Genomic DNA, 57,671 nt, shown 5'->3' with positions numbered 1-57,671 from the left:
AGTCGAGGACGGTGTTGATCTGCGAGCGCAGGTCGTTCGACAGCGGGGCGGAACCGGCCGATTCGGCAGCCGAGGCCTGTCCCTCTTCCGAGACGACGTACTTCTCCCAGGCCTTGACCATGTCGACGGTGTTCTGGTCGGCGTACGACGAGCACACGATGTGGTACGAGACGAGGACGATCGGGTAGGCGCCGGACTCGGTGGTGTCGCGGGCGAGGTCGAAGGCGAGGTCGCCTTCGCCGCGGCCTTCGACCTTCTGCGAAGCGTCGAGGACCTTGGTCGCAGCCTCGGGGGAGAGCTCGACGAACTCGTTGCCGACCTTGATCTTGGCGGACTTGAGCGAACCGACGGCCGAGGCGTCGGCGTAGCCGATCGCGCCGTTGGTGTCGGTGACGGTCTGGACGACGCCGTCGGTGCCCTGGGCGGCCTCGCCGCCGTAGCTCTTCGGGAAGTTGCCGTCCGGCTCCTGGTCCCAGACCTTGCCGGCAGTGGACTTGAGGTAATCGGTGAAGTTCTCCGTCGTGCCCGAGTCGTCGGCGCGGTGGACGGCGGTGATCTTGAGATCGGGAAGCGTGGCGTCGGGGTTGTCGGCCTTGATCGCCGCATCGTTCCAGTTGGTGATCTCGCCCTTGAAGATCTTCGCGATCGTGTCGGGGGAGAGGTTGAGCGAGTCGACGCCCTCGACGTTGAACGCCACGGCGATCGGGGAGATGTAGACCGGGAACTCGAAGGCTCCGTCGGGTCCGCAGACCTCCTTGGCCTTCTCGGCCTCGGAATCGTCGAGAGCGGCGTCCGAACCGGCGAACTGGGCGTTGCCGGCGAGGAACTGCTCGCGTCCGGCACCCGAACCGTCGGGCGAGTAGTTGACGGTCACGCCGGAGTTCGCCGAGGTGAAGTCAGCGGTCCACGCGTCCATGGCGGCCTTCTGCGAGGAGGCGCCGATGCCGGTGATGGTGCCCTGCAGGTTACTTTCGCCGCCGCTGGCGGACTCTCCGGTGGCGGAGGTTCCGCCGCAGGCCGACAGGGTGAGCGCGCCGACTGCGAGGAACGCGACGGTGGGGGCAAGATGCTTCAGCTTCACGAAGATGCCTTTCTGGATTGAGCACACGTTTTCGAGCGATCTCGATCGTTCGCCTTCAACGCTAAAGAGGGTGTGTAAAGGCTGGGGATTTGCTCAGTGAACGGAAGGTGAATGGACGCTGAAGGGTTGGGGGCGTGCTGAGTGCTCGATCACAGGGAACGGCCGAATCGTGAAAGACTCCCCGCCGAGGTGCGTGTGCCCACCGGCATGACTCCGACCGCTGCCGCCGTCCCCGGATCTCCCCGCCGAGGCGGTCGCCCCTAGGCGTCGATCGGCCGGAACCGCTCGATCTCGACGATGCGCGCGACCGTGCCCGGGCGGACGTAGGCGACGAGGATCTCCCCGGGTTTGAGGTAGGGGTCCTCGGTCGGCAGGACCTGGGCGACCCGCTTGGGCGCGTGCTCGGCGAAGACCCGCAGGATCGTCGGCAGCACCGGACGATGCGTGCAGAACGCGGTCGGCTTACCCTTCTCGAGCAGCTTCTCGATGTAGCGGGCGGTCTTGTCCGGGTTGGCCGCGGTGGCCTTCTCGCTCAGCGTCGAGACCTTCTTGATCGACTTGCCCGTGGCTGCGGAGAACGGCGCGAGCGTGGCCACGCAGCGCTTCCACGGACTCGAGACGAGCTTCCTCACCTCCCACGCCGAGAGCAGCCCGGTCAGGGCCATCGCCTGCCGGGTGCCGAGGGCGAGCAGAGGGCGCACGTGCTCCGTCTCGTACCACTTCGCGCGCGGGAACGCCTTGCCGTGGCGGACGAGGATGAGCGGCCACGCCCGCAGTGCATCCGTCTCGTCGAACTTCTCGAGCGCGTCGAGCTGCTCCCGGTCGGCGTACGCGGTGAGCTTCGTGCGCGCCTCGGCGATGGGCAGCCACACGGCCTCATCGACCTCGCGCGGATTGTGCGGGGCGAACGTCGCCTCCCCCTTGACCTCGGCGGACCAGTAGAAGACCTTCTTGAGATTCTTCCCCCCGACCATGTACTCCGCGGTGGGCAGGGGCACGCCGAGACGGACGTCGAAGCCCGTCTCCTCCCTGACCTCCCGGATCGCCGCCTCGGGCAGCGTCTCCCCGGGTTCGACCTTTCCCTTGGGCCACGACCAGTCGTTGTAGCGCGGGCGGTGGATGAGGGCGACTTCGATGCCCTCGGCGCCGTTGCGCCAGCACACGGCGCCGGCGGCGAGGATGTCGGCGGTGACCCGCGAGGACGCCTGCGCGGATGCGACCGTCGAGGGACTCACGCGTCCTCCCCGATCTGCCGTCGCTTCCGGTGCCTGCGGATGAGCTCGGACTGGTAGTCGGTGAGCTCCTCCCCGTCGGGTCCGTGCGTCATCCGCGTCCACGTCCCGTCCCCGGAGAGTTCGAACGCCGAGGTGGTGGGCGCGAACGCGAGATCGAAGAGTTCGATGATCTCCGCCCGATGGTTCGCGGCGACGAGTTCGACGAGCGTCTCCACCCGCCGGTCGAGGTTGCGGTGCATCATGTCCGCCGAGCCGATGTAGACGATCGGGTCGCCGCCGTTGCCGAAGACGAAGGCCCGGGAATGCTCGAGGAACCGGCCGAGCACGGAGCGGACGGTGATGTTCTCGCTCAGCCCGGGGATCCCCGGACGCAGGGCGCAGATGCCGCGGACGAAGACCTCGACGGAGACCCCTGCCCGGGAGGCCCGGTAGAGGGCGTCGATGATGCCCTCGTCGACGATCGAGTTGACCTTGATCCGCACGCAGCCCTCACCGCCCGCCTCGGCGATCGCGATCTCCGCATCGATGAGCTCGATGAGCCCGGCCCGCACCCGGGTGGGGGCGACGAGGAGGCGGGAGTACTCGGCGCGCGGGGCGTAGCCGGAGAGCTGGTTGAACAGCTTCGTCAGGTCGTCGGCGACGGCCTTGTCCTTCGTCAGCAGGCCGAAGTCCTCATAGAGGCGCGCGGTCTTCGGGTGGTAGTTGCCGGTGCCGACGTGGCAGTAGCGTGCGAGTCCCTCGGCCTCCTGCCGGACGACGAGGGAGAGCTTCGCATGGGTCTTGAGCCCGACGATGCCGTAGACGACGTGGACGCCGGCGCGTTCGAGCTTGCGGGCCCACGTGATGTTGGCCTCCTCGTCGAAGCGGGCCTTGATCTCGACGACCGCGAGAACCTGGATGCCCGACTGCGCGGCGTCGACGAGGGCATCGATGATCGGGGAGTCGCCGGAGGTGCGGTAGAGCGTCTGCTTGATCGCGAGCACGTTCTTGTCCGCCGCGGCCTGCTCGAGGAAGGCCTGGACGCTCGTGGAGAACGAATCGTAGGGGTGGTGGAGGAGGATGTCGCGGCTCGAGACCGCGGCGAACACGTCGACCTGGTCGCTCGACTCCCGCAGGGAGAGGTCCTTGTTCATCTGCGGGACCATCTTCGGGAAGTGGAGGTCGTCGCGGGGGACGTCGGCGATGTCGGACATGCCGGAGAGGTCGAGCGGGGTCGGCAGCTGGTAGATCTCGGATTCGTCGATGCCGAGTTCGTCCTTGAGCATCTCCCGGACCCGCGGATGGATGTCCTCGGTGATCTCGACGCGCACGGCCGGGCCGAAGCGCCGCCGCAGCAGCTCCTTCTCCAGGGCCTTGAGGAGGTTCTCCGCGTCGTCCTCCTCGACCTCGAGGTCCTCGTTGCGGGTGACCCGGAACGTCGAGTGGTGGATGACCTCCATGCCGTCGAAGAGGGCGTCGAGGTGGGCGGCGATGATGTCCTCGAGCGCCACGAAGCGGGCGGGGACGTCGCGTCCGGCGGGACGGTCAGTCGTCTCGGCGACATTGAAGAACCGGGGCAGGCGCGGGGGCACCTTGACCCGGGCGAAGAGCTCCTTGCCGGAGTCGGGATAGCGCAGGAGGACGCCGAGGTTGAGGGAGAGCCCGGAGATGTAGGGGAACGGGTGGGCCGGGTCGACGGCGAGCGGGGTGAGGACGGGGAAGACGTGACCGGCGAAGAACTCGTCGACGCGGGCCCGTTCGGTGTCGGTGAGCTCGTCCATCGAGACCTTCGAGATCGACTCGGCGTCGAGCTGGGGTCCGATGACGTTCTTGAGCAGCTCCGCGTGCCGGGTCATGAGCTCATGCGCTCGGATGCTGATCGCGTGCATGACCTGCAGCGGCATCCGCCCGGTCACGGTCGGCACGGCGAGGCCCGTGTTGATGCGGCGTTTGAGGCCGGCGACGCGGACCATGAAGAACTCGTCGAGGTTGGAGGCGAAGATCGAGAGGAAGCGCACCCGCTCGAGCAGCGGGACCTCCGGGTCGGAGGCGAGGGCGAGGACGCGTTCGTTGAAGGCGAGCCAGCTGAGTTCGCGGTCGAGGAATCGGTCGGCGGGATCGGGCAGGTCGAGCTCGCGCCCGGCTGCGATGACGTCGTACATCGATTACTCCTGAGTGCTCTGAGTCGAGGAAGCCGGCGCATAGGAGACATGCGCGACCGCGACGTGGAACCCCAGTCGCTCGTACAAGCCTAGCGCCGGTGCATTGTCGGACTCGACGTAGAGTTCGATCGCCTGCGCCCCGGCCGCGACCATCCGCCGCATCCCCTCGAGTGTGAGCGCCCGGCCCACCCCCTTCGCGTGGATCGCGGGGTCGACTCCGACGACGTAGACCTCGCCGAGGCGGCCGTCCGGACCGTCGGTGAGCTTCGTCTCGTGGAAGCCGATGATCTCGCCGTCGCGGACGGCGAGGATGACCGAGTCGGGATCGAAGTCCGCGGCGCCGACGATGGCCGCGATGTCGTCAAGCGTCTGCGCACCCTGTTCCGGGTGCCAGTCGAAGGCCGCGTTGTTCACCCGCAGCCAGCCGGCTTCGTCGCCGGGGGCGAACGAGCGCAGCCTCACGCCCTCGGGGACGCTGACCTCGGGGAGGTCGGCGATGGTGAGGCCGTCGTCGGTGCGCATCTGGAAGAGCACGCGGTCGCGGCTGAGCCCATGCTTGTCCGCGAGATGCCGAGCCGCGGGGGAGTCGCCGTGAGCCCAGCACCATGCCTCGGGCTGTTCGGTGAGGATCGTGCTCAGCAGTGTCTCGCCGAGACCCCGGCCGCGATGCTCGGGGGCGATGAGGAACTCGGCGGCGTGGCGCTCGCCCTGGCGCGCCCGGATCCCGAAGCCGATGAGCTCGGCGGCTGATGGGTCGTCGGCTGGGGTCGAGTCGCCGGCTGGTGCCGTGCCGTCGGCTGGGGTCGAGCCGCCGGGGGTCGGGTCGCCTCCGTAGACGCGCCACACGCTCGAGGCCGTCTGGGCGCCGTGGCTGCGATCCTCACCGCGGGCGATCGCGAGGAGCCCGCCCGAGATCTCCGGCGCCCCGTCGGATTCGGCCACGCGCTCGAGGAAGTGAAGCTCCGCCTCGGTGACGGTGTCGATCGGGGTGCCAGTGACGGCACCGGACGCGGCGATTCTCATGCACTCATCTCCTCATCGGCGGGGTGGCTGGTCGCGGCAGCGGCGGAAGTCCTGCCGGGGCCGGCGTCGCGTGGTTCGGCGGGTCCCGCGGTGTCGTCGGAAGTCCTGCCGGGGCCGGGGTCGCCCTCCTCGTCGTCGTCACCGGCCCCGGCGTCGGGGCTGAACCGGTAGCCGACGTTGCGGACGGTGTGGATCGCGTTCTCGAGGTCCTTGCCGAGCTTCGCCCGCAGCCGCCTGACGTGGACGTCGACGGTGCGGGTGCCGCCGTAGTAGTCGTCGCCCCATACGCCGAGGAGGATCTCATCGCGGGTGAAGACCCGCTCCGGATGCATCGCGAAGAACTTCAGCAGCGAGAACTCGCGGTAGGTGAGGTCGAGCGCCCGGCCACCGAGGTCGGCGGTGAATGAGGTCTCGTCGATGCGCAGGGCGCCGGTGACGACGACCATCGGCTCGCCGTTCTCGTTCCACCCGCCCACCGGTCCCGCGCTGCCGGCTCCGGCACGCTCGCCGAGGCGGGTGGGTCCCTGACCGGCGGCGGGAGAGCCCGCAGAGCGGAAACGGTCGCGGGCGAGGCGGAGCCGGGCCTCCACCTCGGCGGGGCCGGCCGTGGTGAGGATGATGTCGGTGACCTCCCACTTCGCCGAGGCGGTCGCCAGGCCGCCCTCGGTGAGGACGACAACGATGGGCAGGCTGAGGCCGGCGGAGTCAAGGACGGCGCCGATCCGCGGAGCCAGGGAGAGGTCGAGGCAGGCGTCGACGACGGCGACGTCAGCGGTGGTCGTGGAGCCGGGGACCTCCTCGGCGCTGATGCGTTCGACCTGGTGGCCGAGGTATTCCAGAGCCTGCGGGGCAAGTGGGGCCGCGAGCGCGGGGGAGGGGCAGACGTGCAGGATCCTCATGCTCTGCGTGCCCCCTCATCGACGTGTGTGCGGCCTGAGCCAAAGTATATCGAGGCCGCGGGTTGCGTCCCGGCGGCGTTTCACGAATCGTCGCCGGTGGGGGCGATAGGGCACGATAGATGAGTGATCAGATGGATTCGAGTAGCAGTCGCGCTTGCCCTCGCCGTCGCCCTGAGCGGGTCGGTGTACTGGGGCTACACGCTCTTCGTGATCGCGACCGGACTCATCGTCCTGGGCGTCTCCTACGGCTGGCCGCGCCTCACCGACTCCCCGCAGCCGCGGGCGACCTCGATCATGCTCGCCCTCTTCGGCCTCGCGGGACTCTTCGCCGCATGGCAGGACGACACCGCACCCTACCTCGACTGGCTTCCCGTCCTCGCGGGCCTCGGACTGCTGTGGACCTTCGTGCAGAACCTCACCCGCGGCATGGGCGCCTCGGATGCGGTCGCCAACGTCTCCGCGCAGGTCGCCGGCGTCGTCATCGTGCTCTCCGCGAGCACCTGGGTCGCGGCGGCCACCGTGCCCGGGGACAAGGAGGCGATCGTCGTCGGCCTCGTCGCGATCATCGCCGCCCAGTGCATGACGGCGCTGCCGTGGCCGGCGATCTACACCTCCCCGCTCGCGGTCGCGATGTCGACGGCGGTCGCCGGCATCATGTCCGTGATCATCCTCGACAGCAGCTTCACGTGGCCGATCGCGCTCATCCTCGGCGCGGTCATGGGCCTCCTCGTCGCCGGGGTCGACCGGATGCTCGGCCTCATCGCCTACGCCCAGTACCAGGCGGCGAACCTCGAGCTGTCGCAGAACATCGAACTCAAGCGCAACGTCGAGAAGGCCCGCAGCTTCGCGGTCCAGCTCGCCCTCGGCGCGGCCCCCATCGCCCTGGGCGGCGTCGTCGTCTACGCCCTCGAGCGCATCGCCCTCTGAGCCACCCTCCGTTCTCAGCAACCCTCCGGGCGCTCGGCAACCTGGCGCACGGTTGCCCAGCGCCCGGAAGGTTGCCGGCAAGCACGCCCTTCGCCGCAGGGTTGCTCAGCGTCCGGAGGGTTGCCGCCGGGCGGCGCGGCACGAACAAGTGCGAGGCCGCCGCTGAGCCGGCGCCCGGACGGTTGTCGCACGTCAGGGCTCGGACTGTAGACTGAGCGGCATGGAAGAAAACCTCGTTCTGCTCGAAATCGTCTTCTCCGGTCTCGTCGGCATCGCCGCGCTCGGCGCAGCGGGTGTCGCGTACAAGGTCGTCAAGTCCCTCATCGTGGTCAATCGCTGATACCCATGATCGAGATCGACGCCTCAGTCAACCCGGAACTCGTTCCCCTCTCGTGGCTCATCGGCTCGTGGGAAGGCGTCGGCGTCGTCGGATACGCCGACACCCCTGAGAAGCAGTTCGGCCAGCGCATCGAATTCGTCGCGCACCCGGGCACCCCGTACCTCCAGTACAACGCGCACGCGTGGCTGCTCACCGAGGACGGCGAACTCGACTCGACCCTGACCCTGGAGACCGGGATCTGGCAGCTCGTGCGCCCGCGCGATGCCGGGGACGTCGGACCCGGGATGCTCGTGCCCACCGAGGAGCCGAGCTTCACCTCGGCGGCGGCGGTCGAGACCCTGCGGACGAACGACGACGCCTTCGAGATCGAAGCCGAGATCGTCCACCCCCACGGTGTCATGGAGCTCTACGCCGGCTACGTCAAGGGCCCGCGCATCGACCTGAGCACCGACGTCGTGGCCAGGACGAAGACCGCGAAGGAGTACACGGCCTCGACCCGCATGTACGGTCTCGTCGGCGGCGAGCTGATGTGGGCATGGGACATGGCCGCCCTCGGCCACGAACTCGCCACCCACTCCTCGGCGAGGCTGAAGAAGCTCAGCTGAGATGATCGGGACACCGGACCCCGAGACCCGCCCCGTAGCGGACCCGACCGACACCCCTGCGGGTGCAGGTGACACCACCCCCGCCGAGGCGGCCCCGCCTCCGCGACCGTCGTCCCTGCCGCGCGGCCTGAGTTCGTCCGCGGTCCTCGGCGCCGGGGATCTCGCACAGACGCCGATGCACTACGGGGAGCCGTTGCGCGAACAGCGGGCGCTCGCCGAACGCGGCGCGATCGTCGACCTCCCGCACCTGCGCGTCCTCCGCCTCACCGGAGCCGACCGGCTCACCTGGCTCAACTCGATCACGACGCAGAAGCTCGACACCCTGGCCCCTGGGGTCTCCACCGAGACCCTCGTCCTCGACCCCAACGGCCGCATCGAAGGCTGGCTGCGGCTCATCGACGACGGTGAGGCGCTGTGGGCGCTGAGCGACCTGCGCACCGATGACACCCTCGACTTCCTCCGCCGCATGGTCTTCATGATGCGCGTGGAGATCGAGGACCTCAGCGACGACTTCCAGGCCATCGGCGCCGTGCGCGCCCTCCCCGAATCCCTGCCGGTCACCCGGGTCTGGGCCGATCCGTGGCCTCATATCGGCACGGGCTCGGCTTCGTACGCGCAGGTCGACCTCGGCGAGCACGTCGCCGGCACCGACCACCCCGGCCTCGAGACTCCGTTCGTCATCGGCATCGTCGCCCGCGCCGATCTCGCCGGCACCTCGGCCGGCGAATACCGCCTCGCCGGATTCGACGCGTGGGAGGCCCTGCGGGTCGCCGCCTGGCGGCCGGGCCGCAACGAGATCGACCACAAGTCCCTCGTCGGCGAACTCGACCTGCTCCGCACCTCCGTCCACCTCGCGAAGGGCTGCTACCGCGGTCAGGAGGCCGTCGCCCGGGTGCACAACCTCGGCCAGCCGCCCCGGCGCCTCGTCTTCGTCCACCTCGACGGGTCCGGGCACATCCACCCCGATCCCGGCGCCGAGGTGCTCGCCGCCGTCCGCGGCACGCAGCGTCCCGTGGGTGAGCTGACCTCGGTCGCCCAGCATTACGAGCTCGGGCCCATCGGGCTCGCGGTCGTCAAGCGCACCGTCGCCGCCGACGCCCCGCTCAGCGTCGACCTCGGCGAGGGCGGGATCGTCACCGGTGCCCAGGAGATCATCGTCGCCCCCGAGCGCGGACACGACCGGACCCTGCCCGGCCGCAACCGCGACGTCGACATGCGGAATCAGCACCGCTGAGACCTCCTCACCCGGCCCCGCGCCGAGGTGGGGGTGCCCCGGTGACGGTCGGTCGCCTCGGCAAGGGGATCGTCCGTGATGAGAGCCCCTGCCGTGACTCCGGAACGACCGCGACGGTGACGTCGAGGTGACGACGGATTCCGCACCTTTCGGCAGGCCTGAATACGGGTTCTGCCCACCTGACGGACTCGGTATGACAAGAACCGTCGCCACACTCTATTGTTCCCGTTATGACAGCTTTGGAGATTGGCGGCGAAGCGCTGCCGCAGGAACGCAAGATCGTCACCGAGATCCCGGGACCGAAGTCCCGTGAGATCGAGGCCAGGCGGTCGAGCGCCGTCGCGACCGGTGTCGGCTCGAGCCTGCCGGCCTACGTCGTGGCCGCCGGAGGAGGAATCCTCAAGGACGTCGATGGCAACCAGCTCATCGACCTGGGCTCGGGCATCGCCGTGACCACCGCAGGCAACTCGAACCCCCGCGTCGTCAAGGCCGCGACCGAGCAGCTCGAGGCCTTCACGCACACGTGCTTCATGGTCAACCCGTACGAGAGCTACGTCGAGGTCGCCGAGGCGCTCAACCGGCTCACCCCCGGTGACCACGAGAAGCGGACCGTGCTGCTCAACTCGGGCGCCGAGGCGGTCGAGAACGCCGTGAAGATCGCCCGTGCCCACACCGGCCGGGACGCCGTCGTCGTCTTCGACCACGCGTACCACGGTCGCACGAACCTGACGATGGCGATGACCGCGAAGGCCCACCCCTACAAGGCCGGCTTCGGTCCCTTCGCCGGTGAGGTCTACCGCGCGCCCATGTCCTACCCGTTCCGCGACAACGACGCGGCCGGCACGAAGGTCAGCGGTGAAGAGGCGGCCAAGCGCGTCATCACGATGATCGAGAAGCAGATCGGCGCCGAGCACGTCGCCGCGATCGTCATCGAGCCCATCCAGGGCGAGGGCGGCTTCATCGTTCCCGCCGAGGGCTTCCTGCCGACACTCGTCGAGTTCGCTGGTGAGAACGGCATCGTCTTCGTCGCCGACGAGGTCCAGGCCGGCTTCGCCCGCACGGGCAAGATGTTCGCCTCCGAATGGGAGGACATCGTCCCCGACCTCATCACCACCGCGAAGGGCATCGCCGGCGGTCTGCCGCTCTCGGCCGTGACCGGTCGCGCGGAGATCATGGACTCGGTCGGCCCGGGCCGCCTCGGCGGCACCTACGGCGGCAACCCCACCGCGTGTGCGGCCGCCCTCGGTGCGATCGAGGCGTATGAGAACGACGGCCTGCTCGAACGCGCGACCGAGATCGGCGAACTCATCACCGATCGTCTCGTCAAGCTCCAGGCGAAGTACCCGGAGATCGGCGACATCCGCGGCCGCGGCGCCATGATCGCCGCCGAGTTCGTCAAGCGAGACTCGATCGACCCGAACCCCGAACTCGTCAAGGAGCTCGCGGCCTACGCGGCGAAGAACGGCGTCCTCGTCCTCACGACGGGCACCTTCGGCAACGTGCTGCGCTTCCTCCCGCCGCTGACGATCTCCGACGAACTGCTGAACGACGGCTTCGACGTCATCGAAGCCGGTCTCGCCGAGATCCTCGGCTGAACAGCGATCGACGGCCGAGCCCGGTCGTCGGCGCTGAGCTGAACGACTGCGACCCTGCTCGCACCCGGTACCGGATTCCTTCCGGTCGGGGTGCGGGCAGGGTCGTTCGCGTTGGGGGAGTCAGCGGGTGTTGCCGCGACGCCGCTCGGCGATCTTCTCTCTGACGGTGTCGATCGCGAGCTCGCCGACGAGCATCGCCACCCCGAGGCCGAGGACGATGACGAACGAGAGGAGCCCCTCCTCGGGGGAGTCGAAAAGGAAGGACAGAGCACCGTTGAGGATCGCCGCGGGAACCGCGATGAGGACGAGACAGAGGATGACGACGACGATTCCCACGGTCCGCTTCGAAGTGTTCCGCAGCCAGCTTCTGATCATGAGGGGGTCCTTGGGGTGACGGTGACGAGGGTGAGCGGCCCAATCCAGGTCGGTTCGACGACGGGCGGCCGAGGTCATCGTAGTCGCCGTGCGGGCCCGATGGCCTCACACGAAAGGATGAGATCGGGTCCGCGATCTGCTCTTGCCGACGCCGGTGTGAGTCGCACGCGCGACCTGCAGCACTGATCTCCGTCTGCGGCGCTCGCAGGGCGACTCACACGATGGCGGGACGAACGAGGCGAAAACGGCGCAGATGTAGGACAATAGTAGTCATGCGTGCGTTGACAGAGGACGGATCCGGGGCTCGAGGAAGCACCTCGGTGTGGCGATTCCTGCGCGGACCGCGCTTCGTCGATCTGCCCATCCGGGCCTTCGCTCTTGTCATGGGACTGACCGCCCTCGTCCCGGGAGCCTTCGAACTCGACGAACCGCTCTACGTAGCCCTCACCGCACTCGCCTACGTCCTCATCGTCGTCGCACCGTTCCTGCCGTTCACCGCCGTCATCTCCTCGGCGGTCCTCAGCGGCGTGTTCCTCTGGCAGTACCCCGACTTCGAGAACATGTTCACGGAGTCGCTCATCCTCGCCACCGCCGTCCTGTTCAGCTATATGCGCTGGTGGGCGGCCGGACTCGGGACGCTGTGCCTGCTCGCCTATCAGCTGACCGCGACCGCGCAGGGTGGACTCGACGGCGGTCCCGAAGGCCTCATCGACCTCGGCTACGGCTGGCTGACGACGTGCCTCGTCGGTGCGGCCGCCGGTTTCGTCGAACTGCGGATCCGTCGCGAGATCACCCGCCGAGAACAGGCGGCCGCGGAGAACGCGAGAGCGCTCGAGACGATGCGGACGCGCTTCACGAGCGACACCCACGACACGATCTCGCACTCTCTGTCGACCGAGGCGGCGATCATCAAGACGCTCGGCCGGAACCCGCACGCGCTCGGTTCGGATCGGATGATCGCCGAACTCGCGATGGTCAACGCCGAGGCTGCGAAGCGACTGCGCCAGCTCGTCGGCCGCCTCCGCGAGGATGCCCCGACCAGCCCCCACATCGAGCTCCAGGCCGAAGCGCACCTGCTCACCTCAGCGATCGAGGACGGCAGTGCGGCCGGGGGAGTGCGCGTCTCGACGACCGTGGGCACCCTGCCCGAATTCGCCTCGCCGGCCGTGGGCGAGCACTTCACCGCGTTCATCCTCGAACTCGCGACGAACGTCATCCGCTATTCGACCCCCGGCACCGCGTCGACCCTCGAGATCGTCGCCCGCCGGACCGTTCCGCGGTCGGTCGAACTCAGCTACACGAGCATCAACGTCGCCGACGCGCCCCTGACCCAGGTGCCGCGGTCCCTGAACACCCGCGCCGAGGCGGTCGGCGGCCGGGTTCTCGTCAGCGCGGATCCGCAGGGCCGGGTCGTCGTCACCGTCACCCATCCGCTCGAACTCGTCGACTCCGAGGTGGGCGTCGAAGCCGTGCCCGTCAAGGACGACTTCCGCGATCAGAACGCGAGATCGGCTGCGCTGACCAGCGGTGCGGACAGTGCGGGCATCGGTCATTCGGGCGCGGTCGGCGCGACTTCCGGTCATGACCGCTCTCTGAGCATCGCCACGCGCAATGGGACCGGACGATCCGTCGGTTCCCCGGAGGATGAGGAGCTGACCCTCCACCGCGGACACTCCCATCGCCGCCTCGAGGACCGACGGGCGTGAGCGAACCGACAGCTGAACCGACGGCTGCGGTGCGGCCCGCCTCGGTGCTCATCGTCGACGACGACCGGTGGACGACGCGGGCCGTCGCCGCGGCGCTGCGGGAGTCAGGATCCTTCGACGTCCTCGACCCTCAGCATTCCGGTGAGGCCGGTGTCGAGGCCTTCGCCCGCATGCGACCGAGCCTCGTGCTCATGGACGTCAACATGCCGCCGGGGATGAGCGGGGTCGACGCGACGAAGGAGATCATCGCGCTCGAGCCGAAGGCCACGATCGTCCTGCTCACCACGGTGTCTCCCGGTCCCGGTCTCGCCCGCGCGCTCGAGGCCGGAGCGATGGCCGCCGTCAACAAGTCCGCCTCCGATGCCGAACTCCTCCGGGTCGCCGAGGCGGCCCTCGACGGGGACTCGCCCGTGCTGCTGCAATCCCTGGCCGAGGACATCCTCATCAGCGGGGACACCGTTCCCGACGTGCCCTCCCAGGCACCTGTCCTCACCGAGATGGAGCACACCGTGCTCATCGAAGTCTGCGAGGGCCGCGACTATTCGGAGATCGCCGAGAGGCACTTCATCACGATGCACACGGTGAAGAGCCACGCCCGGAATTTGCGGATCAAGCTCGGCGCGAAGAACCTCGCGCAGGTCGTCGTCCGAGCGATCCAGTACAAGTTCTACTCGCCCGAATAGGCTTCTGCTCGCCCGAATAGGCGGTGCGGGACGGTCGGGTCCTGAGAAAGTCGCGCAATCTCATCCTTTCGTGCGATGACACATGGCTGCGCGCCCGTCAGAGTGGATGGCTGGGACGTCGTCGACGTGCGGCGGCCCGAGCGCGGGATAGTGCCTGTGCTCGGCGGAACGGAGCGACGGGGAAGAGGCGATTCGAATGGACATGGACATGTCGATGGGGGCCGTGGGGTTCCTGATCACACTCGTCTACGTCGCGGTGACGGTGCTCGTCCTCGCAATCCTCATCGTCGGCTTGGCCGTGCTCATCAAGGTCAATCGGCTGCTCGGTGATCGGCTCAAGGCGCAGAAGGCAGCGGACCGCACCCGATCCTTCGCGCACCTCGTCCCCACCGATTCGGCGCATACGGGCACGTCTGCGCACCAGCCCGCGACACCGGCTGCATCACAGGCGACGGCGCACATTCCGTCCGCGCCGACGACGTCTCCTGCGCATCAGTCCACACCACAGGCCCCGGATGCCGCGGACGAGATCCGTGATTGAGTGGGCCTATGAGTGAACCGACGACTCTCACCCTCGCACGTCTCATCCGCGACTCGGCCGGCATCCTCCTGCCGCTCAACCGCACCGACGGCGACACCGCGGTCCGACGCATCGACTTCGACCTCGACCTCGACGTCGACCGCAGCGACCCTCGCGGACTGAACGGGACGGTCGTCCTCATCACCGAGGCAGCGGCGAACCTCGCCCGCCGCCTCGGTGAATTCCACGGCGCGGTAGCCCTCGTCGTCGCCCCGGGTTCGCACGCCCACCTCGGCGATGAGGCGATCAACCCGAGCACCTCAGCCCGCCCCGACGCCGCTTCCAACCCAGCGACAACCTCCGTGTCAGGCACCGCGTCGGACACCACGACTGCCCCGCCCCTCGTCCTCGAACGCACCGCGGGCGTCACCTGGGCGGAGACGCTCCTTCATCTGCGGCAGCTCGCCGAGGGTGCCTCCACGGCTCTCACCTGGCCGGATGTCGACGATCTCAGCTCGCTTGCCGCGGTCATCGCGGATTCGACTGGGGCATCGATCACGATCGAGGACCCGGCGTCGCGCGTGCTCGCCCACGCCAACCTCGGCGAGGACCTCGATGAGATCCGCAAGCAGACGATCCTCACCGGGGCGATCCCGGATTGGCGGATCGCCCAGCTCGAGGAGTCCGGATTCCTCCCGGCCGTCCGCGCGTCGACCGACGTCGTCGAGCGCGCGGCCACCGCGGACGATCCCGCGCGCTCGGTCATCGCCCTGCGCAGCGACGGGGAGATGCTCGGCACGATCTGGGCCGCCTACCCCGCCGAGGTGGACCCCGGAACCGTCCGCGACATCCTCCGGGAGGCCGCCCGGGCCGCGGTCCCCGTCATGCTGCGGACCCTGCGGCGCTCGCCGTTCGACGCACGCATCCGGGCCGAGGCGCTCGGGTCGATCCTCGCCGGCACCCACGATCTCGCCCCGGCCGCGACCCTGCTCTCCCTGCCGTTCGCCGGTCACTACACGGCTCTCGCCCTTGGTCCGCTGCCCGCCGATACCGAGGCGCTACTCCGCTTCCATCTGCGTGCCGCGTTCGCCGATGTCGTCCTCGCCCGCATCGCCGGTCGGGTCGCCGTCCTCCTCCAATCCGCCGAGGCGACCGACGAAGAGGACGTGCGCGAACGCATCGTCGACACCCTCGAGAGGACGATGCCCACCGGCGCGAGGCTCACCATCGGAGTGGGGGCGAGTGTGCACCGCCTCGATCACGTCCCTGCGTCGTGGACGGAAGCGGTCTACGTGTTCGACGCCCTCGCGGCGCTCGCCGACCCCGACTCCGCCTCCTTTGAGGAAGGCGGCCCCGAGGACCTGCCGGGGTGGTCGTCGACCTCGGTCCATGCCGCGATCGCCGCGGACCTCCCGGCCGAACTCGTCGGCCTCGAGATCGCCGATGCCCTGACGGAGGCGGACCCGCGGATCGCCGCGCCCGCGAAGATCCTCGCCGTCCACGATGCCGCCCATCAGGGACAGCTCGTGCGCACCCTCGAGGTGTACTTCGAGACGGTGGGCAACTCCGCCGAGGCGTCCCGGCGTCTCCATGTCCACGCGAACTCCCTGCGCCACCGCCTCTTCCGCATCGAGGAGCTCACCGGACTCTCACCGATGCGCCGAGCGGACCGGCTCTGGCTCGAGGTCTCCCTCCTCGTCCTCGACCGGCAGCGTCGACGTCCGACAGGATCCGAGTCGTGAGGCGCCGTCGTGCCCTCATGTGGACGGGAGGAATCCTCGGCACCCTCGTCGTCGCGTTCCTCGCCGGCTGCTTCGCGTACCGCACGGTGATGTCGTCGGTCATCGTCCAGAGTGCCCTCTACGACAGCGTGCCCTCGTTCGTCGACTGTTCGCGGGTCCCCGACAGCGGCATCGTCGAATCCGCCGTGATCGACTTCCCGACCTTCGACGACTCCGAGGCGATCGCCGTGCCCCGGTGCCAGGGCGCGATCATCGAAGTCCAGTACGGTTCCCACACGACCCGCGAGAAGATCGAATCCTTCCTGCGCTCCAACGGCACCTGGGATCGGTCGGCCGGCTGGTGGTGGAAGTCGATCCCCGTCCAGCTGCGCAACGTGTGACGACGACGGGTGAGGCTCCCATTGTGAGAATCCCACAATCGGCTGGCGTCGACGTTGGAGGATCGTCGCCGCATCGGCCCAGGTGAGGGCGTCTACAGTGGCGGTATGCCGTCTCGCACAGTCGATCAGCAGTCCTCCGTCGCCGAGGTGCCCGCCGCTTTCAGCCCCTCCCACCGCCGTGCGCTCGCGATCGCACGGATCGCCCGCGCCTCTGCTTCGGACGCCGGCCGTGAGGGCATCGGCAGCGATCTCGCCTATGCCGATCGTTCCGTCCCGACGCCCGGAAGCGTCCCGGTGCCCGGAGGCGTCCCGGCGCTCAGTGACGCCTCGCCCGTCATCGGTCTGCTCGACCTCGACGAGGTGGACGCGGCGTTCACGGCACTGACGGCGGCCTTCGCCCCAGAGACCGCAGTCCTCCACGCCGTCGCGTGCAAAGCGGTGCCGCTGCTGCCCGTGCTGCGTCTCCTCGCCGAGGCGGGAGCCGGGTGCGAGGTCGCGAGCCCGGGGGAGCTCGAACTCGCCCTCGCCGCGGGGTTCGCCCCGGAGAGGATCGTCTTCGACTCTCCCGCGAAGACCAGGAGCGAACTGCGTCGCGCCCTCGACCTCGGCGTCGCGATCAACGTCGACAACTGGGAGGAGCTCGACCGCCTCGATGCGCTGCGCACGGAGTACCCGGGCACCGCCTCGGCGATCGGGGTGCGGATCAACCCGCAGACCGGGGTCGGGGAGATCGGGGCGCTGAGCACTGCGACGGCGACCTCGAAGTTCGGCATCGGCCTCGCCGACCCCGGTGCGCGTGAGGCTCTTCTCGAGGCGTTCCTCGCCCGACCGTGGCTGAGCTGGATCCATGTCCATTCGGGGTCGCAGGGGATGACCCTCGACCAGATCGCCGAGGGAGTCGCCGCCGCCGTCGACCTTGCCCGCGAGATCAACGTCCGCGCCGAGGGTCGGCAGGTCACCGGCATCGACATCGGCGGGGGACTGCCGGTGAACTTCTTCGGCGACGAGGTGACGCCGACCTTCGCCGACTACCGTGCGGTCCTCGACGCCCGGGTGCCGGGGCTTGTCGACTTCGACATCATCACTGAGTTCGGCCGGTCCCTGCTCGCGAAGGCCGGCACGATCCTCACCCGCGTCGAGTACGCGAAGACCACCGGCGGCCGCCGTATCGCGATGACCCATGCCGGAGTCCAGGTGGCCACCCGCACCGCGTATGCCCCGAGCGACTGGCCCCTGCGCGTCCTCCCGTTCACCGCGGACGGCAGGCCCAAGGCCGACGACCCCGCCGAGGTGATCGCCACCGATGTCGCGGGTCCTGCCTGCTTCGCCGGTGATCTTCTCGCCGAGGACCGTCTCCTTCCCCGGCTCGACGCCGGCGACCTCGTCGCCGTCCCCGACACGGGCGCGTACTACTTCTCGAACCCGTTCTCCTACAATCTTCTGCCCCGTGTCCCCGTCTACGGCTACCGGACGACGGGCGCGCCAGGGGACGGGATCACGGATCCGGGGGACCGCCTCGGCGAGGGAAGCCTGGACTTCGTCCTCATCCGCCGCGGGCAGACGATCGCGGAACTCCTCACCGAGGCAGGGGAGGAGGCGAGCTCTCCGGCGCTGCGATCGCGCCGGGACACAGCCGGGCCGACGTCCCCGAAAATCGGCGGCGAAGAATCTACTATGAGGTAATAGCAGGGTCTCACCTGGACTTATGGTCCACGAGGTCCCGACAACGAGCGGAAGGACAATGATGTTCACCCATAAGCAGCTGCGCAGATCCCTTGCCGGAATCGCCGCGATCGCCCTGACCGTGGGACTCTCCACGGCACCGGTCAGGGCGGAGTCGACGAGCCCCGAATCGTCGAGCGCCGAGTCATCCGGTGCCGCCGACGCCTCGACGCTGAGGATCGCCACCGACGGATTCATCGACTCCTTCAACCCGTTCACGTCCTTCTACCTCCTGCCGACGAACACGTTCCGGTACATGTACGAGAACCTCGTCGCCAACGATGCGAAGGACGGGTCGATCACGGAGGGGCTCGCAACAGAATGGTCGACCGATGACTCCGGCACGGTCTGGACGTACACGATCCGACCGAACATGAAATGGTCCGACGGTCAGCCGCTGACCGCGAACGACGTCGTGTGGACGTACACGCAGATGATGGAGAACGAGGACATGGCCGTGGCCAACGGCAGCCTCGTGGAGAACTTCGCCAAGGTCGAAGCCCCCGATGACGGCACCGTCGTCATCACGCTGAAGAAGGCGCAGGCGAACAATCCCGGCCAGGAGATCCCCGTCGTCCCCGAACACGTGTGGTCGAAGATCGACAAGCCCGGAGAATTCAAGAACGACAAGAACACCGTCGGATCGGGACCGTTCCAGCTGGTGAGCTACGAGGCGAACAAATCGGTCACGCTCAAGGCCAACCCGAACTTCTGGCGCGGCAAGCCCAAGGTCGACGGAATCCAGTACCGCTACTACACGAACTCCGACGCGCAGGTCCAGGCGATCCGCTCGGGCGAGGTCGACATGATCACGGGACTGAGTCCCGAACAGTTCACAGCGATCAAAGGCGCCGAGGGCGTCGAACTCAACGACGGCAACGGACGCCGCTTCAACAGCATCTCGATCAACTCCGGACTCGCCGATGCCAAGGGCAAGGAGTTCGGCACCGGCAACGAGGCGCTCAAGGACAAGAGGGTCCGCCAGGCCATCCGCGCCGGCATCGACCTCGAGACCCTGCGCAAACAGGTCATGCAGGACTACGCACAGCCGGCGACGAGCTTCATCCCCGCGATCTACTCGACGTGGGCGCTGCCGGCCGACAGTCCTGTGATCAGCGGCTACGACGTCGAGAAGGCGAAGTCGCTGCTCGACGAGGCCGGTTGGAAGCCGGGCTCCGATGGGATCCGCGAGAAGGACGGGAAGAAGCTCGAACTCCGATTCCTCACCGACGCCTCGGCGCCGATCGAGCAGAACACGGCGAAGTTCCTGCAACCGTGGATGAAGGAGATCGGCATCCAGCTCAAGAACGAGTCGAGCGACGCCGACACCGTCTCCGAACGCTCGACCAAGGGCGACTACGACATGTACTTCTCCGGCTGGTCGATCAACCCTGACCCCGACTACCAGCTGAGCATCAACACGTGCGGCAACCGTCCCGATGCCGAAGGCAACGGCGGCACCACCCAGGACGGCTACTGCAACCCCGAGTTCGACAAGCTCTACCAGGCTCAGCACGTCGAGCTCGACCAGGGCAAGCGGGCCGAGCTCGTCAAGCAGGCGCTCGCGATGAACTACGAGGACACCCCCTCGATCGTGCTCTGGTACCCCAACCAGCTCGAGGCCTACCGTTCGGACAGGTTCACCGGCTTCACGAAGCAGCCCTCCGACGGCGGCGCGATCGCCAACCAGGTCGGCTACTGGGGCTACACCTCGGTCGAACCGGTGAGCGAATCCACCGGCTCCGAGGACGGCGGCGGGCTGAGCGCCGGCGCGTGGATCGGCATTGCGGTCGCCGTCATCGTCGGCGGTGGCGGAGTCCTCTGGTTCGCGACGCGGAAGCGGAACGCCGACGACCGCGAATAGTCCCCATGTCCCGGGCGGCGCGGCTGCTGTGGGCGAACCGCAGGGTGCGCGAGGAGTGGTGCACTTCAACGCCCGCACTGCACGCCGCGGCTGCGCAACCCGCACCGCCGTGGCACACCGCACATCGCGGCCGCGCCGCCCGGGACACCCGTTGAGGAGCTGAGCAGTGACTTCACCCACCGACAACCCGCCCGACCGAGGAGCTCCCGCCGAGGCCTCCGACGACCTCACCGCCGCGTCCGCGCTCGAGGTCCGGGCCGACGTCGACGAGCCGCCGAAGGGCGTCTCCTTCGCCCGCTACTTCCTGCGCAAACTCGGCGGCGCGGCGATCTCGATGGTCCTCGTCGTCGTCCTCGGCTTCTTCGCCTTCCGCATGCTGCCCGGCGACCCCGTGCTCAAGATCGCGAAGGAACGGCCGATGAGCCCGGCCCAGATCGCCGAGCTGCGCAGCCAGTACGGCCTCGACAAACCGCTCATCGTCCAGTTCTGGGACTACCTCGTCGGCATCGTCACGGGCAACCTCGGCGAATCCTATGTCTACCGCAAACCCGTCGCCGCCCTCATCGGCGAGTACCTCGGCCCCACCCTGCTGCTCACCGGCACCGCCGCGGTCATCGCGATCGCGCTTGGGCTGTGGCTCGGCCAGGTCTCGGCATGGCGGCGCAATTCGCTCTTCGACCGTCTCGCCTCGTCGACGGCGCTCGTCCTCTGGTCGGTGCCCACCTTCTGGCTCGGACTCATCCTCCTCATGGTCTTCGGCGGCACCCTGCAATGGCTGCCGACCGGCGGCATGATCACCCCCGGCCTCGACCCGTGGTCGCCGGCGGGGATCCTCGACGTCGCCGAACACCTCATCCTGCCCGTCGTCACCCTCGTCGCCGTCGTCTACGCGCAGTTCCTCATGGTCATGCGCGCCTCCCTCATCGAGGAGATGACCGAGGACTACCTCACGACCGCCCGCGCGAAGGGCCTGACCGAGGACGAGGTGCGCCGCCGACACGCCGTCCCCAACGCCCTCCTGCCCACGGTCACGGTCGTCTTCCTCCACCTCGGCGGACTCATCGCCGGAGCCGTGACCGTCGAAGCGGTGTTCTCCTGGCCGGGGCTGGGCAAACTCACGTTCGACGCGATCAGCGGCCCCGACCTGCCGCTGCTCCAGGGCACGTTCGTCGTGTTCTCCGCGCTCATCATCGTCATGAATCTCGCCGCCGACCTCGTCTACCGTTTCCTCGATCCGAGAGTGAGGAGGGCATGATGAGCAAGGACATCCCCGCCGAGGCGGCCCCCGGCTCCCCACCGTCCCCGCAGCCCCGTACGCCGGCCGTCGACGGCAGCAGGCTCGTGCGCGAACGCCGCCTGGCGAGCCTCCGGCGCAACTGGCACGCGTTCCGCACGGACACCCCGGCGATGATCGGCGCGATCGTGCTGCTGATCTTCGTGCTCATGGCGATCTTCGCTCCGGTCATCGCCCCGGCCTCGATGCTCGACGTGACGAAGCAGCTCGATGTGCCGAAGTACGCCCCGCCCAGCCTCGCCCATCCGTTGGGCACCGACGACTTCGGGCGGGAGATCTGGGCACGCATCGTCTGGGGCTCCCGCGTGTCCCTCCTCGTCGGGGTCGCAGCGACCCTGATGTCGATGGTCATCGGCACGATCATGGGTCTGGCCGCAGGGCACTTCACAGGCATCGTCGGGGCGATCGTCATGCGTCTCATCGACTTCTTCCTCGTCCTGCCCTCGCTGCTGCTGGCGATCGTCCTCTCCACGGTCCTCGACCGGGGAGTGTTCACGATCGTCATCGCCATCGGCATCACCTCGTGGGCGTCGACGGCCAGGATCGTGCGGGCCCAGACGCTCAGCGTCGAGTCCCGGCTCTACATCGAGCGGGCCCGCATCCTCGGCGCCGGACATAAGCACATCCTCTTCAAGCACCTCCTGCCCTCGGTGATGCCGCTCGTGCTCGCGAACACGACCCTGACCGTCGGCAGCGCGATCATCGCCGAATCGACGCTCGCGTTCCTCGGCCTCGGGGACACGAGCAAGGAGTCCTGGGGCACGATCCTGAAGAACTCGATGGACGCCTCGGCGGCGACCTCGGGGTACTGGTGGTACGTGCTTCCCCCGGGCATCGCGATCCTCCTCGTCGTCCTCGCCTTCACGATGGTCGGCCGTGCGCTCGAAGCCATCATCAACCCGACCCTGAGGAGCCGCCGATGACCGATCTCCGCTTCGAGGACGTCTCGATCACCTACCGCTCCTCGTCATCCCGCGGCGACGTGCCCGCGGTCATCGACGTCAGCCTCGACCTGCCCTCGGGCTCCACGCTGGGGATCGCCGGCGAATCCGGGTCGGGGAAGTCGACGCTGGTCATGTCGGCCCTGCGGCTGCTGCCGAAGTCGGCCAGGCTGGAAGGCCACGTCCGCCTCGGCGGGAAGGACATCGCGGACCTCAGCTTCGGCGAGATCCGGGCCGTGAGGTGGGCGCAGGCCTCGATCGTCTTCCAGGGCGCGCTCCATTCGCTCAACCCCGTCCGCAAGGTGGGGCGGCAGATCGTCGAAGCGCTGAGCCATCATGCGAAGGGGACGTGGACGACCCCGGAACTGCGGCAGGCCAGGATGCTCGAGCTCCTCGCCGAGGTCGACCTCGATCCGGGCAAGGCCGAGGCCTACCCGCACGAGCTCTCCGGCGGGCAGAAGCAGCGGATCATGATCGCGATGGCGCTGGCCTGCGAACCCGACATCATCATCGCCGACGAACCGACGACCGCCCTCGACGTCATCGTCCAGAAGCAGATCCTCACCGGTCTGGCCGCCCTCGTCGCCGAGCGCGGCATCTCGCTGCTCATGATCAGCCACGACCTCGCCGTGCTCTCCGCCGTATGCGAGAACCTCGCGATCATGCGCCACGGCCGGCTCGTCGAATACGGGCCCAGCGACGAAGTGTGCCGGCGCCCGCAGGAGGAGTACACGAAGCAGCTCGCCGGGGCGTTCCCGCAGATCGGGGACCCCGAATCGCGGCTGCGTCCGCGGACGGCCAAACCCGCCGAGGTGCGTGTGGCCGAACCGATGACGATGACCGACGAGGTGGTCCTCGAGGCGAAGGACCTGAACGTGACCTTCCAGACCAGGCAGGGTCCTGAACGCGCGGTCCACGGAGTCGACCTCGCCCTGCGACGGGCCGAGATCCTCGCCGTCGTCGGGCAGTCGGGGTCGGGAAAGACGACGCTCGCCCGGTCGCTGCTCGGCCTCCAAGAGACCGACCCGGGTTCGCAGGTCCTCTTCTCAGGCAGGCCCCTGCCGAGGAAGGCGAAGGAGCTGCGGGCGTTCCGGCGGCAGGTGCAGATGGTGCTCCAGGATCCGTCGGGCTCGCTCAACCCGAAGCGCAGCGTCTATGAAGCCGTCGCCGAGGGCCTGCAGGTGCAGAACATCCGAGACGACGAACATGCCCGGGTCATAGCCGCTCTCGAAGCCGCCGAGCTCACTCCGGCCGCCGACTTTATCGAGTCGATTCCGCAGGAGCTCTCCGGCGGGCAGCGCCAGCGCGTCGTCATCGCCGGCGCACTCGCCCTCGACCCGCAGGTGCTCATCGCCGACGAGCCGGTCGCCTCCCTCGACGCCTCCGTGCGCGGGGAGATCCTCTCCCTGTTCCTGGCGCTGCGGAAGAACCTCGGGATGAGCGCACTCATCATCACCCACGACCTCGGTCTGGCATGGAACATCGCTGATACGGTGGCCGTGATGAAGCACGGAGAGATCGTCGAGTACGGACCCGTCGACGAGGTCCTCGCTGATCCCCAGCACGCCTATACGCGCGAACTGCTCGCGGCGGTGCCTCAGCTCGGCAGCCAGAGCCTCGTTGGCAGTCGGGGCCTGGTCGGTGGCCGGCATCTGGTCGGCACCGGAGGCTCGGGTGAGGGACCTGGTGCTCACGGGGCCGAGGTGTCGGAAGGTCGAACGCGTGGGACCGGGCTCGGATGAGCAGCCCGTACCTCGAATCGGCGCCGCTGGTCCCCGGCGACGTCGTCCGCCTCATCGCTCCGTCGGGGCCCACCGACGAGGATTCCCTGCAGCGGGCCGTCTCCGTCCTCGAAGGATGGGGGCTGAACGTCGTCCTCGGCGAGCACGTCCGCGCCCGGCACCCGCACGTGAGCTACCTGGCCGGCACCGACGAGCAGCGACGGGCAGACCTCGTCGAAGCGTGGTGCGACCCGGCCGCCGCGGCGGTCATCGCCCTGCGCGGCGGCTACGGGGCGATGCGGCTCATCGACGGTCTCGACTTCGCGCAGCTGCGCCGCCACGGACTGCGGCCCGACGGACGGCCGAAGCTGCTCACCGGCTCCTCCGACATCACCGCCCTCCACCAGGCGTGGGACCACCACCTCGGCGTGGCGACGCTGTTCTGCCCGATGCCCGGCAACGCGCCGTTCAAGGACTCCGCCGTCGTCCCCGCCGAGGTGGCCTCGTGGCTCTTCGCACCCTGGGCCGGCCGCGAACTCGGCTTCCCGGCGGCAGAAGACGACGCAGCGCGGAGATCCCGGACGCTGAGTGTCGATTCTGCGCGCGGAAATCGACACTCAGCGTCCGGGGAATCGCCGCGGGACGCCGTGCCGCACACACTCGTGCCCGGAACGGCGACGGGACGACTGACCGGCGGCAACCTCAGCCTCATCGGCGCCGGCATGGGCAGTCCCGAACTCGCAGGTGTCCGTGAGGCACGTGGGCGGCGCGGGCCGACGATCGCGCTGCTCGAGGACGTCGACGAGGAGCTCTACCGGCTCGACAACCTCCTCCTGCAGCTCGACCGGGGCGGGTGGTTCGCCTCGGCGGATGCCGTCGTCCTCGGATCGTGGGTCGACTGCGCCCCGATCGCCGAGGTCGAAGCGCTCGTCCTCGACTTCCTCGGCGACAGGGGGATGCCGATCGTCTCCGAGATGGGATTCGGACACCACCCCGATGCGCCGAGCGCACCGCTCGGAGTCGAGGTGACGCTCGACGCGCAGGTCGGTGAGCGGCCGCGACTGTGGGTGCGGGGCCGTGATGAGTGAACGAGAAGGAGATGTGACGATGACCGGGGAGACGACTGCGGGTGCCGACGACCAGAGCGCTGATGGCCAGAGCACCGAGGACCGGAGCACCAAGGACCGGAGCACCGAAGGCCAGAGTTCTGAGACATCTGTCGGGGAGGTCGACTTCGGTCGGCTGCCGGGGGTGCGCTTCAGCGCGCTCGCCTTCGACGTCGACACCGATGAGCGGGTGTTCGCCCACCACGCGGACGACGAGCTCGACACCGCGAGCATGGGCAAGGTGTTCCTCCTCCATACGACCCTGCAGATGATGGTCGACGGGAGGCTCGACCTCGGCGAGCAGCTGCAGCGTCGGCCCTCGGAACGCGTCGACGAGTCGGGCATCTGGTACCTCATGGAGCAGGAGAGCCTGAGCATCTACGACATCGCCGTGCTCATCGGAGCCTTCAGCGACAACTTCGCAACGAACGTCCTCATCCGAAGGGTCGGGCTCGAGACCGTCGCGGCGCAGGTCGCCGAACTCGGCTATCGGAACTCCGGACTCCACGACTTCCTCCGCTGGCCGCGCCCGGCGCAGGCGCCGCGGACCCTGTCGACGGGCACCGCCGCAGAACTCAGCGACTTCATGGCCAGGCACGCGAAGGACGAGTTCTGGGACGAGTCGACGAACGAGGTCTTCCGCCGCTGGCTGGGTGCCGGCGCGGACACTTCGATGGTCGCCTCGGCGTTCGACCTCGACCCGCTCGCCCACTACAACTATCAGCGGGACGTGTGGGTGTGGAACAAGACCGGGACGGACAGCTCGATCCGCGCGGATGCGGGGATCGTCATGACACCTCGGCGCCGGGTCGCCTATGCGGTGTTCGCGAACTGGGAGAAGGGGACGGACCGCGTCGTCGAGGTCATGCCGATCATGCGCGAGGCCGGCGAGGCGATCCACCGATTCCTGTGACGGCTCTCGCACCCGCAGCCCCTGAACCCATCCCCAACATCGAAAGCAGCACATGATCTCCGACGGCTTCCTCTTCATCAGCGTCCTCATCGCGATCTCCGCCGGCCTCGTCATCGCCGGCCACAGCGGCAGGTTCCGGATCTTCGCCTACGTTCCCGGCTTCGTCTTCCTCTACATCATCGCCGCCCTGCTCAACACGATCGGCGTCTTCGACCATTCGGAGTCGGTCACCGCGGTCGGCGACGGCCTGCGCACCGCCCTGCTGCCGGCGATGATCCTGCTCCTGCTCTTCAAGTGCGACCTGCGGCAGATCATCCGGCTCGGACCCAAGCTGCTGCTCACCTTCGCCGTTACGGCGGCGAGCATCGTCGTGGGATTCCTCGTCGCCTACCTCATCCTCCGGTCGGTCCTCGACCCGGAGGCGTGGAAGGCGCTCGGTGCCCTCAACGCCTCGTGGACGGGCGGGTCGGCGAACATGGTCGCCGTGCAGGAGATCCTCCAAGCCCCCGAGGACGTCTTCGGCTACGTGCTCATCGTCGACACCGTCGTCTACTCGTTCTGGCTGCTCCTCATCTTCTCCTCCGTCACCGTCTCCGACCGCTTCGACCGGTGGACGAAGGCGGATACCTCGAAGCTCTCCGTCGCCGAGGCGGACGACGAGGACGAAGCGCCCCTGACCCTGCCGGCCCTGTTCGGTCTCCTCGGCTTCGCGCTCCTCGTCTCAGCGCTGGCGATCCAGGCCGGAGAACTCCTGCCCGAAGTGGGGACCGTCATCAATGCGTCGACGTGGACGATCCTCATCGTCAGCGTCCTCGGCCTCGCCATCGGCTCGACGCGGTTGGGCCGGATCCGGGGGTCGTCGGAGCTTGCGACGATGATGCTCTACATCATCATCGGCATCATCGCCTCGGGATCGGATTTCACCTCGCTCACCCAGGCACCGCTCTACCTCGTCGCGGGTCTCATCGTCATCGTCGTCCACGCGGCGATCATGCTCGTCTACGCGAAGCTGACGAAGACCGAACTGTTCAGCATCGCCGTGGCGAGCACGGCGAACATCGGCGGCATCGCCTCGGCGCCCGTCGTGGCGGGGGCGTTCAACCGTCAGCTCGTGCCGGTCGGGGTGCTCTTCGCGCTCATGGGCACGTTCCTCGGCACGTTCCTCGGCCTCGCCTCGGCGCAGATCATGTCGGCACTCGGATGAGGCGGGTGAGGTGCGGGGCGGCCGGGAGAGCAGCCGCCGCGTACCCTGAGCACAACGACCCCTCGACCCTGACCGGAAGGACCCTCCATGAACGACACGACCGACACCACCTCAACCGCCTCCGCGACCCCAACGCCTACCACCCCAACGCCAACCGCCCCCACGGACGTCGACGTCTTCGACGGACACAACGACCTCGCGTGGTGGCTGCGGGAGGAGCGCGACTACAGCGTCGAGGGGCTGAACGACCCGCAGTTCTCGCCGTTCACGACGATGGACCAGCTGCGCGACGGCCGCGTCGCGGCGCAGTTCTGGTCGGTATACGTCCATTCCTCGATCACCGGCGCCGATGCCGTCGTCGCGACGTGGGAGCAGATCGACGCGGTCCGCCGCTTCGTCGCCGCCTACCCCGAACGCCTGCGCTTCACCCGCACCGCCGCCGAGGTGGCCGACGCCCGAGACTCCGGCCGTGTCGCCTCGCTCATGGGCGTCGAGGGCGGACAGCAGATCGACGACTCCCTGGCGATGCTCCGCAGCTACGGACGTGCCGGGGCGCGCTACATGACACTGACGTGGTCGACGACGCATTCGTGGGCGGACTCGGCGACCGATGAGCCCCGGCACGGCGGGCTCAGCGCCTTCGGCCGCGAGGTCGTGGCGGAGATGAACCGGACCGGCATGATCGTCGACCTCTCCCACGTCGCACCCACCGTCATGCACCAGGCCCTCGACCTCTCCACCCTCCCGGTGATCTTCAGCCACTCGTGCGCCGGCACCCTCAACCCCCATCCGCGCAACATCCCCGACGACGTCCTCGACCGGCTGCCCGGCAACGGCGGGGTGGCGATGATGACGTTCGTGCCCTCGTTCGTCTCCCGCGAACGCTGGGACTGGGCTGAGGCCGGGGAGAACGGGCCCGCCCCCGAGGTGACCGTGGCCGATGTCGCCGACCACTGCGACTACGTGCGCGAACGCATCGGCATCGACCACGTCGGCCTCGGCGGGGACATCTGCGGCGTCGACGAACTGCCCATCGGCCTCGAGAACGCCGGCGCGTGCCCGAATCTCTTCGCAGAGCTCTCCCGCCGAGGTTGGTCCCCAGCCGACCTGCGCAAGCTCGGCTTCGACAACGCCTTCCGCGTGCTCGACGCGCACGAGGACGCATACGTGGGATTCCTGGGGGAATCGTGACCCGCATCCTCGTCATCGTCAACGACGTCGACTCCCACCTCGGGAACTTCGCGAACTGGATGATCCGGGCAGGCGTCGAGTTCGACGTGCGCATCGGCTCGGTCTCGGGTGTGCCCACAAAGGCCGAGCTGACAGCGTACGACGGGCTCATCCTCCTCGGCGGGGGCTACATGCCCGACGAGACCGACCGCGCACCCTGGCTCGCAGGCGAAGCCGATCTCGTCCGCCGCGGATTGGACACGGACCTGCCGATGTTGGGCGTCTGCCTCGGCGGGCAGCTCATCGCCCAGGTCATCGGCGGTGAGGTGCGGGCGCGGACGGGGACCCCGGAGAAGGGGTACACGTGGATCGACCTCACCGAGGCGGCCGCCGAGGACCCCGTGTTCGCCGGGGTCGCGCCCCGGTCGGCGTTCCTCGAGAGCCACGTCGATCGGATCGTCGATCTGCCCGCCGAGGCGGTCCTGCTCGCCACCAGCCCCGCATGCCGGTTCCAGGCGTTCCGGGTCGGACGGGCGTGGGGTACGCAGTTCCATCCGGAGGCGAGTTCGGACAACATTTCCCGCTGGGATCCCGAGAACCTCGCTGAGCTGGGGTTTAATAAGGAGGTACTCCTGAGAGAGGCGAGCGAGCGGGAGGCGGACAGCCTCGGCGAGGCTCAGACGCTCTTCAGCGCATTCCTCGCGGTCGTCCGTGAGGGGCAGCGCCCGGAGCGGTCGTGACAACGTTGTCGAAATGAGTTCGGAGGAATCGTGAGTCACAGCGAGAGAACCACAGCCGAGGGCGCTGCGGAGTCGGAGCAGCCGGAGACCCTCAAGCGGGTGATGGGCCCGAAGCTGCTGTTGCTCTTCATCGTCGGCGACATCCTCGGCACGGGCGTGTACGCCCTCACCGGCAAGGTCGCCGGGCAGGTCGGCGGTGCGGGCTGGCTGCCGGTCATCCTCGCGTTCGCGGTCGCGATGATCACGGCGTGTTCGTACATGGAGCTCGTGACGAAGTATCCGCGCGCCGCGGGTGCCGCGCTGTACACGCACAAGGCGTTCGGGATCCACTTCATCACCTTCCTCGTCGCCTTCGCCGTGCTCAGCTCGGGCATCACCTCGGCGTCGACGGCGTCGAACGTGTTCGCGGCGAACATGGTCGCAGGCTTCGGCTGGGACCTGCCGGACAGCGGCACCATGTGGATCGCGTTGGGCTTCCTCGCGATCGTCGCCGCCATCAACCTGCGCGGGGTCTCGGAGAGCGTGTGGTTCAACGTCGTGCTCACGCTCGTCGAGCTCACCGGTCTGCTGCTTGTCATCCTCGTCGGGTTCTTCGCGCTCGGGTCGGGAAACGCGGACTTCTCGCGCGTCATCATCTTCGAGACGGCCGATGACAAGAGCGTGTTCCTGGCGATCACGGGAGCCACCGCGCTCGCGTTCTTCTCGATGGTCGGGTTCGAGGACTCGGTGAACATGGTCGAGGAGACGAAGGACCCGCAGATCTTCCCGAAGATCATGCTCACGGGCCTCTCGATCACCGGGGTCATCTACGTGCTCGTCTCGATCGTCGCGGTGGCCGCGGTGCCGATCGGCGAGCTGGCCGCGAGCGAGACGCCCCTGCTCGACGTCGTGCGGGCAGGTGCCCCGGGGGTGCCGATCGATGCGATCTTCCCGTTCATGACGATGTTCGCCGTCGCGAACTCGGCGCTGATCAACATGCTCATGGCCAGTCGTCTGCTCTACGGCATGGCGAAGCAGAACGTGCTGCCGCCGGTGTTCGCCAGGGTGCTGAAGAACCGGCGCTCGCCGTGGGTCTCGATCGTCTTCACGACGCTCATCGCGTTCGCGCTCATCATCGCGGTGACGACGATCCTGCCCGAATCCGTCACGGCCTCCCTGGGTGGAACGACCTCGCTGCTGCTGCTCGCGGTCTTCGCCGTCGTCAACGTCGCCGTGCTCATCCTGCGTCGGCAGTCGGTCGATCACAAGCACTTCCGGACGCCGACCGCGCTGCCGTGGGTCGGTGTGTTCACATGTGCGTTCCTCGTCGGACCGTGGGCCCGCCTCGACGATCTCATCCAGTATCAGATCGCGATCGCGCTCATCGGCATCGGCGTGGTGCTGTGGGCCGTGACCTGGCTGTGGAACCGGTCGGTGCGCGGCTCGAGCACCCGCTTCCGCCATCCCGAGGACCTCACGTGAGCGGCGTCCGTCAGGCGGCGCGCGGCCGTCGCCTGGTGGCGCGCGGTCGCGGTCCGGCCGCGGCGAGCGGCCTCCACTTCCTCCCCACCCATCCGCCCGAGCGAGGCGGAACCGACACGAATGCGAAGGTGAACCGATGACCATCATCGTGGGCTATGTCAACACTCCGGCCGGTCACGCGGCCCTCGACACGGCGATCGCGGAGGCGAAGAAGAACGACACCGACCTCCTCGTCATCAACTCCTCCCACCCGTCGGTGCGGAAGGATTCCCACCGCCTCGGCGAGGCTGAGGTGCGGTCCGTGCGCGACCAGCTCGCCCGCGCCGGGGTGAAGGGGGAGGTGCGCACGCCCGGCAGCGAGCTCGATCCGGCGGAGCAGATCGTCGACACCGCCGCCGAGGTGGGTGCCGAGCTCATCGTGCTCGGCACCCGGAAGCGGACCCCGGTGGGCAAGTTCCTCCTCGGATCGACGATCCAGAAGGTCATCCTCGACGCCGAGTGCCCCGTGCTCTGCGTCAAGCCCGGCCGCTGAGGTTCGGCTGGTCCGTCCTGGCGCGGGCTGATCCGACGCTAGGCCGATCCGGCGCTGCGTGGGTGGGCTGGTCCGACCTGGCGCGGGCCGCGCCAGACAGGCCGGCTGGCCCGGCTGACAAGGCTTGGCCGAGCGGCACTGCGAACAGTCACTCGTCGCCGGCGAGCCGGCTCTGGATGAGCTTGTAGTTGACCATCGCACCGGTCTTCACTCCGCTTGCCGCGCTCGCGCCGAGCATCGCCGACATGTCCGCGCTGTTGCCGACCGCCCACACGCCCGGGATGTCCGTACGACCGGTGGGATCGGTCGGGATCGTCGACCCCATGCCGCTGGGATCCTCGATGACCGTGCCGCCCAGCTGTTCGAACAGCTCACCGTTGACACGGAAGAACGGTCCGACTGCGATCGCATCGACCGTGAGTCCTCTCGCCGAGGTGGTCGCCGCTTCCACGGTGATCTCAGTTGTTGTGTCTCTGCGGCTGATGCCGTCGACACGGGCGTCGACGAACTCGATGCCGAGCGTCCGCAACATCGCCGCCTGCTCCTCCGAGGGCGCTGGCGCCTCGTGCCTGAGGAACATGATGTGGTCGCTGAGCTGGGAGAACATCATGGCTTGGTGATAAGAGAGCGCGGTCGTGCCGATCACGGCGATCCGCTGCCCTCGTACCTCGTAGCCGTGGCAGTAGGGGCAGTGGAGGACGGTGTCGCCCCAGCCTTCGGCGAGTCCGGGGATGTCGGGCAGTTCGTCGGTGAGGCCGGTGGCGATGATGAGGTGCTGCGCCTGGACACGGATCCCGCCTGCCGTGTCGAGTGCGAACGCGGGACGGTTGGTCGCGCGGCCGGCCGCGGTCACCTCGGCGGGGGAGGAACCCCCATCGAGCGCGACGGCAGTGGTCACCGTGTCGTCGACGAAGGTGACGCCGTAGCTCTCCGCCTCGGAGCGGCCCTTGTCGACGAGGTCGAGCGGATTGATGCCCTCGTTGCCGAGGAGGTTGTGCGCATGGGCACTCGTGCGATTCCGCGGTTGGCCGGCATCGATGACGACGACTCGGCGCAGCGAACGAGCCAACGCGATCGCGGCGGCCAGCCCGGCGGCTCCACCGCCGACGACGGCCACCTCGGCGGTGATCGGGGTGGGGGCTCTGGTCTCAGTGGTTGCGCTGGTCTCGGTGGATGCACCGGACTCAGTGGGTGCGCTGGCCTCGGTGGACGCGCTGGCCCCGGAGGGTGGAGCCGTCGTCGAATCTGGCGGTGTCTGATGTGTGGGGGTCATGATCGTCTCCTCGATGTGTGCGTAGGGAACTCTGTCAGGTGGTCGCGATGGGCTCGGACGGGTGGAAGTCGATATGTGCGGGACTGATCGGGTCGGCTGGGATGGTGTAGTCGGCTGGCTGGTGCGGGGTTGCCGTCGTGCGGTGGCACAACTCCGGACGGTGCTGGTCGCACCGGTTCGGGATGGGACGGCTGGTCCGAGACGGTTAGGTCGGTAGGACCGGCCAGAGTGGTTCGACTGGTTGTGATGTTTCGACTGACTGGAGCGGTGCGGCCGGCTGAGTGGTTCGACCGGCTCGGGTAGTACGGCGGTTGGCCAGCCGGCCGGGGGCGGACGAACTGCGGATCGCGGGTGTCGGATCGGCTGGCGGTGGACTGTCAGCCCATCGGGAGGCCACCCGGAGGCGAGAACCTGATGAGCCGACATCGCCCAGTGTGGTCCAGCGGTGAAATGGGGCGCAAACGTGTTTGCAGTAATAGCAAAGACCCCGCTCTCGCACCCTGATCAGACGAGTCGACGGCGCCTTCAATCCGGACCGGAATGGTTCTCGAAGTCGATCATCTACTGAATTCAAACGAGAAAAAGATATCGAAAAAAGTAGAACAAACATCTATACAAACTGAATTCATGGGAGTAGCATAGGTCACACAAGGACGTGCTCGGGAACGGATTCGGAGGTCATGACTCTCACCCCAGATCGCAGGCGCGATAAGCGCGGAGGTCGCCGCAGGCTCGGCACTCCGGGCTTTCGGTCGCCCGGCGCATGCGGAGACAGCGCAGTTCCGTTCAGCAGTGAGATCCCAGGACGGGAAGCGCTGGAGAGTTCCGGGCTTGATCCTTCGGAGCTACCAGGACACCCTTCCGAGCCGGCGCCGACACGCAGGCTCGATCCGCTTGCTCCGCCGGACGACCTCGAGATGCAGGAAGCGCTGAAGAAGCGCGCAGCTGAGATCGACGCCGAACGGGATGCCTGGATGGCGCAGAAGGACGAGGAACGCGAACGCGCGGAGGAAGCCAGGAGGAAGGCGGTCGACGCCGATCCCGGTGATGGATTCGGTGCCAGTGGCGGAGCCGAAATCGGTGACCGGGCCAGAGACGATGGCGGAGGCGTGTCCGCTGATGGCCGGGCCGCCGGGTCGGACCTCTCCCGGGCGGATCGCGACGACCCCCTCGAATGGCTGGCAGTGGAACACAAGCAGATGAGTGAGTTCGAGGCTCACAAGCAAAACGACCTTATCGAGAGGCAGCGGCGAGAGCTCGGTCGGTTGGGACCTGGGCCCTCGGATGGAGACGTGGGCAGGGGGCGCACGAGTGACCCGAACGGGTTCGAGCGCCCGCGGCGCGAGCGCAGGTCACCCGACCGGGAGCCGGTCGATCCTTTCCCGCCGGAAACGGCGGACTCGGTTCAGTGGAGAGATGCCGATCGAGTTCGCCGCGATGGGGGCGGCATTGCTCTCCCGTGTGACTCCGATGCAGTGCCACGAGAGGAGAAGGCCTCCAACGCCGAGGCGGCCGCTCCGACTGAGTCCGCTCCAACTGAGTCTGCCTTGGTCGAGTCTGCCCTGGTGGAGCCTGCATCGGACGGCCCCGACAACACCGATGACACTGAGACGCGCTTCCAGACGCAGCTGCGGCCCGGTAGTCCTGACGGCGCCGATGACACCGAGACGGACTTCCCGACACAGCCTCGGCCCGGTAGCGCTGATGGTGCTGATGGCACGGCACCAACCCGGCATCCCCTGCTCACCGAGGAGGCCTGGACCGATCTCGGGAAGATGGCACCCGAGATGACCGGAAGCATCGAGAGTCTGCGCACGCTCGTCGACGAGCTCGAGTGCTTCTCGCGCCCCATGGGCCCCGAAGAAGCCGTCACCATGCTCGACGGCATCGAGACGCTCAACAGGCTGACCGAGGCGCTTTCCGTCGTCACCCTCTCCGTGTTCGCACGGGTGGGAACGCCGCGTGACTACGGTGCGAAGTCGACGCGCGACCTCGTGAAGAATCGCCTCGGCGTCAATCATGCAGAAGCGTCACGGCGGGTCGACCTTGCCGAGCAGCTCGGTCGGCGCGTCTCCTTCTCCGGAGAATCACTCGAACCTGACAACCCGGTCGTCGCCGATGCACTCCGCACCGGGACGCTCTCCTCCGTGCAGGCGCGCACGATCACCCAGTGCCTCGACAAGCTTCCGCGCACGACCACCAGCGAGCAGCGGCTCGAAGCGGAGCGGATCCTCGTGGAGAAGGCACCGCTCGTGCACGTGAGGGACATAAGGATCCTCTTCGCTGAGATCCTCAAATGGCTCGACCCCGATGGCGAACTTCCCGACGACTCGACCCCGCGCGAGGACTTCTCGGTGAACCTGCGTGCTCGCAAAGACGGAACCTGGGACCTCCGGGGGCGGCTGGATTCCGTGACCGGCGGGATCATGCACGGACTGCTCACCTCGCGCATGCAGACCGACGACAATTTGCAGTCTGAGAATGGTGGGCAGTCTGACGGAACGGTGCCGACCGGTGCACCATCGAATGACGATCACCCCGCCGAGGCGGACGGTGCCAGGGCGGCGTCCGTGCAGCAGTCGGACGGCTCATCCCCGGACGGTGACCCGTCGCTGACGGGAGATCCGGCCACCGCAGACGGCACCGCTGGCACGATCGATCCCGCCGCACCAATGAACGATGCGATGAATGAAGCCGTTCGGCTCTTCGAAGACGTCCTCCACGGCGATCGCTACGATGCGATCGATCCCACGCCGAGGCTCGAATCCGAACGCAATGCCCGAGTCGACGCGAACGGCAACGTGATCCCCGTCGGCTGCGGAGTCCACGAGGACGGCACTCCCGTGCCGATGGGCTCCGAACAGCCGAGCGTGCGCAACCGCATCTACGAACGGTTCTCGACGATCATCGGGCACATCGAGATGAACCGAGTCGGCGCAGGGGCACCCTTCGCGCTCGTCGTCACCGCCAAGGCCGAGGACATTGCGCGAGGCGCCGGCGAAGCGACGACCGGGGCGTCAGAACCATTCCCCATCACGACAGCGTCCCGAGACGGTCTCAACGGGGCGGTCTTCTTCCACCTCATGAGCGAGAAGCGCCGCACCGTCAGCGTGCAGACCGAGAACAGGTACGCCAACCGCAACCAGCTCACCATCCTCGTTGCGCGAGACCAGGGCTGCACCTTCCCTGGCTGCGAGACGCCGCCCGGGTGGTGCGACGCGCACCATATCGTGCCGTGGGCTGGCAAAGGAAAGACCGAGATCAACAACCTCACCCTGGCCTGCAGCGCCCATCACCACCTCATCGACAAAACGGACTGGCATACGATCATGCTCAAGGACGGCAGACCTGCGTGGGTGCCTCCTGCGACGATCGATCCGGCTCGCGAACCGATCCTCCATTCGAGATTCATCGCCGGCGAGATCGCCGACACCCTCTTCGATTAGCCGGTTTCACGGCTCTGAGGGGACAGGTGTGTCCGCAGCGGCCCTGTTCGACCGGGGACCCGTGCGACCGTGCCTCCCGCGACAGCGACCGCGACCCGTGCGACGGTGCCGCCGTCGAACGTGACCCAGGTCATGGAATGAACCCGTCAAGGTGCCTGTTGCCTTGAGCATGGAGCTTTCAATTCTCGACCTGGTCCCGGTCCGGGTCGGACAGACCACTTCCGATGCCTTCGCCGCCTCGCACGAAATCGTCCGCCGAGCCGATGAGCTCGGCTTCACCCGCTATTGGGTGGCCGAACACCACAACATGCCGTCGATCGCCTCGACCATGCCCGGAGCCGAACTCATGTACCTCGGCCAGGGCACCGAACGCATCCGACTCGGCTCCGGCGGCGTGATGCTGCCCAACCACGCACCGCTGGCCGTCGCCGAACTCTTCGCCCTCCTCTCCGCCGTCTACGGCGACCGCATCGACCTCGGCATCGGACGGGCACCGGGAACCGACCCGGTCACCTCGGCGGCAATGCGGGGCCACCTCGGCGAAGGACGCATGGTCGACCGCAACGGACAGACCATCGACCCCGTCGAACAGTTCCCCCAGCACGTCATCGACACCCTCGCCCTCATGACGCCCGAAGGCGTGCGCATCCCGCTCCAAGGCGGACGCGAGCACACGCTGCGCGCGACACCGGCGCCCGTCCCCGGGGCACAGCCGCTGCCGTGGCTGCTCGGATCGTCCGGATACTCGGCCCGACTGGCAGCCGAACTCGGCATGCCCTACGTCTTCGCGAACCACTTCGCCGCCGGCGCCACCACGGCGATGAAGATCTACCGTGACAACTTCACCCCCGGCGCCTACGGCGATGCACCTCGCAGCTTCGTCACCGTCAACGCCGTCGTCTCTCCCACCGAGGAGGAGGCACGTCTGCGCTCCGAACCCTTCATGCTGCAGATGGCGCGTCTGCGCACCGGCGGCCAGATGGGACCGCTGCGTCTCGCCGGCGACGACGTGCGGTCGGTGATGACCGACCAGGAGCGCATGGTCGCTGAGGAACTGTCGAAGAACTGGATCGTCGGCGACCCGCAGACCGCGAAGGCCCAGATCGAGGAGCTCGCCGAGCGGTTCGACGTCGACGAAGTGATGATCCAACCGGTCGCCGGTGCGATGGAGGGCGAAGACCTCCGCCAGGACGCTGCCCGCATCCAGACGCTCGACCTCCTCGCAGACGTGTTCCTGCGGTAAAGGCGCAGGCGCGCGCAGAAGCAGTGTCGAGGTCGCGTGGTCGCCCAGTTCAGGCCGGCCGCGCCCCTGCAACCTGCGGCGATTGACCGGGGCCCCGACCCTGCGCCAACCGGTGATCTGCGTCTGACCCGAGACAATGTCCGGGCCAGCCAGTAGGATTGTCGGCGTACATCGTTTCGATGCCCACGAGGTCGATCGTTCTCGGTCGGTCCCGTGGGCGGCGAAACTCATTCGGCGGCTTCCCCCGCGCGGGTGCGACCACAGCGGTCGCCCCGCAGACCGAAAGAGAATCAATGCGTACGAGAATTGCTGTTTCGGCGGCGCTCGGGCTCGGACTGGTGCTCGGCTCCGGTGCTCCCGCCCTGTCGAGCAACCTGTCAGCGCCCGCCACGGCTTCGACGAGAACCTCGGCCACAGCGTCGACCAACCTGAGTGCCGCGGTCGTTCCCGGCCAGGAACTCGAACCCATCACTGACGGAAAGATCAGGAAGGGCGACACCGCCTACGTCGACGTCACCGTCGCCACGCTGTGGAAGGACCCGAAGTCCCCACGAAAAGTCGATAGGCCTGCCCTGGGCAAACCCGTCGACCTCGACAAGTGGAACAAGGACCTCGCCGGCACCGAGGTGCGACGCGGCCTCACCGGCAAAGCCGACACCCAGGCGACCTACGGCTCCCAGGTCACGGTGCTCGAGACCAAGGGCGACTGGACGAAGGTCGCGGTGACCGACCAGTCGACGCCCAAGAACCAGAAGGGCTACCCCGGCTGGCTGCCGACGAAGCAGATCGTCGAGAACGACCGCTTCGGCAAGCTGAAGAAGGACCAGCCGCGCGCGGTCGTCAAGGCGAAGAAGACCGAACTCGAAGGCGTCGAATTCACCAAGGACACCGGCGCCGACCCGAGCTTCAACGTCGAACTCCCGCTCATCGCCCAGGACGTCGAAGACGTCCGCGTCGCCCTGCCCGGCGGTGGAGCCGCGTGGATCGACGTCAAGGACGTCAACGTCTTCGACATCGGCGAGAAGCCCAAGAAGCCCAGCGGCGACGACCTCGTCAAGACTGCCAAGCAGTTCGACGGCCTCCGCTACCTGTGGGCAGGCGTCTCCGCCTACGGCTTCGACTGCTCGGGCTTCACCTACAGCATCTACCGCGCCCACGGCATCGACATCCCGCGCGACTCCGGCGACCAGGCGAAGGCAGGGAAGAAGGTGTCCTCGAAGAACCTCAAACCCGGCGACCTGCTCTTCTTCTCCACCAGTTCGGGCACTGTCCACCACGTCGGCATGTACATCGGCGGCGGCAAGATGATCCACTCACCCAACGCCTCGAAGACCGTCTACGTCGTCGACTGGAAGAAGTGGGACAAGGGCAACGAGTTCTCGGGAGCCCGCCGCATCCTCTGACGCTCCCCGCTCCACGTGAGAAGCCGGCCGCAGTCGACTGCGGCCGGCTTCGTCGTGTTCACGGGAAGACCGTTCACGGGAAGAACATGGTGTCCGCCGAGGTGGGGGGAAGGTGCGATGACCACCTCGGGCAGTGCCGTAGGCAGAGGCGCACCACGCCGCCCCGGTCAGTGCCGTGAAGTCTGACGCGCCTTGAGGTAGATCGCCCGCGCGAGGTCATCCCGGCGCTCGATGAGCAGCCGTTTGAGCGCCGCCGGAGCATCCGGATGCTCCTCGAGCCAGGCATCGGTCCGCTCGACGACGCCCTCCTCGTCCATCGACCACTTGGGGTAGAGCCCGAGCACGAGCCGCCTGGCGATCTCGATCGAATTGTCCGCCCAGAACCCGGCAAGCCGCTCGAAGTACTCGTCGACGTACATCTCGGTGATCGGCAGCGCAGCAGGGGCGACGAATCCCGAGATGATCGCCGTGAGCACATCGTTGCTCAGCGCCCCCGGCTCCACGACGGTCTCCCACGCGCGCATCTTCACGATCGGCAAGGGCAGTGCGGCATTCGCCGTCTCCGCCCGCAGTCGACCCGAGGAACTCTGATCGAGATGGGTCTCGCGCGCGATGTCCGTCTGATCCGCCCACCCGAGGCACACGAGCGCCGTCATCGCATTCCACCGCAGCGCATGATCGTTGATCAGCCCACGGAACGGCAGCGAAGCCGCCGCATGCTCGGGCACGTCCGCACCGTCGTCGTCGACGACCTCGGGGCTCATGCTCTCGATCTCCTCGCCGATCGGCACCGCGAGCACCTGCGTCGCGAACGCCCGACCCATCGCGATCGACGGACTGTCATCGATGCACCGCGCGGTCCGCGAGGTTAGCGAGAGCACGAGATTGGCCAGGTGCAGCTGCGCATCCGACCCCGACTTCGCCGTCGCCAGCGCATCGAGTGCGGCACCGAGCAGCCCTGAGATCGCCGTCTCGAAGTTCCGCTCCGCCACCCACTCATCGAGGCACAGCAGCGCCGTCTGGCTCAGGCCCGCCATGATCCCGGCATGGCTCTCCTTGCCGAGACTGCGCGCATACGCCGTGAGATACCGCTGCACGGGCAGCAGCCCGTCACGCACAGCATTGTCGAGCGCAGACCACACGAGCGCCCGCGACAGCGGATCGGCGATTCGCGACACCGAGGTGATCGCGGTCTCCGTCGACGCCTCGTCCAGACGTACGCGCGCATAGTCATGGTCGGCGAAGTTGAGCAGCGCGATCTCCCCGCGCGTCCGGCCGATGAGCTGCTCCACCTCGGCGGACTCTGTGGAGAAGTCGAACTTCACGCTGTCGATGGGGACGATGTCGCGCCCCGACCGACCCAGCGTCGCGATCTCGAGCGTGTGCGGCCGCAGCAGGCGTGCCCCCTCAGCGGAGTCCGACTGCGTGATCGTCGCCCCCGTGATGCTCGCCCGGGACTCGGCGCCCGCCGCAGTCGTTTCGGCATCCATCGTCAGCGCCAACGACAGCTCCGAGACACCCGAGGTACCCAGCCACGCGTCGGCCCAGCCGGCGATGTCACGGTCGGGAGCCACCTCGGCGAGGCAGTCGAGGAAGTCCGCGAGCTCGGTGTTGCTGAACGCGAAGCGCTTGAAGTACAGCCGGGACCCGGCGAAGAACGCCTCCCGACCCACGAACGCGACGAGCTGCTTGAGCACGGACGCGCCCTTGGCGTACGTGATGCCGTCGAAGTTGAGCTTCGCCGCCTCGACATCGGGGATGTCGGCGACGATCGGATGCGTCGTCGGGTAGAGGTCCTGCATGTATGCCCATGCCTTGCGCCGCAGAGCGAAGGTCACCCAGCCGTCGGTGAACCGGGTCGCCTCGGCCAGCGCAAGCCCGCCCATGTAGTCGGCGAACGACTCCTTGAGCCATAGGTCGTCCCACCACTTCATCGTCACGAGGTCGCCGAACCACATGTGCGCCATCTCATGGAGGATGACATTGGCCCGCGACTCGTACATCGCATCGGTGACCTTGTCCCGGAAGATCAGCGAATCCGTGAACGTCACCAGCCCCGGATTCTCCATCGCGCCGAGGTTGTACTCCGGAACGAAGATCTGATCGTACTTGCCCCACGGGTAGGGGTAGTCGAACTCGGCGCTGAAGAAGTCCAGCCCTGCCTTCGTGATCCCGATGATGTCGGCCGAGTCGAGGTGGTCGACGAGGCTCGCCCTCGTCCACACGCCGAGGTCGACGGACTCTCCCGTGACCGGATCCGTCCACGTGTCCGTCGCCCCTTCGTAGGGTCCGGCCGTGATGCACGTGATGTAGCTCGACTGTTTGAGGGTCGGCGCGAAGTAATGGGTGACGGCATGGTCGGCGTTGTCCGGGCCGGCATCCGACCTGGCATCCGAACCGTCGGCGGGGCTGGGGTCGCTTCGGTCGGCATCAGAGCCCACCGGCTCCCGGCTCGTCTCCGCCTGATTCGACAGGACCTGGAACGATGCGGGGGCGGTGACGCTGAAGACGAACTTCGCCTTGAGGTCGGGCTGATCGAAGTTCGCGAACACCCGCCTGGCATCCGTCGGCTCGAACTGCGAGTAGAGGTAGACCTTCCCATCGGCGGGATCGGTGAACCGGTGCAGACCCTCACCCGAGGTGGAGTACCGCGGCCGCGCCTCGACCGTCAGCGAATTCTTGCCCTCACGGACAGGGAACGTGACGCGGGCACCGTCGAACACCTCGGCGGGGGAGAGCTGCTCACCATTGATCTCCACGCTCGAGACCGAGTCGGCGATGATGTCGATGAAGGTGTCGGCAGCGGCACGAGCCTTGAACTCGACGACGGTGCGGGAGAGATAGGTGTCGGCATCCGATTCGGCATTGCTCACATCGAGTTCAACGGTGTAAGTCTTGACCTTGAGCAGATGCGAACGGCTCTGCGCTTCGTCTCGGGTCAGGTTCGTTGTCATTCTTCAGCCTCCTCGGCGCACAGACTTTAGCATGTCACAATTCCGGTAATCTGAGTACAACGGGCGCGAGAGGAGGCCGGATCGGATGGCGAAGACCGAGGTCAGCGGGTTGATCAAGCGAGGGGTCAGCACCGTCGTCCATCGTCTCCGCTTGGGTGTGAAACGGGTCTGGGCGAACTCCGGACAGCTCATCCAGATCCCCATCGCCGCGACCGCCGCCTACGCGTTCTGCGTCTACATCCTCGGCCACCCGTACCCGTTCCTCGCCGCCGTCGCCGCCGCCGTGGGCATCGGACCCGTCGCCGACCGTCGCCTCCGCCGTTCACTCGAGATCGGCATCGGCGCGACCTTCGGGGTGCTCGTCGGCGAGTTCCTCGTCAACATCTACGGCAGCGGCATCTGGCAGCTCGCGGTCACCCTCATCATCGGCCTCGTCATCGGCACGGTGCTCAACTCCGGCGGCATCTTCATCACGCAGATCGCCGTCCAATCCGTCTACGTCGTCGTCGTCCCCGCCACCGCGACGACGCTGCCGTTCCCGCGCACCCTCGACGCCCTCGTCGGCTCGCTCTTCGCGATCGTCCTCGCCCTCATTATCCCCCGCGACGCCCGCAAGGTGCCGCGGGCGCTCGCCGCGAACCTCCTCGACGAGGTCAGCGCCGTGCTCACGATGATGTCGCGAGCTCTGCGCCGTGCCGACACCGAACTCGCGATGCGTGCGCTCACCCGGGCCCGGGAGACCCAGGACATCATCGACTCGTGGGGATCCTCCCTGCAGGTGTCGAAGGAGGCCGCGAAGATCAATGCGCGCGGCCGCCGTCACGCCGCCGAGGTCACCCGGCTCTCCCGCGCCCACACCTACTCCGATCGGGCGATGCGCACGATCCGCGTGATCGCCCGCCGCGTCGTCGGCATCACCGAACTCGGCGTCGAGAAGCCGATCATCGCCGACTACGTCGAATCCCTGGCCGACGGGGCGAAGAAGCTCGAGATTGCGCTGCGTCGGGGCACCGACAGATCCCTCGCCGAGGTGGCCCTGTCCGATGCGGCCGGAAAGCTCGATCCGCGGGCGGAGAAGAGCTGGGACATCCACGACGAATCCCTCGTCCTCCTGCTGCGGCCCGTCGCCGCCGACCTCCTCCAGGCCGCCGGGCTGACGAACGCCGCCGCACACGAGCGGCTGCCCTCGCTGGCGGAGGACAACGCCGACGGTCCGCCGGTGGAGTAGGGGCTGTTGGGAAGCAGTCAGTAGCTCTCGACGACGAAGATCGTGTTGGTCCCCGATTCGAGCGCCGTGTACGTGTGCGGCTGATCCCCGGGGTACGTCAGGTAGTCGCCGGCGTGGAGCTCGTAGGTCTCACCGAGCACCTCGATCTGGACGGCACCGTGCCCGACGATGATGTGCTCGATCGTCCCCGCCGGGTGCGGCCGGGAGATCCGCGGCTCACCGGGCTCCGCCTGGATGAGGTAGATGTCGCGCCGGGCGTTGGCCGGGGATGTCGAGAGCAGAGTGGCCACATAGTTCGACGCCGTCGAGGCGAGGCTCGGCATGTCCTTGGTCCGCAGGAGGGCGACTTCGTGCTGCGGGGGATCGAGCAGCCGCGAGAGCGGGATGTCGAGTGCGGCGGCAAGAGCCCACATCGTCTCGAGGCTCGGGTTGGCAGTGCCCGCCTCGAGCCCGGACATCGTCGACTTCCCGATGCCGGCCCGCCGTGCGACCTCGGAGAGAGTGAGGCCGGCGCGCTGTCGTTCGCGCTTGACGGCGGCGGCCACCTGGGCACGCGGCGTATGAGCGTCAGACGTGTCTGCGTCAGGCGTGTCTGCGACAGGCGTGTCTGCGACAGGCGTGTCAGTCTCAGGCGTGTCAGCGCTTGACGCTTCAGCACCATCGGGGGCGAGCTCGTTCAGATCGGAGCGAGAGGAGTCGTCCTTATGGCTCCTCTTCTCAGCAGGTGATTCGTTCGCAGCGGCACTCATGGGCACCACTATATCCTGGTGTTCATCAGATTAATTGACCGTTCGGTTTGACGAACGAAGTGGCGAATGTGCACTATGGTGAACATGAGTTCATCATTCCGCACGATCGATCGGGTGCTGCCCGCCTCGACGTATCGCGCCGTCGTCATCATCACCGTGACGATCGTCGCCGTCGCGCTCTCGTACGGAGCGATCTCCGCGGTCTCGGGATTCGCGTGGTGGCAGACGCTCATGCTCGCGGCATTCGCACTCGGCGGCGCGGCCGAGTTCACCTTCGTCGGCGTCATCGCCGCGGGCGGGGCGCCGATCCTCGCGGTCCTCGCGGGACTGCTCGTCAACACCCGGAACTTCGCCTTCGGCATGGCGGTCGGTCCCTTCTTCCCGCAGGACTGGAAGGCGCTCATCGCAGCGCACTGGATCAACGACGAATCGACGGCCGTCGCCCGGACCGGTGAGAACGACCGCCAGCGCTGGCGTGCGTTCCTCCTCATGGGCGTCGCGATCGCCCTCATGTGGCCGGCGGGAGCCGTCGGCGGGCAGTGGCTCGGCAGCGTCATCGACGCCGACATGCTCGGACTCGATGCGGCGTTCCCCATCATCCTCTTCTGCCTCATCCGCGGAGACCTCAAGAACCGCTCGACCCTATGCCTCACCCTCGCCGGCATCGTCGTCGCCGTCGTGCTCACGCCGATCCTCCCGCTGGGACTCGGTGCCGTGACCTCACTGTCGGTGTTCGTCTTCGTCGCCCTCGGTTGGCTCGTCCGCCGGGTGGTGCGGCAGAGAAGAGCAGTGCGGCAGTGAACCCGACGACCTTCCTCATTGCGCTCGCCGCGCTGAGCATCGGCACATACGCGATGCGTCTGGCCGGCGTGAAAGTCGGTGCGGCCCTCGCGCTGCGGGGACGCAGGCGCGCCCTCGTGAGCACTGACAGCCGGACGGCCGAGGCGATAGGCGACCCGACCGGCCGCGCACTGGGCGATCCGACGGGACGCGGCCTCGACGATCCGACGGGCGCTGCGTCCGTCGCGAACGAGACGACCACCTCGGCGGGGGAGCCGCTCACACCGGGAGCGACGACCTCGACGGTTTCGACGGCTCTGACGGTTCCGACGACCTCGGCGAACGACACCGACGAACCGACGTCGAGGGTCACAGCATGGATGGACAAGGCCACCGTCGTCCTCATCGGCGCCGTGTTCGCGACGACGGCGATCTTCGACGGCCAGGACATCGCCGATCCGGCCCGCCTCATCGGGGTCGGTGTCGGGGTGCTCGCAGCCGTCCTGCGCGTGCCCATGCTGGTCTGCGTCATCGTGGCGATGGCCGTGTGCGCGGGAATCCGCATGACCGGCATCCTGTGAGCCGGCGACGGCGGTCGTGCTGACAGCTGACGACGACCGGCATCCTGTGAGTTGCCCCGATGCCGGTGTCAGGCCGGGTTGCTACCCTGGAGGGCATGGAACTCATCGCGGGCTTTCAGCGCATGATCTTTCTCGCCCTCACCGTCGCGGCATTCGGCGTCCAGCTCTGGGCGTTCGTCGATTCCCTGCGCTACAAGGACGACAACTACCGCGCCGTGGACAAGCAGAGCAAGAAGTTCTGGGTCATCATCCTCGCCGTCGGCCTCGCGCTCGCGCTCATCGCACTGCCGCCGCTGGGCATGAGCATGATCTTCCTCAACCTCCTCGCGCTCGTCGCCGCCATCGTCTACCTCACCGACGTCCGCCCGAAGATCAAGGCCATCGATCCCAGGAACCGGAACCGCTGACCGGCGCATGAGCGAGGATTCCAACCTCCCCGGTCCCGAGACCGGGTACATCGCGACGTTCGGATCGGGCGAGCCCCACACCCTCTTCAGTCACGGATTCGCCGGCGCGATCCGCGACACCCGCCCCTTCGGCACGGGCATCACCGGGACCAAACACTTCCTCCACCTCTACGGCCACGGCGGCCGGCCCTCCCCGGGTCCCGGCTGGGACTACGCCCTCATCGCCGAGGCGCTCGCCGATGCCCTGACCGCCACCTCGGCGACGCAGGCGCTCGGTGTCTCGATGTCCGCCGGCGGACTGCTCCGCCTCCTCAGCGATGGTCATCCCATCACCCGGAACCTCGAGAAGGTCGCGCTCGTCCTCCCTGCGTCCTTCACCGGCTTCCCCGCCGAGGTGGTCCGCTCCCACACCGCCTACCTCGAGTCCCTGCGCGGCCTCGTCGCCGCCGGTGACATCGACGGGATCACCGACCTCATGCTCTCCCGCGAACCCGCCGAGGTCGCCGAGCTCCTCCCGGCCCGCGCCTGGACGCGGACGAAGGCCGAGAACCTCGTGCACACGGACATGTCCGACGGTCTCGGGCTCGCCCTCGAGATCGCCGTCGACGGCAATCGCCTCAGCGACGAGAACCTCGGTGGTCAGAACCTGAGCGACCAGATCCTCGGCGGGAGAGTCGACGCCGCCCTCGAGCGGCTGCGCGCATTCCCCGGGGAGGTCCTCGTCCTCACTCATGAGGACGATCCCGCCCATCCCGTCTTCATCGCCGAGGAGATCGCCGCCGCCGTCCCCGGCTCCCGCCTCGAGGTGCTTCCGGCCGGATCGATCCTGTGGCGCGGTCGCCATGAGGTCCGCCGGATCCTCGGCGAGTTCTTTGGCTAGACTGACTGGGTGCGCATCTCCGTCCTGTCCCTCCACACCTCGCCTGCGGCTCAGCCCGGGCAGGGTGACGCGGGTGGGATGAACGTCTACGTCGACCATACGGTCAGGTCCCTTGCCGCGGCCGGCCATGAGGTCGACGTCTTCACCGCCGATCCGAACGGCTTGGGTCTCGCCGAGGCGCACGGTCTCCCCGGCTCGAATGGCATGGATCTCGCCGAGGCAGTCGGTCGTTCCGGTGCCCCCGACCTTGCCGCTGCTCCCGCCCAGGACACCGCTCCCGCCCAGAACGCCGCTTCGAACGCCGGATCGAGCGTCACCCTCTCCGAACGTCTCCGCCTTCACCACCTCGGCGTTACTGCCGAAAGCAAAGATGCCCTCGCCGGGCGGATCGACGAGATCGCCCGGCTGCTCGCGGCACACCGGGACTATGCCGACGCCGATCTCGTGTGGGCCCACTACTGGATCTCCGCCGAGGCGGCCCTGCGCACAGCAGAGCTCGCCGGCAGCCAGACCACCGCACGGAGACGTCCGACGATCATCGCGAGCATGCACACGATCGGTGCGGTGAAGAACCGGGATTCGGAGACGGCGAACGAATCGCCGCGGCGGCTCGCCACCGAAGAGCACATCGCCGACCGGGTCGACCTTCTCGTTGCCAACACCCCGGCCGAGCGCCGCGACCTCATCGGAGAACTCGGCGCCGATCCCGACTCCGTCATCGTCGCCCGGCCCGGCGTCGACCACGCTCTCTTCTCGCCGGGTTCCCGTGATGCGGCCCGCGCTGAACTCGGCATCGCCGCTGATGAGAAGCTCGTCCTCTACGTCGGGCGGATGCAGTTCATCAAAGGCACCGACATCGTCGTCGACGCCCTCGCATTCCTGCACGAGAACAATCCGGAGCTTGCGCAGCGGACTCGCGGCATCCTCCTCGGGGCCGCCTCCGGCTGGGTCGACCCGACAGCGCACACACCCGAATCGGGCACAGCTGACTTCCACACTGCGCTGTCGGCGGCCATCGCCGCCGAACCGAACGTCGAGGCCAGGCCCCCGGTGCCGGCCGCAGACCTCGTCACGTACTACCGTGCCGCCGATGTCCTCCTCGTGCCCTCCCGCAGCGAATCCTTCGGTCTCGTCGCCGCCGAAGCGGCCGCCTCCGGTTTGCCTTCGATCGCCGCGGCCGTCGGCGGACTGCCCGAGATCGTCGACCACGGATATTCGGGTCTGCTCATCGCCGACCACAATCCGCGGCACTGGGCACTCACGCTCGAACGCCTCCTCGGCGATGCCGAGCTGCGTTCCGAGCTCGCTGATCACGCCGTCGCCCGCTCGCAGCGATTCGACTGGGACCGGACGGTGACCGCCGTCCTCGACTCCGTCGCCGGGCTCGGGGCGCGCAGCACTGCGGCGCGCGATCTTGCGGCCCCGGGACTCTGCGGAGGACGACGCTGATGAGCTCGGCGATCATCGACGGCATCACCGAGTGGGCGCGTGCCAACAGCGTCGAGGTCGACAGCCTCGACGGCACCTCGATCGCCGTCGTGCTGCCGGGGGAGCGGAAGCTCAAGACGACCGTGTCGATCGTAGTCTCGGCTCGCAGCGCCGAACTCTCCGCCTTCGTCATCCGCCATCCCGACGAGAACGCGGCCGCGTTCAACGTATGGTTGCTGCGGAAGAACATGAAGCTCGGGGCGAGTGCATTCGGCATCGACCACCTCGGCGACGTCTACCTCCGGGCCACCGTGCCGACTGAGCATCTGCTGGAGGATCTCGACGGCCTCCTCGGCGAGATGCTCACGGTCGCCGACGAATCCTTCAACGAACTCCTCCTCATCGGGTTCCTCACGGGGATGAAGAAGGAATGGGCGTGGCGGGTCAGCCGTGGCGAATCGACGCGGAACCTCGCCGCGTTCGAGCACGTCCTCAGCGGGCCGGGCAACGAATTCATCGGTACGATCGGTCCTGAGCGCCCCGAGACGGGCGACCCGGAAGGGCAACAGCGATGATCAAGCGCGTCGACCTGAGTAAGCCGGGCAACGTCGAGGAGTACATCGCGAGCTTCGATTCGCCCGAGCAGCAGGACTTCCTCAGGCGGCTGCGCGACCTCAGCCGGGCGAACGCGCCGACCGCCGGTGAGGGTCTCAAATGGGGCAACCCCGCGTACTTCCTCGACTCGATCCTCTTCGCCTTCGCGGGTTACCAGCGGCATGCGAATTTCGTCTTCACCCCGAGCACGAAGGAGGCGTTCGCCGATCGACTTACGGACTTCGACACCGGCAAGGGCTCGATCAAGCTGCCCTACGACAAGGAGATCCCCGAGGACCTGCTCGCCGAGATGATCGCCTACCGCATCCGTGAGTTCGAGGTCGACGGCGTCAAGTGGATGTGACGGTCACGCAGGGTGATCACGCGTCTGGGCTCAGGTCGAGTTTGAGGCCCTCGTGGCTCGCCGTGTACCCGAGCCGGGCGTAGAAGCGCTGCGCGTCGGCACGCGATTTGTCCGTCGTCAGCTGGGCCAACCTCGCGCCTGCCGCCCGACCGCGTTCGTGCGCCCACGCGAAGACTGCGCCGCCGAGTCCGATGCCCTGCGCTGGTTCGCCGATGCGCACGGCTTCGATCTGGAGGCGAGTTGTCCCGGCCCGTGACAGACCGGGAATGAGGCTGAGCTGCAGGGTGCCGACGATCGGGGGCTCCGTCGGTTCGTCGGCGGCGACGGGCAACACCTCAGCGGCACCACCGTCCTCAGTGGGTCGGCCGACCGTGGCGGCACCATTCTCCTCGACGGACACGAGCAGCTGATGGGGGTCGGCAGTGATGAGGTCGAAGGCGCGCTCGTAGGCGGAGAGATCGTCGTCGGCCTGTTCGCGCGCGGTGCCGAGTACGTCATCGCGGAGCAGTCCGACGAGCGCGCGGAGGTCTGCGCGCTCCGCTCGCCTGATCGTGAAGCGTCGGCCGGCGATGTCGATCGTGTGCGGGGCGACATCGCCGAATCCCGACCGCGGTGTGTCGGCACCCACGCCGCTCACACCGAGGCGTTCGTGCGGGACGGGTCGGTCGCCTCGGCGGGAGGCTTGCCGTAGGGCAGGCGCGCGAAGATCGAGGCGAGCACGGCGCCGGAGACGTTGTGCCACACGCTGAAGACCGCGCCGGGCAGGGCTGCCAGAGGCGAGAAGTACGTCGTCGCCAGCGTCGAGGCGAGACCCGAGTTCTGCAGACCCACCTCGAACGCGAGCGCCCTGCGAGTCGGGGTGTCGAGGCGGCAGGCAGCGGCCACACCGTAACCGACACCGAGCCCGAGGAGGTTGTGCGTGATGACGGCGAGCAGGACGAGGATGCCGGCTGTGGCGATCGACCCTGCCGACCCGGCGACGACGATCGCGACGATGTAGGCGATCGCGAGCGAGGCCAGCCACGGCAGCGCAGGAGCGATCCGGTCGACGAACTTCGAGGCGACGAGGCGGACGAGGACGCCGACGATGACCGGCACGAGCACCGTCTGGCAGATCGAGACGAACATCGACCAGAACGGCACGTCCATGTACGACCCGGCCAGCCACAGCGTGAGCAGGGGAGTGAGCACAGGAGCGCAGAGGGTCGACAGCGTCGTGATCGACACCGACAGGGCCACATCGCCCTTCGCCAGGTAGGTGACGACGTTCGACGCCGTCCCGCCCGGGGCGCAGCCGACGAGGATGACGCCGACGGCGATCTCGGCCGGCAGGTCGTAGACGGTGACGACGAGAAGGCCGAGCAGCGGCATCGCGACGAACTGCGTGACGACACCGAGGACGGCGATCCACGGCCGCTTCGCGATCCGCGCGAAGTCCGGCAGGGTGAGTGTCAGCCCCATGAAGAACATCACCACACCGAGGCTCCACGTGATCGTCGGTGCCAGCGGCGTGAACGTGTCCGGGGAGAGGAAGCCGGCGACTCCGGCGAGGACGACGAGGACAGGCAGGGCCGTGACCGCGATGATCGAACTCCGGTCGGCGGTCGACTTCCCAGTCGATGCGGTGCCGGTGGCTGAGTCAGGACCGGCTGCTGAGCCGCGGTCGGAGCGCGGCGCAGAGGGCTGAGGCGAATCGGACATAGACGCAGACTACCCTCGCCGTTCCGTCATGCAAGACAGAGTTCCGCATGGTGGGCCGCTGGATGCGTGCCGACGCCGCTCCGGGCTCGTGAGCCGAACCCAGGCGTGCGCCTGCGGACCGCACCCTTGCCTCGGGCTCGCGGTTCGAACCCCGCGCCCACGGGTCGAACCCCAGCCCGAGCCCGCGAGGACTCGTGCGAAGATAGGTGCCATGACGCATAACCTCATCCTGCTGCGCCACGGCGAGAGCGAATGGAACCAGAAGAACCTGTTCACCGGCTGGGTCGATGTCACGCTGACCGACAAGGGCCGAGCCGAAGGCAAGCGCGCGGGCGAGCTGCTGCGCGAAGCCGACCTCATCCCCGACGTCGTCCACACCTCCCGACTCAAGCGCGCGATCCTCACCGCGAACCTCGCGCTCGAAGCCGCTGACCTCTCGTGGCTCGACACCCACCGCAGCTGGCGTCTCAACGAACGCCACTACGGTGCTCTCCAGGGCAAGGACAAGAAGGAGATCCGCGAGGAGTTCGGCGAAGAGCAGTTCATGACCTGGCGTCGGTCGTTCGACACCCCGCCGCCGGCGCTCTCCGACGCCTCCGAGTTCTCGCAGGCCCATGACCCCCGGTACGCCAACCTCGGCGACTCCGTGCCGCGCACCGAGTGCCTCGCCGACGTCATCGACCGCCTCCTGCCGTACTGGTACGACGTCCTCGTCCCCGAGCTCGCCGACGGCCGCACGGTCCTCGTCGTCGCCCACGGCAACTCGCTGCGGGCACTCGTCAAGCACCTCGACGGGATCTCCGACGCCGACATCACGGGACTGAACATCCCCACCGGCATCCCACTCCACTACGAACTCACCGAGGACTTCACCCCGGTCACCCCCGGCGGCACGTACCTCGACTCCGAGGCCGCCCAGGAGGCCATCGGCAAGGTCGCGAACCAGGGGCGCTGAGCCCACACAGCCGACGCTGACCCCTCAGCCGCCGCTGAGCCCCCGGCCGCAACCCGCTCAGCCGTCGCTGCCCTCGAACTCCCCGGCGATCGCCTGCATCTCCTTCCGGAGCACGGCGATCGCCGGGGAGTTCGTCATCGACCGCCGCCACACGACGTGGATCGACCGCGCGATCGACGGGTCGTCGAGCGGCACAGCCGTGACGTCGGCCGGCAGATGCGGACGGCCGAGCCGGGGCACGAGCGCGAGCGCCCCCACCGACCTGCTGAACTCGACCTGCGTGTCGTACTCGACCGCCCAGTACTCGACGCGCGGCTCCGAGGCGAGATCTTCGAACAGGGCGACGAGCCACCGGTGGCACACCGCACCCCGTGGGGCGGAGACGAAGACCTCGCCGACGAGATCGGAGCGGGTCACCTCGGCGCGATCGGCCAGGTGATGGTCCCGGTGCATGACGATGTCGGCCCGGTCGACGGCGATGACCTCCGAGGTCAGCGTCGAGGGCAGGCGGAGGACCGAGCTGTTCCAGTCGAAGATGAGGGCCGCGTCGATCCGGCCGGCCGAGACCATCTCGACGAGTTCGTCAGGGTCGGATTCGACGTTCGTCACCGTGAGTTCGGGCGCCGCGGCACGCAGCCGGGGCAGGGCCGGGACGAGGAGCCCGCGGATGCCGGTGGAGAACCCGCCGACGGTGATGCGCCCGCGCGGATCGCCCGAGCGCGCCCTGGCCTCGGACTCGATGCCCTCGAGGTCGTGGAGGATCTGCGCCCCGCGGCTGCTGAGCTCCCGCCCCATCGGGGTGAGCGAGATGCCGCGGCCGGTGCGCTCGGTGACCGGGGCGCCGAGGTAGCGCGAGAGCTTCTGCAGCTGATGGCTCACCGCCGCAGGGGTGTACCCCAGTGAGTCGGCGGTGGCCGTGACGGAGCCGAGCGCGTCGAGGGCGACGAGGGTGCGCAGGGCAACGATGTCGATCATCAAATTACTGTAACGAGTCCGGATAAGAACTTTCAATGGAAATTTGATCTGCGGCCTGGAATCCTGAAGTCATGCGCCCCGTCCATCAGCTGCTCGCCCTCCTCGTCGTCGTCCTCTGGGGCGTCAACTTCCTCTTCATCGACTTCGGACTCCGCGACTGGCCGCCGCTGCTTCTCGTCGCGGCGCGGTTCACCTTCGTCGTCATCCCGGCGATCCTCTTCGTCAAGTATCCGCGCGGCAGGTTCGGACGCATCCTCCTCATCGGCGTCTTCATGTCCGCCGGACAGTTCAGCCTCCTCTACACCTCGCTCTTCCTCGGCATGCCCGTGGGCCTGTCCTCGATCGTCCTCCAGATCCAGGCCGTCTTCACCGTCGTCGTCGCCGCCCTCGCCCTGCGCGAAGTCCCGAGCCGCCGCCAGATCCTCGGCGTGCTCATCGGCCTGTCGGGACTCGCCGTCATCGCGCTCAGCCTCGAGGCCTCGACGCCGGTCGTCGCGTTCGTCGTCTGCCTCGCCGCGGCGCTGTCCTGGGGCATCGGCAACGTCATCGCCCGCGGGGTGGGCCCCAGCGTCAACGGACTGCAGATGACGGTGTGGTCGGGCCTCGTCGTTCCCCTGCCGATGTTCGGCCTCTCCCTGCTCATCGACGGCCCCGCCGAGGTGGTCCACGCACTTACGCACCCCACCTGGAACGTCGTCGCGTCGGTCGTCTACACCGCAGGCGTCGCCTCGCTCATCGGCTACGTCATCTGGAACTCGCTGCTCGCGCGCTTCCCGGCCTCACAGGTCGCGCCCTTCACGCTCCTCGTCCCGCCCGTCGGCGTGGGCGCCTCATGTCTCGTCCTCGGCGATCGGCCGACGGTCCCCGAGCTCATCGGCGGTGCCCTCCTCATCCTCGGCGTGGCCGTGACGACAGGGGTGTTCACGACCCTTCTGCGCGGTCTTCGCCGAGGTGGGAGACGGCGTCACCGCACGATCGTCGAGTGCGATGAGCCCGCGCCCGTCGGGGCGGCCGGCGTCCGGGAGGGGTGACCTAACCGGAGAGCGTCCCGACCCCGGAGACGACGATCGCCGAGGTGGATCATCCACCTCGGCGATCTGCGCTCGCTTCCGGACCTCAGCCCGCGTCGACCGCACCGGGACCTCAGCCCGCAGGCACGCTCACTTGCGGGACAGGTAGGGCTCCCAGTTGCCGGTGAGGAGGTACTCGACCTTCTGCGACACGGACACGGCGTGGTCGCCGAAGCGCTCGTAGTAGCGCGAGAGCAGCGTGACGTCGGCGATGTGGCGCGGGGCGAGTGCCTCGGCGGGGGCGTCGGCGAGCTTCGCGAACACGGAGAGGTGGAGTTCGTCGAGCTCCTCGTCGATCGCGTTGATCGTCGGGACGACGGACAGGCCCGGGTTGTTCAGGAGGTTCTCGGTCGCCTCGGCGATCTTCTCCGCCGAGTCGCCCATCCGCAGGAACGTCGAGGAGAAGTGCTCGGGGATCGCGGATTCGGGGTAGCGGATGCGCACCTGCTGGGCGATGTGGCGGGCGAGGTCGCCCATGCGCTCGAGCGAGGCGCTCATCCGCAGGGCGCCGATGACTGCGCGCAGGTCGGCGGCGACAGGGGCCTGCAGGGCGAGGATCTCCGCGGCCTGCTGGTCGAGCGTGTGCTGCATGGCGTCGATGTTCGCATCGGCCTCGATGACGCGTTCGGCCAGATCGAGGTCGTTGTTCTGCAGGGCCTGGTTGGCCAGGCGGATGGAGTCGAGGACCTTGGTGGACATGTCGACCAGCTGCGTGGCCAGTTCGTCGAGCTCGTTCCTGAAGACTTCGCGCATTGAGTGTGTTTCCTTAATCTCGTGCGAGGTGAGAGTGCATGGCGCACTGCGTGGCGATCGGCCGTGCCTGCCGGTCTGTGCGGACGCGGCGGCTGCCCCGGGTTCGGGCAGGCACACTGACCTCAGCTTTCCACCGCCGCGTGAACGACACTTGTCGGTTCGGTGAATTCCTCGCCAAAACGCCTGCGGACGGGTGAATCCGGTGCGACCGGCATGCAGACTGCGCCTAAGCTTGGTCACGTGGATCTCTTGATTGTAGCGGTCCTGACCGGCATCGTCGGCCTGGGACTCGGCATAGCGGGCATACTCGCGTTCCGTTTCAGCGAACGCTCCCGCGATGCTGCCGACCTGCATTCCGAGGACGATCTGCCCGAGGGCATCGCCGAGGTGCTCGCCGTCCTTCCGTCCGCGGCCATCGTCCTCGATGCCGGCGACGACGTCGTCAAGGCCTCCCCGGCCGCCTACACCTTCGGTCTCGTCCGCGGCCATTCGCTGTCCTCGGCGGAGATGCTCGCAGTCGTCGAACGGGTGCGCGCCCGCGGGCTCATCGAGGAGATCGACCTCGAACAGAAGCGCGAGACCTCCGAGTCCGTGCTCCGCTACCTCCACGCCCGCGTGGCCCCGCTGGGCACCGCGTTCATCCTCGTCCTCTGCGACGACCAGACCGAGTCCAAGCGCGTCGACGCGGTCCGCCGGGACTTCGTCGCCAACGTCTCGCACGAGCTCAAGACTCCGATCGGTGCGATGGCCCTCCTCGCCGAGGCGGTCACCGACTTCTCCGACGATCCGCAGGCCGTCGAACGCTTCGGCGGCCGCATGCAGCGGGAGTCGAAGCGGCTGACCCAGCTCGTCCAGGAGATCATCGACCTCTCCCGGGTCCAGGACCATGCCGCCCCGTCGGCGACCGAGAAGATCTCCGCCGCCGAGGTGGTCGAGGACGCCGCCGACCGCGCTCACACCCGTGCGGAGGCGAAGCGGATCCACATCGAGATCGCCCCGCCTTCGTCTCTGCTCGTCGAAGGCAACTACGAACTGCTCGTCAATGCGGTGCGCAACCTCATCGACAACGCCATCAACTACTCTCCCGACGGCACCCGTGTGGGCGTCGGGGTCGAACTCGTCGACGAACGCGTGGAGATCTCGGTGACCGACCAGGGCATCGGCCTCTCCCGGCAGGACACGGAGAGGGTGTTCGAACGCTTCTACCGTGTCGATCCGGCCCGGTCGCGGATCACCGGCGGGACGGGTCTGGGGCTGAGCATCGTCAAGCACATCGTCGCCACCCACGGCGGTGAGGTGCGGGTGTGGAGTCAGCTCGGGAAGGGCTCGACGTTCACGATCGTCCTTCCCCTGGCCGGCACGGAGACCCTCGCCGAGGCGACCTCCTCGGCGCCTGCCGGGGTCCTCCTCGAGCACTCGGCGCAGCTCGGTCAGGAGGACGAGCTCGGACACGAGGACGAGGAGCGCTCGGACGGCGACGCAGCCGCAGCGAACTCAGCCGCTCCGGACGAGAGGGTCGACGGAGACCCGGCGGCCGCCTCGGCGAATGACAATGCCGGAGGTCCCGAGGAGAATGGGACCGCCCAGGTTTTGCCCACTGGAAGCGAACAAAGGAAGCTCACGACGTGACTCGAATTCTGCTTGTTGAGGACGAGGATTCGTTCTCGGATCCGCTGTCGTACCTGCTCGGCAAGGAGGGGTACGAGGTGACTGTGGCCGACGACGGACTCAAGGCGCTTGCGGAGTTCGATCGCAACGGCGCGGACCTGGTGCTCCTCGACCTCATGCTGCCGGGTGCCTCGGGCACCGAGGTGTGCCGGGAGCTGCGCGCAAAGTCGAACGTGCCGATCATCATGCTCACGGCCAAGGATTCGGAGATCGACAAGGTCGTGGGGCTCGAGCTCGGTGCCGACGACTATGTGACGAAGCCGTACTCCTCGCGGGAGCTGCTCGCCCGGGTGCGGGCGGTGCTGCGCCGCAACGTCGAGGCCGAGAGCTACGACGAGTCGATCCTCGAGGCCGGCGGGGTCCGCATCGACGTCGAACGCCACGTCGTCTCAGTCCGCGGTGAGGAACTGTCGATGCCGCTCAAGGAGTTCGAGCTCCTCGAGATCCTCGTGCGCAATTCGGGACGTGTGATGACCCGTGGTCAGCTCATCGACCGGATCTGGGGTGAGGACTACGTGGGGGACACGAAGACCCTCGACGTCCACGTCAAGCGCCTGCGCGCGAAGGTCGAGCAGAACCCCTCGGAGCCGCAGTTGCTCACGACGGTCCGCGGGCTCGGGTACAAGTTCGAGGCCTGAGGGCCGGGGCCCGCTGAGGGTCCAGGCCGTCGGGGCCTGAGGGCCGCGGCCGTTGAGGCCCCAGTGCCGCATCGTCCGGGAACGAACGAACACAGACGACGAAGGAGCCGCTCGATGTGAGCGGCTCCTTCGTCGTCTGCGATGTCGGTGCGGGTCAGCCGTTCGCCGAGGCGGTCGCCGATTCGGTGCTCGTCGAGCCCTCGGCAGGCGAGGTTTCCTCACCGGTAGAGCCGGTGGCATCCTCGGTGGGCACAGCCGACGGCGACTCGGTCGGGACGTACTCCTCGTAGTAGGGGAGTGAGTCGGAGAGGACCTGGGCCTGGATCGTCTTCTCCTGGCCGCCGGTGGAGACGGTGATGTCGATGAGGTCGCCGGGCTTCGCGTCGATGCTGTCGAGGACGATCGGATCGGTCGTCGACGAGGCGGGGCTCTGCGGATCCTGGACGAAGGTCTTGCCGGCGGCGACCGACTCGGTGAAGGTCTCACCGGAGACGGCGAGGGAGACGCTTGCCGAGGAGTCGCCCTTGTTGATGAGCGTGAAGAGCAGCTGGGCCGGGCCCGTGCCGCTCTCGTCCATGATGAGCATGAGACCGCGCACCTCGATCTCGCCGACCGTTCCCCACGCACCGTCGCCGCCGTTGTACTGGTAGTCAGCGGTCTGCTGAGGCGACAGCAGGCTGGCGCATCCGCTGACGGGGATGACGAGCGCGAGTGCGGCAACTGCGAGAGCTGCGCGGGTGTGCCGTTTCATTGTGCTCCTTGAAGTGGCAATACAAGATCCGTCTGTATACTACCCGGTTTTTGACCTTCTGTAGAACCGGATGTGTGAAGTCTGAGAGCCCAGCGCATGCGTTCGGGGGAGCCGGAGCCCGGGCCAGGGAGTGTGGGCAAAAAGGCTGAGCCTAGCACGGGGAATCCGCTGCCTGGGCGATTTCTGTGGCGCGCCTCATGGTAAACTGGGATTCCGCGAAAGGGGTTTGAAGAGAATATGAGTTTCCAGGTCGGCGACACTGTTGTCTATCCACATCACGGTGCAGCGACAATCCAAGAAATCAGGCAACGAACCATCAAGGGTGAGGAGAAACTGTATCTCAAGCTCCAGGTCGCGCACGGCGATCTCGTGATCGAGGTCCCCGCTGAGAACTGCGATCTCGTGGGTGTTCGCGACGTCGTCGGCGAAGAGGGAGTCGAGAAGGTCTTCAACGTCCTTCGCGCGGAATTCGTCGAAGAACCCACCAACTGGTCCCGCCGCTACAAGGCGAACCTCGAGAAGCTCCAGTCCGGTGATGTCATCAAGGTCGCCGAGGTCGTCCGTGACCTCTGGCGCCGTGAGCAGGACCGCGGACTGTCGACCGGTGAGAAGCGCATGCTCTCGAAGGCCCGCCAGATCCTCGTCTCGGAGCTCGCGCTCGCTGAGAAGAAAGAGG

52 protein-coding genes (2 of these 52 cut by a window edge) are annotated in these 57,671 nt (G+C 67.9%); 37 read left to right on the top strand and 15 right to left on the bottom strand.

Going from position 1 to position 57,671, the window contains the following annotated elements; translation table 11 throughout:
* From pstS to AACX88_RS07180, 5 genes are all read right to left on the bottom strand, one after another.
* Positions 1-1,081, bottom strand: partial view of a phosphate ABC transporter substrate-binding protein PstS gene (gene pstS, locus AACX88_RS07200; protein ID WP_339392362.1) — the 5' portion only. The gene continues 20 nt to the left of window position 1, outside the view; 1,081 of the gene's 1,101 nt are visible here — the first part of the coding sequence; the start codon lies at positions 1,079-1,081; the stop codon falls past the left edge of the window.
* A gap of 260 nt (positions 1,082-1,341) precedes the next feature.
* Positions 1,342-2,316 carry an NUDIX hydrolase gene (locus tag AACX88_RS07195; protein ID WP_009380429.1) on the bottom strand — a complete coding sequence of 325 codons (975 nt, stop codon included), beginning with the start codon at positions 2,314-2,316 and terminating at the stop codon, positions 1,342-1,344.
* Positions 2,313-4,457 (bottom strand): RNA degradosome polyphosphate kinase, encoded by a 2,145-nt coding sequence (locus AACX88_RS07190; RefSeq protein ID WP_339392361.1) that lies wholly within the window; start codon positions 4,455-4,457, stop codon positions 2,313-2,315. Before AACX88_RS07190 ends, AACX88_RS07195 begins: the two co-directional genes overlap by 4 nt.
* A 3-nt stretch (positions 4,458-4,460) precedes the next feature.
* Positions 4,461-5,480 (bottom strand): mycothiol synthase, encoded by a 1,020-nt coding sequence (gene mshD, locus AACX88_RS07185; RefSeq protein ID WP_339392359.1) that lies wholly within the window; start codon positions 5,478-5,480, stop codon positions 4,461-4,463.
* On the bottom strand, positions 5,477-6,379 hold the full coding sequence (locus AACX88_RS07180) for a winged helix-turn-helix domain-containing protein (RefSeq protein ID WP_339392358.1): 903 nt from the start codon (positions 6,377-6,379) through the stop codon (positions 5,477-5,479). The genes mshD and AACX88_RS07180 overlap by 4 nt, the downstream gene beginning before the upstream one ends.
* 123 nt (positions 6,380-6,502) lie before the next feature.
* Between AACX88_RS07180 and AACX88_RS07175 the strand changes: the two genes are divergently transcribed.
* The 4 genes from AACX88_RS07175 to gabT all read left to right on the top strand — a co-directional run bounded on the left by AACX88_RS07175 (position 6,503) and on the right by gabT (position 11,080).
* A complete protein-coding gene (locus AACX88_RS07175; RefSeq protein WP_100227527.1) occupies positions 6,503-7,306 on the top strand; it encodes an ammonia permease in 804 nt (267 codons plus the stop codon).
* 345 nt (positions 7,307-7,651) lie between these two features.
* Positions 7,652-8,251: a nitrobindin family protein gene (locus tag AACX88_RS07170; RefSeq protein WP_009380443.1), complete on the top strand. Its 600-nt coding sequence runs from the start codon at positions 7,652-7,654 to the stop codon at positions 8,249-8,251.
* A 1-nt stretch (position 8,252) separates the two neighbouring features.
* Positions 8,253-9,485 (top strand): CAF17-like 4Fe-4S cluster assembly/insertion protein YgfZ, encoded by a 1,233-nt coding sequence (gene ygfZ / locus AACX88_RS07165; protein ID WP_339392357.1) that lies wholly within the window; start codon positions 8,253-8,255, stop codon positions 9,483-9,485.
* Between the two features lie 230 nt (positions 9,486-9,715).
* Positions 9,716-11,080: a 4-aminobutyrate--2-oxoglutarate transaminase gene (gene gabT / locus AACX88_RS07160; RefSeq protein WP_339392356.1), complete on the top strand. Its 1,365-nt coding sequence runs from the start codon at positions 9,716-9,718 to the stop codon at positions 11,078-11,080.
* Between the two features lie 120 nt (positions 11,081-11,200).
* Here the strand turns inward: gabT and AACX88_RS07155 are convergent, their stop codons facing one another.
* Positions 11,201-11,455, bottom strand: coding sequence for a hypothetical protein (locus AACX88_RS07155; RefSeq protein WP_339392355.1), 255 nt, complete (start codon positions 11,453-11,455; stop codon positions 11,201-11,203).
* A gap of 272 nt (positions 11,456-11,727) precedes the next feature.
* Here AACX88_RS07155 and AACX88_RS07150 point away from each other — a divergent pair, with 272 nt between their 5' ends.
* The 17 genes from AACX88_RS07150 to AACX88_RS07070 all read left to right on the top strand — a co-directional run bounded on the left by AACX88_RS07150 (position 11,728) and on the right by AACX88_RS07070 (position 31,154).
* Positions 11,728-13,161, top strand: coding sequence for a sensor histidine kinase (locus AACX88_RS07150; protein WP_339392354.1), 1,434 nt, complete (start codon positions 11,728-11,730; stop codon positions 13,159-13,161).
* Entirely contained in the window at positions 13,158-13,844 is a 687-nt protein-coding gene (locus tag AACX88_RS07145) for a response regulator (protein ID WP_339392353.1), read from the top strand. The genes AACX88_RS07150 and AACX88_RS07145 overlap by 4 nt, the downstream gene beginning before the upstream one ends.
* Before the next feature lie 196 nt (positions 13,845-14,040).
* Positions 14,041-14,385 (top strand): hypothetical protein, encoded by a 345-nt coding sequence (locus AACX88_RS07140; protein WP_339392352.1) that lies wholly within the window; start codon positions 14,041-14,043, stop codon positions 14,383-14,385.
* Between the two features lie 8 nt (positions 14,386-14,393).
* On the top strand, positions 14,394-16,106 hold the full coding sequence (locus AACX88_RS07135) for a PucR family transcriptional regulator (protein WP_339392351.1): 1,713 nt from the start codon (positions 14,394-14,396) through the stop codon (positions 16,104-16,106).
* A complete protein-coding gene (locus AACX88_RS07130; RefSeq protein ID WP_339392350.1) occupies positions 16,103-16,486 on the top strand; it encodes a hypothetical protein in 384 nt (127 codons plus the stop codon). The genes AACX88_RS07135 and AACX88_RS07130 overlap by 4 nt, the downstream gene beginning before the upstream one ends.
* 105 nt (positions 16,487-16,591) lie before the next feature.
* Positions 16,592-18,169 carry a type III PLP-dependent enzyme domain-containing protein gene (locus AACX88_RS07125; RefSeq protein ID WP_339392349.1) on the top strand — a complete coding sequence of 526 codons (1,578 nt, stop codon included), beginning with the start codon at positions 16,592-16,594 and terminating at the stop codon, positions 18,167-18,169.
* 58 nt (positions 18,170-18,227) lie between these two features.
* On the top strand, positions 18,228-20,072 hold the full coding sequence (locus AACX88_RS07120; protein ID WP_339392348.1) for an ABC transporter substrate-binding protein: 1,845 nt from the start codon (positions 18,228-18,230) through the stop codon (positions 20,070-20,072).
* Between the two features lie 166 nt (positions 20,073-20,238).
* A complete protein-coding gene (locus tag AACX88_RS07115; protein ID WP_339392347.1) occupies positions 20,239-21,327 on the top strand; it encodes an ABC transporter permease in 1,089 nt (362 codons plus the stop codon).
* Positions 21,327-22,289: an ABC transporter permease gene (locus AACX88_RS07110; protein WP_339392346.1), complete on the top strand. Its 963-nt coding sequence runs from the start codon at positions 21,327-21,329 to the stop codon at positions 22,287-22,289. The genes AACX88_RS07115 and AACX88_RS07110 overlap by 1 nt, the downstream gene beginning before the upstream one ends.
* The gene (locus AACX88_RS07105; RefSeq protein ID WP_339392345.1) at positions 22,286-24,049 is read left to right on the top strand and encodes an ATP-binding cassette domain-containing protein; all 1,764 of its coding nucleotides are present in this window, start codon (positions 22,286-22,288) and stop codon (positions 24,047-24,049) included. Before AACX88_RS07110 ends, AACX88_RS07105 begins: the two co-directional genes overlap by 4 nt.
* Positions 24,046-25,116: a S66 peptidase family protein gene (locus AACX88_RS07100; RefSeq protein ID WP_339392344.1), complete on the top strand. Its 1,071-nt coding sequence runs from the start codon at positions 24,046-24,048 to the stop codon at positions 25,114-25,116. Before AACX88_RS07105 ends, AACX88_RS07100 begins: the two co-directional genes overlap by 4 nt.
* Positions 25,117-25,135: 19 nt before the next feature.
* Positions 25,136-26,047, top strand: coding sequence for a serine hydrolase (locus AACX88_RS07095; protein ID WP_339392343.1), 912 nt, complete (start codon positions 25,136-25,138; stop codon positions 26,045-26,047).
* 52 nt (positions 26,048-26,099) lie between these two features.
* Complete coding sequence (locus tag AACX88_RS07090; protein ID WP_339392342.1) at positions 26,100-27,251, top strand: DUF819 family protein; 1,152 nt, start codon at positions 26,100-26,102, stop codon at positions 27,249-27,251.
* Positions 27,252-27,338: 87 nt separating this feature from the next.
* Entirely contained in the window at positions 27,339-28,442 is a 1,104-nt protein-coding gene (locus tag AACX88_RS07085; RefSeq protein WP_339392341.1) for a dipeptidase, read from the top strand.
* Positions 28,439-29,161, top strand: coding sequence for a type 1 glutamine amidotransferase (locus tag AACX88_RS07080; RefSeq protein WP_339392340.1), 723 nt, complete (start codon positions 28,439-28,441; stop codon positions 29,159-29,161). The genes AACX88_RS07085 and AACX88_RS07080 overlap by 4 nt, the downstream gene beginning before the upstream one ends.
* 30 nt (positions 29,162-29,191) lie before the next feature.
* Positions 29,192-30,622 (top strand): APC family permease, encoded by a 1,431-nt coding sequence (locus AACX88_RS07075; protein ID WP_339392339.1) that lies wholly within the window; start codon positions 29,192-29,194, stop codon positions 30,620-30,622.
* A 136-nt stretch (positions 30,623-30,758) separates the two neighbouring features.
* Positions 30,759-31,154 carry a universal stress protein gene (locus tag AACX88_RS07070; RefSeq protein WP_259801324.1) on the top strand — a complete coding sequence of 132 codons (396 nt, stop codon included), beginning with the start codon at positions 30,759-30,761 and terminating at the stop codon, positions 31,152-31,154.
* A gap of 148 nt (positions 31,155-31,302) precedes the next feature.
* Here AACX88_RS07070 and AACX88_RS07065 read toward each other — a convergent pair whose 3' ends face one another.
* Both AACX88_RS07065 and AACX88_RS07060 read right to left on the bottom strand, forming a co-directional pair.
* On the bottom strand, positions 31,303-32,427 hold the full coding sequence (locus AACX88_RS07065; protein WP_339392338.1) for an NAD(P)/FAD-dependent oxidoreductase: 1,125 nt from the start codon (positions 32,425-32,427) through the stop codon (positions 31,303-31,305).
* Positions 32,428-33,272: 845 nt separating this feature from the next.
* Entirely contained in the window at positions 33,273-33,647 is a 375-nt protein-coding gene (locus tag AACX88_RS07060; RefSeq protein ID WP_339392337.1) for a hypothetical protein, read from the bottom strand.
* Between the two features lie 345 nt (positions 33,648-33,992).
* On the opposite strand from AACX88_RS07060, the gene AACX88_RS07055 reads away from it, so the two are divergent.
* The 3 genes from AACX88_RS07055 to AACX88_RS07045 all read left to right on the top strand — a co-directional run bounded on the left by AACX88_RS07055 (position 33,993) and on the right by AACX88_RS07045 (position 38,519).
* Positions 33,993-35,873, top strand: a complete 1,881-nt coding sequence (locus tag AACX88_RS07055) for an HNH endonuclease signature motif containing protein (protein WP_339392336.1) — start codon at positions 33,993-33,995, stop codon at positions 35,871-35,873.
* Between the two features lie 169 nt (positions 35,874-36,042).
* Positions 36,043-37,116 (top strand): LLM class flavin-dependent oxidoreductase, encoded by a 1,074-nt coding sequence (locus AACX88_RS07050; protein ID WP_339392498.1) that lies wholly within the window; start codon positions 36,043-36,045, stop codon positions 37,114-37,116.
* A 293-nt stretch (positions 37,117-37,409) separates the two neighbouring features.
* Positions 37,410-38,519 carry a C40 family peptidase gene (locus AACX88_RS07045; protein ID WP_339392335.1) on the top strand — a complete coding sequence of 370 codons (1,110 nt, stop codon included), beginning with the start codon at positions 37,410-37,412 and terminating at the stop codon, positions 38,517-38,519.
* Positions 38,520-38,686: 167 nt separating this feature from the next.
* Here AACX88_RS07045 and pepN read toward each other — a convergent pair whose 3' ends face one another.
* Entirely contained in the window at positions 38,687-41,473 is a 2,787-nt protein-coding gene (pepN, locus tag AACX88_RS07040) for an aminopeptidase N (protein WP_339392334.1), read from the bottom strand.
* A gap of 85 nt (positions 41,474-41,558) precedes the next feature.
* Between pepN and AACX88_RS07035 the strand changes: the two genes are divergently transcribed.
* Positions 41,559-42,701: an FUSC family protein gene (locus tag AACX88_RS07035; RefSeq protein ID WP_339392333.1), complete on the top strand. Its 1,143-nt coding sequence runs from the start codon at positions 41,559-41,561 to the stop codon at positions 42,699-42,701.
* Between the two features lie 17 nt (positions 42,702-42,718).
* Here AACX88_RS07035 and AACX88_RS07030 read toward each other — a convergent pair whose 3' ends face one another.
* The gene (locus AACX88_RS07030; protein WP_339392332.1) at positions 42,719-43,246 is read right to left on the bottom strand and encodes a helix-turn-helix domain-containing protein; all 528 of its coding nucleotides are present in this window, start codon (positions 43,244-43,246) and stop codon (positions 42,719-42,721) included.
* A 288-nt stretch (positions 43,247-43,534) separates the two neighbouring features.
* Here AACX88_RS07030 and AACX88_RS07025 point away from each other — a divergent pair, with 288 nt between their 5' ends.
* The 7 genes from AACX88_RS07025 (at position 43,535) to AACX88_RS06995 (ending at position 48,484) form a co-directional block, all read left to right on the top strand.
* On the top strand, positions 43,535-44,251 hold the full coding sequence (locus AACX88_RS07025) for an AzlC family ABC transporter permease (protein WP_339392331.1): 717 nt from the start codon (positions 43,535-43,537) through the stop codon (positions 44,249-44,251).
* Positions 44,248-44,811, top strand: a complete 564-nt coding sequence (locus AACX88_RS07020) for an AzlD domain-containing protein (RefSeq protein WP_339392330.1) — start codon at positions 44,248-44,250, stop codon at positions 44,809-44,811. Before AACX88_RS07025 ends, AACX88_RS07020 begins: the two co-directional genes overlap by 4 nt.
* A 95-nt stretch (positions 44,812-44,906) precedes the next feature.
* Positions 44,907-45,218 (top strand): DUF2516 family protein, encoded by a 312-nt coding sequence (locus AACX88_RS07015; protein ID WP_339392329.1) that lies wholly within the window; start codon positions 44,907-44,909, stop codon positions 45,216-45,218.
* Positions 45,219-45,225: 7 nt separating this feature from the next.
* Positions 45,226-46,098, top strand: a complete 873-nt coding sequence (locus AACX88_RS07010) for an alpha/beta fold hydrolase (protein WP_339392328.1) — start codon at positions 45,226-45,228, stop codon at positions 46,096-46,098.
* A gap of 9 nt (positions 46,099-46,107) precedes the next feature.
* Positions 46,108-47,547, top strand: a complete 1,440-nt coding sequence (locus tag AACX88_RS07005) for a glycosyltransferase (protein ID WP_339392327.1) — start codon at positions 46,108-46,110, stop codon at positions 47,545-47,547.
* On the top strand, positions 47,547-48,101 hold the full coding sequence (locus tag AACX88_RS07000; RefSeq protein ID WP_339392326.1) for a YbjN domain-containing protein: 555 nt from the start codon (positions 47,547-47,549) through the stop codon (positions 48,099-48,101). Before AACX88_RS07005 ends, AACX88_RS07000 begins: the two co-directional genes overlap by 1 nt.
* Positions 48,098-48,484, top strand: coding sequence for an iron chaperone (locus AACX88_RS06995; protein ID WP_339392325.1), 387 nt, complete (start codon positions 48,098-48,100; stop codon positions 48,482-48,484). The genes AACX88_RS07000 and AACX88_RS06995 overlap by 4 nt, the downstream gene beginning before the upstream one ends.
* Before the next feature lie 16 nt (positions 48,485-48,500).
* Here the strand turns inward: AACX88_RS06995 and AACX88_RS06990 are convergent, their stop codons facing one another.
* Entirely contained in the window at positions 48,501-49,112 is a 612-nt protein-coding gene (locus AACX88_RS06990) for a GNAT family N-acetyltransferase (RefSeq protein WP_339392324.1), read from the bottom strand.
* Between the two features lie 5 nt (positions 49,113-49,117).
* On the bottom strand, positions 49,118-50,185 hold the full coding sequence (locus tag AACX88_RS06985; protein WP_339392323.1) for a bile acid:sodium symporter family protein: 1,068 nt from the start codon (positions 50,183-50,185) through the stop codon (positions 49,118-49,120).
* Positions 50,186-50,396: 211 nt separating this feature from the next.
* Here AACX88_RS06985 and AACX88_RS06980 point away from each other — a divergent pair, with 211 nt between their 5' ends.
* Positions 50,397-51,140 carry a phosphoglyceromutase gene (locus AACX88_RS06980; RefSeq protein WP_339392322.1) on the top strand — a complete coding sequence of 248 codons (744 nt, stop codon included), beginning with the start codon at positions 50,397-50,399 and terminating at the stop codon, positions 51,138-51,140.
* A 57-nt stretch (positions 51,141-51,197) separates the two neighbouring features.
* On the opposite strand, the gene AACX88_RS06975 is transcribed toward AACX88_RS06980, so the two are convergent.
* Positions 51,198-52,115: a LysR family transcriptional regulator gene (locus AACX88_RS06975; protein WP_339392321.1), complete on the bottom strand. Its 918-nt coding sequence runs from the start codon at positions 52,113-52,115 to the stop codon at positions 51,198-51,200.
* 71 nt (positions 52,116-52,186) lie between these two features.
* Here AACX88_RS06975 and AACX88_RS06970 point away from each other — a divergent pair, with 71 nt between their 5' ends.
* The gene (locus AACX88_RS06970; protein WP_339392320.1) at positions 52,187-53,146 is read left to right on the top strand and encodes an EamA family transporter; all 960 of its coding nucleotides are present in this window, start codon (positions 52,187-52,189) and stop codon (positions 53,144-53,146) included.
* 129 nt (positions 53,147-53,275) lie between these two features.
* Here AACX88_RS06970 and phoU read toward each other — a convergent pair whose 3' ends face one another.
* Positions 53,276-53,938, bottom strand: a complete 663-nt coding sequence (gene phoU / locus AACX88_RS06965) for a phosphate signaling complex protein PhoU (protein ID WP_339392319.1) — start codon at positions 53,936-53,938, stop codon at positions 53,276-53,278.
* A gap of 240 nt (positions 53,939-54,178) precedes the next feature.
* On the opposite strand from phoU, the gene AACX88_RS06960 reads away from it, so the two are divergent.
* Both AACX88_RS06960 and AACX88_RS06955 read left to right on the top strand, forming a co-directional pair.
* The gene (locus AACX88_RS06960; RefSeq protein WP_339392318.1) at positions 54,179-55,567 is read left to right on the top strand and encodes a sensor histidine kinase; all 1,389 of its coding nucleotides are present in this window, start codon (positions 54,179-54,181) and stop codon (positions 55,565-55,567) included.
* Entirely contained in the window at positions 55,564-56,244 is a 681-nt protein-coding gene (locus AACX88_RS06955) for a response regulator (RefSeq protein ID WP_339392317.1), read from the top strand. Before AACX88_RS06960 ends, AACX88_RS06955 begins: the two co-directional genes overlap by 4 nt.
* A 154-nt stretch (positions 56,245-56,398) precedes the next feature.
* Here the strand turns inward: AACX88_RS06955 and AACX88_RS06950 are convergent, their stop codons facing one another.
* Positions 56,399-56,995 (bottom strand): hypothetical protein, encoded by a 597-nt coding sequence (locus AACX88_RS06950; RefSeq protein ID WP_339392316.1) that lies wholly within the window; start codon positions 56,993-56,995, stop codon positions 56,399-56,401.
* A 237-nt stretch (positions 56,996-57,232) separates the two neighbouring features.
* On the opposite strand from AACX88_RS06950, the gene AACX88_RS06945 reads away from it, so the two are divergent.
* A protein-coding gene (locus tag AACX88_RS06945) for a CarD family transcriptional regulator (protein WP_137825680.1) crosses the window boundary here: on the top strand, positions 57,233-57,671 show its 5' portion. It continues 44 nt past the right edge of the window; the window shows 439 of its 483 coding nt (coding positions 1-439); it begins with the start codon at positions 57,233-57,235; the stop codon falls past the right edge of the window.

The sequence above is a fragment of the Brevibacterium metallidurans genome (assembly GCF_037101285.1).
GTDB classification, from domain to species: Bacteria; Actinomycetota; Actinomycetes; order Actinomycetales; family Brevibacteriaceae; genus Brevibacterium; species Brevibacterium metallidurans.
This window is presented reverse-complemented; position numbering and strand designations above follow the sequence as displayed.

Coding starts and splice junctions, on each gene's coding strand:
- AACX88_RS07190 (WP_339392361.1), bottom strand. CDS start 4,457: ATGTACGACGTCATCGCAGCCGGGCGCGAGCTCGACCTGCCCGATCCC.
- mshD (WP_339392359.1), bottom strand. CDS start 5,480: ATGAGAATCGCCGCGTCCGGTGCCGTCACTGGCACCCCGATCGACACC.
- AACX88_RS07180 (WP_339392358.1), bottom strand. CDS start 6,379: ATGAGGATCCTGCACGTCTGCCCCTCCCCCGCGCTCGCGGCCCCACTT.
- AACX88_RS07170 (WP_009380443.1), top strand. CDS start 7,652: ATGATCGAGATCGACGCCTCAGTCAACCCGGAACTCGTTCCCCTCTCG.
- ygfZ (WP_339392357.1), top strand. CDS start 8,253: ATGATCGGGACACCGGACCCCGAGACCCGCCCCGTAGCGGACCCGACC.
- gabT (WP_339392356.1), top strand. CDS start 9,716: ATGACAGCTTTGGAGATTGGCGGCGAAGCGCTGCCGCAGGAACGCAAG.
- AACX88_RS07155 (WP_339392355.1), bottom strand. CDS start 11,455: ATGATCAGAAGCTGGCTGCGGAACACTTCGAAGCGGACCGTGGGAATC.
- AACX88_RS07150 (WP_339392354.1), top strand. CDS start 11,728: ATGCGTGCGTTGACAGAGGACGGATCCGGGGCTCGAGGAAGCACCTCG.
- AACX88_RS07140 (WP_339392352.1), top strand. CDS start 14,041: ATGGACATGGACATGTCGATGGGGGCCGTGGGGTTCCTGATCACACTC.
- AACX88_RS07135 (WP_339392351.1), top strand. CDS start 14,394: ATGAGTGAACCGACGACTCTCACCCTCGCACGTCTCATCCGCGACTCG.
- AACX88_RS07125 (WP_339392349.1), top strand. CDS start 16,592: ATGCCGTCTCGCACAGTCGATCAGCAGTCCTCCGTCGCCGAGGTGCCC.
- AACX88_RS07120 (WP_339392348.1), top strand. CDS start 18,228: ATGATGTTCACCCATAAGCAGCTGCGCAGATCCCTTGCCGGAATCGCC.
- AACX88_RS07110 (WP_339392346.1), top strand. CDS start 21,327: ATGAGCAAGGACATCCCCGCCGAGGCGGCCCCCGGCTCCCCACCGTCC.
- AACX88_RS07105 (WP_339392345.1), top strand. CDS start 22,286: ATGACCGATCTCCGCTTCGAGGACGTCTCGATCACCTACCGCTCCTCG.
- AACX88_RS07100 (WP_339392344.1), top strand. CDS start 24,046: ATGAGCAGCCCGTACCTCGAATCGGCGCCGCTGGTCCCCGGCGACGTC.
- AACX88_RS07095 (WP_339392343.1), top strand. CDS start 25,136: ATGACCGGGGAGACGACTGCGGGTGCCGACGACCAGAGCGCTGATGGC.
- AACX88_RS07090 (WP_339392342.1), top strand. CDS start 26,100: ATGATCTCCGACGGCTTCCTCTTCATCAGCGTCCTCATCGCGATCTCC.
- AACX88_RS07085 (WP_339392341.1), top strand. CDS start 27,339: ATGAACGACACGACCGACACCACCTCAACCGCCTCCGCGACCCCAACG.
- AACX88_RS07070 (WP_259801324.1), top strand. CDS start 30,759: ATGACCATCATCGTGGGCTATGTCAACACTCCGGCCGGTCACGCGGCC.
- AACX88_RS07065 (WP_339392338.1), bottom strand. CDS start 32,427: ATGACCCCCACACATCAGACACCGCCAGATTCGACGACGGCTCCACCC.
- AACX88_RS07050 (WP_339392498.1), top strand. CDS start 36,043: ATGGAGCTTTCAATTCTCGACCTGGTCCCGGTCCGGGTCGGACAGACC.
- AACX88_RS07045 (WP_339392335.1), top strand. CDS start 37,410: ATGCGTACGAGAATTGCTGTTTCGGCGGCGCTCGGGCTCGGACTGGTG.
- pepN (WP_339392334.1), bottom strand. CDS start 41,473: ATGACAACGAACCTGACCCGAGACGAAGCGCAGAGCCGTTCGCATCTG.
- AACX88_RS07035 (WP_339392333.1), top strand. CDS start 41,559: ATGGCGAAGACCGAGGTCAGCGGGTTGATCAAGCGAGGGGTCAGCACC.
- AACX88_RS07025 (WP_339392331.1), top strand. CDS start 43,535: ATGAGTTCATCATTCCGCACGATCGATCGGGTGCTGCCCGCCTCGACG.
- AACX88_RS07015 (WP_339392329.1), top strand. CDS start 44,907: ATGGAACTCATCGCGGGCTTTCAGCGCATGATCTTTCTCGCCCTCACC.
- AACX88_RS07010 (WP_339392328.1), top strand. CDS start 45,226: ATGAGCGAGGATTCCAACCTCCCCGGTCCCGAGACCGGGTACATCGCG.
- AACX88_RS07000 (WP_339392326.1), top strand. CDS start 47,547: ATGAGCTCGGCGATCATCGACGGCATCACCGAGTGGGCGCGTGCCAAC.
- AACX88_RS06995 (WP_339392325.1), top strand. CDS start 48,098: ATGATCAAGCGCGTCGACCTGAGTAAGCCGGGCAACGTCGAGGAGTAC.
- AACX88_RS06985 (WP_339392323.1), bottom strand. CDS start 50,185: ATGTCCGATTCGCCTCAGCCCTCTGCGCCGCGCTCCGACCGCGGCTCA.
- AACX88_RS06980 (WP_339392322.1), top strand. CDS start 50,397: ATGACGCATAACCTCATCCTGCTGCGCCACGGCGAGAGCGAATGGAAC.
- AACX88_RS06975 (WP_339392321.1), bottom strand. CDS start 52,115: ATGATCGACATCGTTGCCCTGCGCACCCTCGTCGCCCTCGACGCGCTC.
- AACX88_RS06970 (WP_339392320.1), top strand. CDS start 52,187: ATGCGCCCCGTCCATCAGCTGCTCGCCCTCCTCGTCGTCGTCCTCTGG.
- phoU (WP_339392319.1), bottom strand. CDS start 53,938: ATGCGCGAAGTCTTCAGGAACGAGCTCGACGAACTGGCCACGCAGCTG.
- AACX88_RS06950 (WP_339392316.1), bottom strand. CDS start 56,995: ATGAAACGGCACACCCGCGCAGCTCTCGCAGTTGCCGCACTCGCGCTC.